The sequence below is a fragment of the Hymenobacter sp. H14-R3 genome, from assembly GCF_030063445.1.
Lineage (GTDB): Bacteria > Bacteroidota > Bacteroidia > Cytophagales > Hymenobacteraceae > Hymenobacter.
On sequence record NZ_JASITD010000007.1, the window covers coordinates 1 to 56,877 of the forward strand.

A 56,877-nucleotide genomic window follows, 5' to 3' on the forward strand; every position below is an offset into this window, starting at 1 on the left:
GAACGCAGTGAAGCATCTTAGTCGCGTAACCAGCTCTAAACGTGAAGATTGCTCTTCTGATTAAGATGCTTCACTGCGTTCAGTATGACGTTTTTGTATAGCAAACTAATGAGCAACGGGTACTTAGCGGACCTGATTTCTAAGAATTAAAAATTCGATGCAACCGCCTGTTCGCCCAACCATTCCCATTGCTGGCTTCCTCATCACCCTACTCGGGGCAATTTTATTCTCCACCAAAGCCATTATTGTCAAGCTGGCGTTCGGGGCTACGCATACCGATGCGCTGACGCTGCTCACGCTGCGCATGGTATTTGCGCTGCCGTTTTATATGGGCGTAGCCTTATTTGTATCGGGTAAAAAGGCGAATGTGCGCATGACGCGCCCGCAGTGGCTGCTAGTGATTTTGCTGGGAATGCTGGGGTATTACGTGAGCAGCCTGCTCGATTTTATGGGGCTGCAATACGTGTCGGCGGGGCTGGAGCGGCTGCTGTTATTTCTGTATCCCAGCTTCGTGGTTTTTATTAATGCGCTGGTTTTCAAGCAGCGCATTACGGGCGTGCAGAAGTGGGCGCTGCTGCTCACGTACCTCGGCATTGCGGTGGCCTACGCGGGCGAATTGACGATGGATACCGGCCGGCCGGGGTTTTATTTAGGTAGTTTTTTGGTGTTTTTATGCGCCATTACCTATTCTATTTACATTGCGGGTAGTGGGAAATTAATTCCGCTGGTGGGGCCCAATAAATTTACCGCGTACGCCATGCTAGCCGCCACGGCCGGCATATTCACGCATTTTGCGCTGGCTGGCCAGGGCGAAATCCTAACGGCGGGCCGGGCATTGTGGGGCTACGGCCTGCTGCTGGCCATATTCTCGACGGTGCTGCCTTCGTTTCTGATATCGCAGGGACTGAAAAGAATTGGGGCTAATAATGTAGCCATTATCAGCGGTATCGGACCGATTTCGACTATTGCGCAAGCATATTTTTTGCTGAACGAGCGCATTTTTGCGGCTCAGATTATGGGCACTGTTTTGGTGGTGCTCGGCGTACTGCTACTAAGCTGGAAGCGGCCGCCAACGGCGGTTGCGGCGGGGTAGCTTTTGGGCTTACTTGGGCAGCCCGGCTGCCGATTTGCCGTATAGGCCGCATTGTGGGCGCGCTTTTTGCCGGGCAGCGCCGCTAATCGATTTTCTTTCCCTATGCCTTTGCCTACCCTTCGGGCGGTGGGGCTAGCCTGCCTGCTGCTACCGCTGGGCCGACTGGCCCTCGCTCAGCAGCCCACGAACAACGACGGCTTTCTGCGCCGCAACGGCCAGATGCAGGTGGTGCGTAACGGCCAGGCGCGCCCCATGACGCACGATGCCCGCCTGCCCACCGGCGTGGTGGTAGCCAAAGACGGCTTCGTGATTGCGGCAGGCGGCCAGCGCACCGAGCTACGCGAGGGCCAGGGCTGCGACCTGCGCGGCCGGCCGGTGGCGGTGCGTACCGCCGCCAGCGGGGCCTTGGCGCTGGCCAGCCCGGCCCCGGCGCGCGCCAGCGTGGGGCCAGCGGCCCGGCCTTCGGTGCTGGAAGCGCTACTGGGGCCTGCCGGCGGAGAGGGCGGCTATTCTTTCAACGGTAAGAAGTGGAAGAAAAACCACGGCAAGGGCCACGGTAAAGGCCACGGCCGGGGCCACCGAAAAAACGAAGACGACTAACCGGCCCATTGCCCGAATTTTGCCCGGCGGCTCGCTCCTTAGAGTCTGCTGCCCGGCCGCGGCCCCCGGGATTTTTAGATGACTATGGTTTCTTATTACCTCACTACTCCTTTTCCGGACCTCGCCCGCCAGCGTTTGTTCGAGGCCGTGGCGGCGGCGTTGCAGGCCGAGCCAGCGGGGCCGGCCACGCTGCTGCTGGGCCACGTAGCCGTGTCCGACGAGGCCGGCCAGGTGCCGTTTGACGCGGTGGTGGTGCAGCCCCACGGCATCACGCTGCTACTGCTGGTGCCCGGCGGCGGGCGGCTCAGCATTCCGGCGCTGGGCTATGGCGCTTGGCAGCTGGGCGGGCGGCCCTTGGCAGGGCGCGGGGGCTTCGATAACCTGTTTGAGCAATTTGGGCAGCAGAAGGCCGACCTGGCCGATTGGCTGGCCACGCACCTGCCCGTTGGGCAGGCTAACCTGCATTGTATTAAGGGTTTGGTGTTATTCAGCGAGCCCGTTACTTTTGCGCCCGATGCGAAGCTGGCCCTCCAGGTTGCCCCGGCCAACGGCTTTCAGCTGCTGGCCAGCGTGGCCGCCCTGCCCCGCTGCCTGGGCGAGCTGGCTACCCCTGAAATTAACTTCAGCCCCGAGGAGCTGGCCGCGCTAGCTGTTAGTCTACTACCTGACGATGAGCAGGCTACGGCGATGCCTGCTTCGGTATCGGCCAGGGCTACTAGCTCACCAGCTGCCAGCGAAGCAGCTAACTTCCTGGGCCAGAAGGCCCGCAAGCTTTGGGGCTGGCTCGGCGCGGCCGACATCCCCGACGAAGACCCGCCCTATGGCTACGACCCCGCCGCGGCCGCCGCGGCCCGCCGCGAAGAAAAGCAGCAGCTAGAGCAGATGCGCCAGCAAATGCAGGCCGACGTAGCCGCCCAACTGCACCTCATGGAAGCCCGCGAAAGCGAGCGCGAGCGCAGCATTGCCCAGCTGCGCGCCCAACTGGCCCAGGCCCCGGCCGTGGCCCCCGAAGCCGCTCAGCTCGAAGCCCGGCTAGCCGCCGAAAACCGCGAAAAAGCTACTCAGGAAGCCAGTATGCAGGTTTCGCAAGCCGAAGCCGCCAGCCGCAACCAGGAGTTGGACGCTAAGATTCAGCAGCTCGGCCAGCTCATTGAGCGGCTGAATACGCCGGCGGCCCCACCCGCAGCGCCTCCGCTGCCCGCCGCCGGCGAGCTGGCTTCAGCTCACGCCGTAGTGCCAATGCCAGCAGTGGGGAATGTTGCGCCGGCGGTTGCGCCCCCCGTTTCCACGCCAGCGGCGGTTGCGCCGGCAATTGCTGCGCCCGCCGCTCCAGCGCCGCCACTGGTGGTTCCCCAGCCGACAGTGACGGCTCCGGTAGCGTCCGCTCCGATGGCGGCGGTACCGGGGTGGATGGGTGGCGCGGGTGCCCGCCTGGCTGCGTCTGTTTCGCCGGTTTGGGCCAGCTACCGGGCCAGCGTGCGGGCGGCCGGGCGCAAGCTGGCCACTGCCGCCGCGCCGCAAGCGGCGCGCGGATGGGCGTGGCTGAGGCAGGGCCAGCGGCGGCGCGTGGCGGCGGGCGGGTTGGTGGCGCTGGCGCTGGCAGGGTGGGGGGCCGGCCACCTGGGCGGCAGCGCGCCCGCGCCTTACCAGGAAAATGGCCGCTGGGGCTTTGCCGATGCCGATGGTAAGCCCGTTATTGCGGCGCAGTTTACGGCGGCGGGCCCGTTCCGGGCGGGGCGGGCGGTGGTGGCGAAGGCGGGCGTGTATGGCTTTGTGGATGAGGTAGGTAAGGAAATTATTACCCCGGCCTACGATGCCCTGAACCCCTACGCCGGCGGCTATGCCCGCGCCCGGGTGGGCGACACCTACACCTTCGTTGATGAGCAGGGGCAGGAATTTGACTCGTATTATTTCAACGCGCTCGACTTTGCTGAGGGCCGCGCGGCCGTGCTCGACCACCGGGGCTGGCACTACATCAGCGGTCCCACCGAGCCCGAAAAGCCCGTCATCTTCGTGGAAGCCTACGCCTTTGTCGAGGGCTTGGCGCGGGTGAAGCTCACCAATGGCTACACATTCATTACCCCCGATTACCTCGACGACCCCAGCCGGAGTACCAGGCCTTTCGGCCGCTACCAGCTGGCCACCGATTTTGCCGATGGCAAGGCGCGCGTGACGCAAAAGGGCCGCCAGTTTTTTATCGATAAGGACGGCGACGAACTGGAATAGCCCGTACTGGGCTTTCCTGCGCACTAATTTTTATTCCTGATGAACCACCGCACCCTCGGCAAAACCGGCTTCTCCATCTCTGAAATCAGCCTCGGCACTTGGCAGGTGGGCGGCAAGTGGGGCGAGCCCTTCAGCCACGACAATGCCGACCGCATCCTGAACGCTGCCGTGGACGCGGGCATCAATTTCATCGACACCGCCGACGTGTACGGCGACGGTAAAAGTGAAAAAGCTGTGGGCCGCCTCGTGCGCAGCCGCGCCGGCGAGCGCATTTACGTGGCCACCAAGTGCGGCCGGCGCTTGCAGCCCCACACCGCCGCCGCCTACCAGCCCGCCGCCCTGCGTGGCTTTGTGGAAGACAGCCTGCGCAATATGCAGCTCGACACCCTCGACCTGGTGCAGCTGCACTGCCCGCCCACTGAAGTCTACTACCGCCCCGAGGTTTTTGAGCTGTTTGACCGGCTCAAAGCGGAGGGCAAAATCCAGAACCTGGGTGTGAGCGTGGAAAAGGTGGAAGAGGGCCTCAAAGCCCTTGAATACCCGAACGTGACTACCTTGCAAGTGATTTTCAACGTGTTCCGGCAGCGTCCGGCCGAGCTGTTATTTAAGGAGGCGGCGCGGCGCGACGTGGGTGTTATTGTGCGGGTGCCGCTGGCGAGCGGGCTGCTCACGGGCAAGTTCTCGGCCCAAACCACCTTCGCGGCCGACGACCACCGCAATTTCAACCGCGACGGCGCGGCCTTCGACCGGGGCGAAACCTTCGCGGGCGTGGACTACAACACCGGCTTGGCCGCCGTGGAAGAGCTGAAAAGTGTATTCTCCGGCCAGCCCCACCTGGCCCCGCTGGCGCTGCGCTGGATACTCATGTTCCCCGAAGTAAGCTGCATCATCCCCGGCGCGTCCAAGCCCGAGCAGCTGCTTTCCAACCTGAAAACTGAGGAGCTGCCCGCGCTCACGGGCGAGCAAATGGCTGCCGTGCGCGCTGTGTACGACCGCCTGGTGCGGCCGCAGGTCCATCAATTGTGGTAATTAATTAGGAGCAAACTCAAGTTGCGAGCCATGCTCCTCAGTCCGCCGGCGCTAGCTGGCCGACCGGTTGTCGTTGCGCAGCCCGCGCCGTTCAACGATAACCGGGCCGCCGGCTAGCGCCGGCGGCCCGGCAACGCGGCCCTACAAGCTGAACCTTGCCAGCGCGGCGCGCTGGTCCGCAACTTGAGTTTGCTAGCGTAATGCTTATAAAGAACGTCATGCTGAGCTTGCAGAAGCATAACGTTCTTTTTCAGTAACTTACTGTTATTATTTCGTGGGTAGTTTCAACCGATACAGCCGGAAGGGGTAGTCCACCTTGCTTGCACCATTGTTCCACTTGGGCGCGCGGTTTATTTGGGTGGCGGTGAGGTAGAGATAGCCATCGGGGCCGAGGGCGAAGGTATCGGGCCAGCTCAGGCGTAAATCCTTGGTTACCAGCTCGAAGCGGCCGGCGGGCGTGACGCGCCGGATGGCGTAGTTGGGCGAGTCGGAGAGGTAGATGTTGCCGGCGGCATCGGCGAGCATGCCGTGGCTCACGCCGGTTTCGCCCACTGTTTCGATGTGGCTGGCCAGCTCAGTGGGTGGGAGGGCGGGGTTGGCGAGGTACCGCACTTCGATGCGGTAGAGCTTGGTTTGGTTGATGGCCCGGTAGTAGAAGTACTGGAAGTCGTGGGTGAGGGCAATGCCGTTTGCGTTGCTACTGAAGGACTTACCCGTTTTGTCCTTTACCTCCTTGCCATCAAGGCGCAGCACAAAACCCGGCTCGGCGGCCGTCGATTTGTCACCTTGCAGCACGATGCGGCTTTTGCCGGTGCGCAGGTCGAGCACTACCAGCGCCGCCAGCACGGGGTCGGAGAGGTAGGCCAATTGCCGCTGCGTGTCGATGCGCACGTCGTTGAGGCCGGTGCGCTCGCGGGGCAGGTCTTCGAAGCGGTAAGTGCGCTCCACTTTATTGGTTGTGAGGTTGATTTTCAGGAGCTTGATGCCCGTTATTACCGGGGCCTGGTCGTCGGGGTTGCTTGGGTCGAGCACCCACAGGTTGTCGTCGGCATCGACCACGGCGGCCTGCACATTCACGAAGCGGGTGGCGGCCTGGGTCGAGTCCCACTGATTCCAGCTGGCGTTGGGGTAGGGCACGCGCTGGCCGCTTACCAGCTCCACGAGGCCGTAGTCGTACGCATAGTTCTGGTCGTTTTTCTTCTTCGGGAACGTCATGAAGATGCGCCCTTTGTGCGACACGCCTACGCCAATGGGTTGGTGGCGACCTACTTGGGCTACTTCCTCCAGCGGGATTTTAAGGTCTTGGGCACTGGCGGTGAGCGTGCCCAGGGCAGTAGTAGTCAGGGCAGTAACGGCACAGAGTAAGAAGCGAATTAGCATGGAAGGAGTGCGGATAGGAAGGTTACCGCGCCTTTTCCGTACGGGCAGGATTTGCCAAGGGTTAGCCAGCGGGTGCAGTAGGTTGAAAAGTGCCCGGCGCAACCTTGCGGCGCGTGCGGCGGTAGGAACGAGCAGTTGCATGGGCCACCACCCGTTTCATTGAATAGTAGCTATGCGCATTGCTTTCCACACTTTCTACGCTTCCCTCACGGCGCTTGCGCTGGCGGCTGGCCCGGCCACGGCCCAGGCCCCGCCGCCCCTCACCACGGGCCGCATTGTGCGCCACAGCCCCGCCCTCGACCAGTTGGTAGCGCCCGGCGCGCAGCTCGAAATTATTTCCTCGGGCCACAGCCACGTGGAGGGCCCGCTGTGGGTGCCCGACAGCAGCATGCTGCTGTTTTCGGACACGCCCGGCCGCACCATCTACCGCTGGCGGGCGGCCGATGGCCAGCGTAGTAAGTTCTTGGAATACAGCGGCTACACCGGCCGCATGCCCTATGGCAAAGAGCCCGGTAGCAACGGCTTGGCGCTCGATGGGCGCGGCAACCTGCTGCTCTGCGAGCACGGCGACCGCCGCCTGGCCAGCCTGCCCATAAGCCGGCAAAGCGGCAAGCGCACGGTGGTCGATAACTTTCAGGGTAAGCGCTTCAACAGTCCCAACGACGTTGTGGTGGCCCCCGACGGCGCGTTTTATTTCTCCGACCCGCCCTTTGGCCTGCCCAGGCAGGCGGCCGACCCCCTGCGCGAACTGCCCTATACCGGCGTGTTTCGCCGCGCCCCCGATGGCCAGCTCACTGCCGAAATCACCGATGTGCCCTTTGCCAACGGCCTGGCCCTGAGCCCCGACGGCCGCACGTTCTACGTGTCGAACGCTGACTCGCTGCGGCCGCTCATTCTGGCCTACGAGGTGGGCAAAAACGGCAAGCTGACCAAGCCCCGGCCGTTTTTCAACATGAAGTCGCTGCCCCGGTCCCGTTTTAAGGAAGTGCCTGATGGCCTGAGAGTTGACCTGGCCGGCAACGTGTATGCCGCGGGGTTTGGCGGCTTGCTCATTATCTCGCCGCAAGGCCAGCTGCTGGGCATCCTCGACCCCGACGAGCCCGTATCGAACTGCGCCTGGGGCGACGATGGGCACTCGCTCTACGTGATGGCCTCCAGCCTGGTACTGCGTATTAAAATGCTGGCCCGGGGCGTGCCAGGCAAGTAGTTTGGCTTTCAGGAAGCTGATACGTGGGCAAATAAAGTGCGACGCGCTACGGGTTACTTTTAGGAAAAACTCGTACTAGCTGGTAAAATTAGCCCCTGCTTATGTTGCCTGTGTTGCGCAAAACGTTGAAAATTGTTGGCTACCCCGCCGCTACTCTGGTGGGCGCAGTGGCCCTGTACTACGGAGTGGCGCAGGTGCTGTCGCGCATTCCGGTGGCCGCCGAGCCCACCACGGAGGCGGCCACCGTGCCGTTTTTCATCTATTCCAACGGCGTGCACACCGACCTGGTGATGCCCGTAAAAAGCAGCTTCATCGACTGGAGCCAGCAGCTGCCCTACGCCAACACCCAGGCCCACGACAGCACCTACGAGTACGTGGGTGTGGGCTGGGGCGATAAGGGTTTTTACCTCGACACGCCCACCTGGGCCCAGCTTAAGCCCAGCACCGCCGTGCGGGCGGGCTTCTGGCTGAGCAGCACGCTCATGCACGCTACGTTTTACCGGGCTTCCGACCTCACTTCTGGCCCCCGGTGCGTGCCGCTGCACCTCACGCCGGCCCAGTACCGGCGGCTCATCGCCTACGTCGAAGAAAGCTTTCAGCGCGATGCGGCCGGCGGCTTCAACTGGTTGCCGAGCCACAGCTACGCCGACCACGATGCCTTTTACGAGGCCAATAGCCGCTACAGCATCCTCAACACCTGCAACACCTGGACCAACCGCGGCCTCAAAGAATGCGGCCAGAAAGCCAGCCTCTGGACGCCGTTCGACAAGGGCATTCTGTACCAGTACGGCCGGTGAGCACATGTAGCGTGGCCGCGGTGAGGCCGCGCGTGTTGTCACTGGACAACGATACTACGCGCGGCCTCACCGCGGCCACGCTACGCTAGCCAACTACTAGCTGCGCAAGCACTTGCGGCACACCGATGCTGGCGGGCTCTACTACGTAGTGCACGCCGCGCCGGCCGCTCACCTCAGGCTGGTGCGGGTCGATGACGTACACCGGGCAATCGTCCGGGGCGTAGTGCAGTAGCCCGGCCGCCGGGTATACTTGCAGCGAGGTACCTACCACGAGTAGCGCGTCGGCGGTAGCCACAATTTCGGCGGCTTCCTCAATGGCGGGCACCATTTCGCCAAACCAGACGATGTGCGGGCGCAGCTGCCCGCCGTCGGCGGCTAGGTCGCCGAGGGCAATGTCGCCGGGGCAGTCGAACACGGCCGTTTCGTTCTTTACCGAGCGCATTTGGGTCAGCATGCCGTGCAGGTGCAGCACCTGGGCCGAGCCGGCGCGCTCGTGCAGGTCGTCCACGTTTTGGGTGATGATGCGCACCGTCCAGCCCGGCGCGGCCTCGAAGCCGGCCAGGGCCAGGTGGGCGGCGTTGGGGGCCACGGTACGGGCCTGGGCGCGCCGCTGGTTATAAAAATCAAGCACCAGCGCCGGGTTGCGGGCAAACGCCTCGGGCGTGGCCACATCCTCCACGCGGTGCTCTTCCCACAGCCCGTTGGTGTCGCGGAAGGTGCGGATGCCGCTCTCGGCCGATACGCCGGCCCCGGTAAGTACTACAAGATGAGGCATTTGGATAGTGTTTAAGTTGTAGGAATTGAGAATTGGTGTTAAGGCAGTTTTGCGCGTGGTGCCAATGACCTGTTAGTCAGTAACCAGCAGCTCATACTGCCGCGCGGCAAAGTCGCGCAGGCGCTGAAAGGCGGCGTCAACCTCCTGGGCGTCTTCGCTCAGCAAGTTGCCATACACCACGCGGTCGGTGGCGCGCAGGGCGCGGCGCACATCTTCATCATTATTGAAGTATTCAGTTAACTCCTTAGTAGTCAATGAGTTAAGATTATTATCTTCCAGGCTGGAAAGGTAGTTTTTCCAAAGCGCCACGGTGCGCTCCACCAGCGGAGCCGAGCGTGAGAGCGTGAAGCGCTCGGCATTGCGGGCAAACTGGGTGAGAAAATACACGTGGTTTTTGCGGCGCTTGTAGCGGCCATAGCGCTGCTGCCAGCGCCGGCCATACAGTGCCCAGGCCCCGCCACCCAGCGCCAGCAGCGCCGCCAGGCCCGCCAGCCAAAAGGGATAGTTGAAGGCAGGTTTTAAGATAGTTGTTTGATTATCAGTACGTAATGCTGGCAACGTGGCGGCATCGTCAGTAGTTAGGATAGGGGCGAGGCGGCGCAGCTGCACCTGCACGGCCGGCGGCAGCAGGCGCAGCGTGTCGGTGGCCCCGCGCAGCACCAGCACCGGCAATTGCAGGGTTTGCACCGGGGCCAGCGAAAACGTGCGCAGTTGGTACACCGCCCGGTCGAGGCTGCGGCCGTTTTCGGTGCGGGTGGGCAGCCAGCGCCGCCCCGCGTACTCAAACGGGCCAAACTCAGCCAGCGAATCGGGAAAAACTACCTCCTCGGCCGGGTCGTGCTGGTAGCTCAGGATGTAGTCGAGGGGCTGGCCCACCTCCACCACCGCCCGCGAAAACCGGCCCACCGGCCCTGGCCCGGTGCCCGCGCCGGCCGCCATAGGCTGGGCCAGCCCGGCTAGTAGCCAGCCGGCCAGCCAGTAGCGCTTGGGGTGGAGCTGAAAGTTGAGGGCCTGTGGCATAGCTGATTAGCCCCGGCGCTGCCGAAACAGCCCCACTAGTTGCGGCACAAAGTCTTCGTTGGTGCGCAGCGTGAGCAGGCCCACGCGCTGGCGGCGGCACAGCGTGCGCAAGGCCAGCTCGCGCGCCTGGGCCTGGGCCGCGTACTGCGCCTGGAAGGCCGGGGCCGAGGTATCGACCCAGCGTTGCAGGCCCGTTTCGGCGTCGCGCAGGGGTACGATGCCCAGCGCCGGAAACGCGATTTCCTGCGGGGCCAGCAGCTGCACCACCACCAGGTCGTGCTGGCGGGCCAGCATGGTGAGCTCGCGCTCGTAGTTTTCGTCGATAAAGTCGGAGATGAGCACTACCAGCGTGCGGCGCTTCAACAGGCTGAGCACCTGCCGAATACCGAAGCCCACGCCCGTGTGCCGCGAGGCCGTTTGCAGGCCATACAGCCGTTGCAGCAGGGCGTAGGCGGCGCGCAGGCCCTTGGCGGGGGGCAGGTACAGCTCCTTCCGGTCCGAAAACGCCAGCAGGCCCAGCGCGGCATCCTGGCGGGCGGCCGACAAGGCCAGCACGCCGGCCAGGTCGCGGCCCAGGTCGAGCTTGCGCTGGGGGCCGCCCGGGCCGCCGCCCACGCGCTGCGAGGCGCTCACGTCGAGGGCCACCAGCACCTGCTGCTCGCGCTCTTCCTTGTAGGTTTTTACGAACGTGCCGTGGCCCTTGCTGCTCACGGCCCAGTCGATGGCCCGCACCTCGTCGCCGTACTGGTATAGGCGCACGTCGTCAAACTCCAGTCCGTTGCCCCGAAAAACCGACCCGAAGTTGCCTTGCAGCTGGGCTTCCACCGCCTGGCGCATCCGTATTTCGAGGTGGCGCAGGCGGCGCACCAGCGCCGTGAGGCTGGCGGGCAGGGCACTGGAGCTGGCGGCGGCGGGGGGCATGGCGGGCGGGGTGAGGGGCGAAGCTACGGCGCGGGGCTATTTTTGGGGGTGAAAAGCTTGCTGACTCGTTTTCTGCTGGGCCTGGGCCTGCTGCTGGCCCTGGCCGGCTGCGGCCGCCCCGAGCAGGTGCTGCCCCCGCCCAACCTGCTCTCGAAGCAAGAGGTAACCAGCCTGCTCATTCAGTTTCATTTGCTGGAATCGCGCCTGGAATCCAGCCGGTTATCGCCCGATTCGGCCCGGGCGCTCTTCCTCAGCCAGCAGCTGCTGGTGTTGCAGCGGCACCACGTGCCCACCGCCGATTCGGCCTTCGAGCGCAGCTACCGCTATTACTCCACGCACGCCAAGGACCTGGACGAGATTTACGTGGGTGTTATCGACTCGCTGGAGGCGATGAACAAGAAAATGGGCGGCCAGCCCACGCCGGTGCATAACTAAGGTGCGGCCGGCGCTAGTGCACGCGGCTGCCGTTGGGCACGGGCGCGGCCACGGCCGTGAGCACGGTGTGGCCTTCAGCATCGGGCGCGCCCAGCACCAGCACCTCAGAGCGGAAGGCCCCAATTTGCTTAGGCGGAAAATTGACCACCGCCAGCACCTGCCGGCCCAGCAGCGTGGCCGGCGTGTAGTGGTGCGTAAGCTGGGCGCTCGATTTTTTGAGGCCGATAGCGGGGCCAAAATCCAGCACGAGCTGGTAGGCCGGCCGGCGCGCCTCCGGGAACTCACGGGCCTCCACGATGGTACCCACGCGCAGGTCAATCTGCTCAAAGTCGGTCCAGGTTATCATGCTGTAAATGAGTAATTTGGCCGTAGGAGCGCGCCACGGCGCGTTCGTTGCCTGCGCGGGTTCAGCCACGTTGTGCAACGAGGCAACGCGCCGTGGCGCGTTGCCTCGGTTTATCGCTATACTACGCCTCGGCCTCGGCGAAGGCGGCCAGGGCTAGCAGTTGCTGGCGCACCTGGGCTTCCCACTTGGCCTGCTGCTCGTGCTGGAGGCCGTGGTTGGATTCGCGGTCGTAGGCGTCTTCGGCCTGCTGCCAGGCGGCGTAGGCGGCCTGGCTCACGCGGTCGAAGGTGGTGCCCAACTTGCTGCACGGCAGGCTAATGGCGGCCAGCTGCTGGCGCAGTTGCCGGGCATACACTTCAGCAATATCGAAGTGTAGCTGCTCGTGGCGCAGCAGGGCGGGCGTCATGCGGGCCGGGTCGCGCACCCACGAGCGGCTGGGCGAGAAGCTGGCCTGCGCCGTGCCGGCAAAAATATTGCTGCTGCACTTGGCCCCCGTGTTGATATTGGCCGAGGTAAGCGCGGCGTGCGATTCGGTGGGCCGGGGCCGGCCCTTGAAATCGGCCATTGTGAGCGGGCGGCTCGCCGACCAGCGAAACGAGCCTTCGGGCAGGGCTACCTGCTGCGCGGCGGCCGGCGCGGCCGCCAGCAGTACCAGCGCCAGGGTTTTCCAATAAGCGGTGTTCATGCAGAAAGGAGTTGTCAGAATAAAGGCTAGTGCCCAGCACTAAAGGTGCCGGCCCCAGCCTTCATTCTGACAAAGAAGCCCCGGCTCTGAGTTCCGCAGCTAGCCGGCGGGTTGGCCCAGCACCAGCAATTCTTCAGCATCGGTGAAATGCTCGGCGGGCGGCCGGGCCGCGGGCGGAGTGCTGCCGGGCGCGCTTTCGTGCCGAAAGCGTTGCAGCAGCACCACCGCCACAATGCTGAGGCCGGTGAGCAGGCCCACCCAAATACCCGTTGCGCCCCAGTGCAGCTTAAATGCCAGGAAGTAGCCCAGCGGCAGGGCAATGGCCCAGTAGGCCAGCAGCGCCACCACCGAAGGCACCTTCACGTCTTCGAGGCCGCGCAGCGCGCCCAGGCCCACCACTTGCAGGCCATCCGACACCTGGAAGGCGGCCGCGATGGCCAGCAGTGAGGCCGCCTGCGCCACCACCACGGGGTCGGTGTTGTAGAAAGTGGGCACAAAATTGCGTAACATAATGAGCAGCAGACCCATAGCACCCATAAAACCGAAGGCCAGCCAGTAGGCCGCGAAGCCCGCCTGCCGGGCCCCGGCCAGGTCGCCGGCCCCGCGCAGGTTGCCCACCCGAATGGTAGCCGCCGCCGCAATACCCGTGGCCGCCATGTAGGTCACCGAGGCCACGTTAATGGCAATCTGGTGGGCGGCCTGGGTGGTAATGCCCAGCCAGCCCATCATGAGTGCCGACGCGGCAAAGGCGCCCACTTCAAACATCATTTGCACGCCAATGGGCAGGCCCAGGGCCAGCTGCCCGCGCAGCTCGGCCAGCCGGGGCCGCAGCCAGGTGGCTACCAGGGCGGGGCGCTTGGTGCGCAGCCGCTCGGCCCGCAGCACGTACTGCGCCATGAGGGCCGCCATGCCGATGCGAGCAATGAGGGTGGCCCAGGCAGCCCCCATCAGGCCCATGGCCGGCGCACCGAAGTGCCCGAATATCAGGGCGTAGCACAGCAGCGCATTCACCACGTTGCCGGCAATGGACAGCTGCATGGCCTGGCGCGTGAGCCCCAGCCCCTCGGCCCACTCGCGAAAGCCCTGAAACACCATCAGCGGCAGCAGCGACAGGCCCACCACCCGCACCCAGGGCGTGGCCAGCGCCACCACCTCGGGGGCCTGGCCCAGGTGGGGCATCACCAGCGGCAGCAGCTGGCTGAGGCCCGCCAGCAGCACGCCCGCCAGCGTATTCAGCCAAATGGTGCCCACCAGCAGGTGGCCCAGCGCATCGTCGTCGCCCCGGCCGTTGGCGGCGGCCACGCGCGGCACCGCGCCCATGCTAATGCCCAGGCCCAGCACCATGAGCACGGTGGTGGTGCTCACGCCCACGCTCACGGCGGCCAGCGGCAGCTTGCCCGTTTGGCCCACCATCACCGAGTCGCACACGCTCACCAATATGTGGCCGAGCTGGCTGAGTACTACCGGGTAGGCTAGCAGGATGGTAGGGCGGAGGTGGGCTTTAACGAGTGACAAGTACTTGATAATTAATAAGATAAATAAAAGTCATGCAGACCGTAGGGAAGTGTCTCGCGTGGGGTAGTAATCAATACCGCTAAACGATTGAGTTACCACCCTACGCGAGATGCTTCCCTGCGGTCTGCATGACGTTCTGCATTAATAGCGGAGCGATTTCTACCCGTAAAATTACGCCCTTACGCCGCCACGGCCAGTACCACGTCGGCAAAGTCATGGGCATCGTCCTGGAAAACCTCGACCACGCGCAGGCCCGCGCCGGCCGCCAATTCGGTAATCTGGGGCAGGGTAAACTTGAACGAGCTTTCGGTTTGGATGGCTTCCCAGGCGGCAATTTCGAAGGCCTGGCCGGGCAGGGTGGCCAGGCGCACGGTTTGGGCGCGGCGGCTCACCAGCCACGAGCGCATGGCCCCGGTGCTGGGGTCGTAATCGGGAAAGTGCTGCCAGGCATCGAGCTCAAAATTGGCCCCGGCCTCGGCATTGAGCCGGCGCAGCAGGTTGAAGTTGAACTCGGCCGTGACACCCTGGGCATCATCGTAGGCCGCCCGAATGCGGCGCGGGTCCTTGCGCAGGTCGAAGCCCACCAGCAGGCGGTCGGCCGGGGTAAGGGGCCGCGCCAGCTCGCGCAGAAAATCGGCCCGCTCATCCGGCGCGAAATTGCCGATGTTGGAACCCAGAAACAGCACCGCTTTGGCCCCCGGCCGGGTGGCCAGCGTCGTAAGCGCCGCCCCGTACTCAGCCGCCAGCGGCTCGGTGGGCAGGCTGGGCAGCTCCTGCCGCAGCGAGGCCGCCAGCTCGTCGATGGCTGAGGGCGAAATATCGACCGGCACGTAGGTGAGGGCCACCGGCTGGGCAAGTAATTCGCGCAGCAAGAGCTTGGTTTTCAGGCCATCGCCCGCGCCTAGCTCCACCACGGCCAGCGGCTGGCCGGGCCCGGCACCCGCCGCCAGCGCCCGCCCAATGGCCGCGCCCTGCGCCTGAAAAATAGCCAGCTCGGTACGGGTAGGGTAGTACTCGGGCAGCCCCATTATCTGCTGAAACAGGCGGCTGCCCGTAGCATCGTAGAAGTATTTGGACGACAGGGTCTTCGGCGTTTGGCTGAAGCCCTGGGCCAGGTGTTCGGCAAGGTGATTCAAGATGGGTGAGCGTTGTTATAAAACAGCAAAGCTGCTTTATAAGTAATTGGTAATGTGTTTAGTAGCTATAGTTCTGTTTTCTTGGGCCACAGCAGCGAGGCCCCGACGGAGCCCAGTAGCAGCGCGCCCACAATGCCCAGAGAAACCGGCACGGGTAGCACAAGGTTAAAATGTTCGCGCAAGAGGTCCTCGGCCAGCAGCTTACCGCCGATGAAAACGAGGATGAACGCCAAGCCGTAGCTGAGGTAATGAAACAGCGATATCAGGCTGGCCAGTGCAAAATACAGGGCCCGCAGCCCCAGCAGCGCAAACACGTTGGAGGTGTACACGATGAACGTGTCGCGCGAAATAGCCAGGATGGCGGGGATGGAATCGGCCGCAAAAACTACGTCGGTGGTTTCGACCATCACCAGCACTACCAGCAGCGGCGTGGCCACGCGCACGCCGTCGCGCCGGGTGAAAAACTTGCCGCCATCGAGCTGCTTCGTGATGGGCAGGTAGCGCCGCAAAAAGCGCACAACCGGGTTGTTATCGGGGTCAACCTCGGGGTCGCCGCCGCCGCTGAGTGCCATGCGTACGCCCGTGTACACCAGAAATGCCCCTAGAATGTAGAGCAGAAAGTGAAACTTGGCCAGCAGCGCCGCTCCCAGCACAATGAACAAGCCGCGCAGCACCAGGGCCCCCAGCACACCCCAAAACAGGATGCGGTGCTGGTACTCGGCCGGCACCTTGAAGTAGGTGAAAATGAGCAGGAACACGAACAGGTTGTCCACGCTCAGGGCCTTCTCGATGAGGTAGCCCGTCAGCCATTGCAGGCCGGCCTCGTGGCCCATGGTGCGGTACACCAGCAGGTTGAAGCTCAGCGAAAGCGCTATCCAAAACGCGCTCCACCCCAGCGCCTCGCCTATTTTCACGGCGTGGGCGCGGCGGTTGAAAACCAGCAAATCGAGCAGTAAAAGCCCGATTACGAACAGGTTAAATAAAATCCAGAAGAAGGGGGTATTGTGCATTCGGCAGCAGTAGGCTTTCTCCGATACGCAAAAACGGGGCAGTAGGGTGTGCGCGCTGTGCGGTAAGCTTCAGCTTGCCGGGGGTAAGTGGGGGCAACCAGCTGCCCGCTAGCCAGTGCTGCAAACGGCAAGCTAAAGCCTGCCGCACAGCTAGTTACCCTACACTCACACTGGGCTGCTGCGGCTGGGGCTCGTCGGCGGTGCGGCGCGGTGGGTGAATCCAACTGCTCACCTTCATTTGCACCACGCCCACCAGCGCTTCCTTGAAAATACCCTTCGACATTTTCGACTGCCCGCGGGTGCGGTCGGTGAAGATGATGGGCACCTCCTTAATGCGGAAGCCCAGGCGGTAGGTGAGCCACTTCATCTCAATCTGAAAGGCGTAGCCCACGAAGTGAATGCGGCTCAGGTCGATGGCCCGCAGCACCCGCGCCGAGTAGCACTTGAAGCCCGCCGTGGCGTCGTGAATGGGCATGCCGGTGATGAAACGCACGTAGCGGGAGGCGAAATACGACATCAGCACCCGGCTCATGGGCCAGTTTACCACGTTCACGCCGTCGCTGTAGCGCGAGCCGATGGCCATATCGTAACCCTGCACGGCGCAGGCCTCGCGCAGGCGCAGCAGGTCCTGCGGGTTGTGCGAAAAGTCGGCATCCATCTCAAACACGTACTCGTAGCCCCGCGCCAGCGCCCACCGAAACCCGAAGATGTAGGCCGTGCCCAGGCCCTGCTTGCCAGCCCGCTCCTCCAAAAACAGCCGGCCCGCAAACTCAGCCAATAGCCCGCGCACTAGCGCACCCGTGCCGTCGGGCGAGCCATCGTCAATTATCAGCACGTGAAAATTAGCCGGGAGCGCAAAAACGGCCCGGATAATAAGCTCCACGTTTTCCCGCTCATTATACGTCGGAATCAGGACCAGTCCGGCGGCCGTATTACTCATCAGGGGCAAAGATAAGAAGCATAGCAACAGGGTTGCACTGCGAAAATTGGGAAGGAGGAAGATGAAAGTAAAAACAAGAAACGAAAAATAGGGCCTTGGCAACCAACTTCTCACTCTTTATTCCGCATTCCCAGCTCTTCCCCCAGCCGCCGGGCGTACTTCACGCAGTCGGGCACGCTTACGCCGGCCTGCCAGTTGGCCACCGCTACCACGCCCTGGGCGGCCAGCGGAGCCACGGCCGCCCGCGCATCGGCTAAGTGCTGGTCAAACTGCGGAATGCTCTGCGGCCAGTAATAGCGCCCTTGCCAGCGCGGCGCGGCGCTAATGCTGTATAGCTGAGCTAGTTCGGTATGCACGGCCGCCAGCTGCGTGGCGGCCGGCTCCTGGGCCTGCCGTGCAAACTGCGCCCCGCCCACGAAGCTGGTAAACAGCACCTGCCCGGCCGGCACGCGGTCCGGAAACAGCGAGCTGGTCCAGATGGCCCCGGCCGCGTAGGTGCCCTCCACCTTCGGGTTGAGCGCCCCGAAACCCACCAGCGGGTGCGCCACGGCCGCCCGGTCGTAGGCCGAGTACACGAGCGTCATGGGCGGGTAGCGCACGGCCGCCAGCGCCGCGGCCGCCGCCGGAAAAATTGGCCCCAGCAGGGTTGCCGCCGCGTAGGTCGGCACGGCCAGCGCCAAGTGTGAGTAGGCGGCCGGCTGCCGGCTACTGGTAGTTACATAATACTCATTATCAGCGTCTTTATCAATAGTCACTACCGGCTGGTCCAGGTGGTAGCTGGTGAGCCGCGCCGCCAGCGCATCGGTGAGCACCTGCACGCCGCCGCGCAGCGTGATGGTGCGGCGGCGGCCGCCGGTTTTGGGGCCTTTGGCCAGGCCGCGCAGCAGCGAGCCGTGCTGGGTTTCGAGGGCCGCCAGCTGCGGAAACGTGAGCGAAAGCAGCAGCTCGGCCGGGTCGCCGGCATAGATGCCCGCCACGAAGGGGTTAACGGCGTACTGCACCACCTCGGGCCCGAAGTGGCGCTCAAAAAAAGCGGCTACCGTTTCGCCCGGCACGGGGGGCGCGGGCCGGCGCAGCAGCTCACTCAGCAGCCGCAGCTTGGTGCGCAGGCTAAAAAAACCGCTGGCCAGCAGCGCGGGCGGCGAACCCGGCAGCGCCCGGTACTGGCCGCCGCGCAGCACAAAGCGGTGCTGGCTCACCGGGGCCGCCTCCTGAATATGGTCTTGCAGGCCCAGCTCCAGCAGTAGCTCTTCCAGCTCGGCGCTCAGCAGCAGCGAATTGGGGCCGGCCTCCAGCTGGTAGCCTTCGGGGGCCAGGGGTGAGAGCAGGTTGCCGCCCGGCCGCGCGCTGGCCTCAAAGAGGTCGTAGGCAACGCCCGCTTTTTGGAGGTAGTAGGCGAGCGTGAGGCCCGTGAGGCCGCCGCCGATGATGGCAATGCGCATATTTTTAAGCTGTTTGCTGATGGCCGCTAGCTGATAGCTTTGTGCCGGCGGGCAGTGAAGAAACAAGCAGCTGCCCGCCCTAATTAGCTAATCCGATGAATAAAGCAGTTTTTCTGGACCGCGACGGCGTGCTCAACGAGGAAATGGGCGACTACGTCTGGACGCCCGAGCGCTTCCGCATCTGCCCCGGCGTGCCCGAGAGCCTGGCCCGCCTCAAAGCCGCCGGCTACTACCTGGTGGTGGTAACCAACCAGGCCGGCATCGCCAAAGGCCTCTACACCCGTGCCGACGTGCTGGCCTGCCACGAAATTTTGCAGCAAGCCTGTGGCTATCAGCTCGATGCGCTCTATATGTCCGAAAGCTATCCCTCGGTAAGCGAGTCTATCTTTCGCAAGCCCGACTCGGGGATGCTGGAAAAAGCAATGGCCCGCTACCACCTCGACCCTGCCCAGTGCTGGCTGGTAGGCGACCGCGCCCGCGACATGCAGGCCGGCGCCCAGCTGGGCGTGCGCGGCATCTTGGTTGGCCACTCGGAGCTCATAGCTTACTCGCCCCGAGTGGCTGATTTACAGGCCGCTACGGAGCTCATCTTAATCAATGGGTGAGTTGGTGAATGAGTTGTAAATAAGTGAATTGCAAGGCCTGCTAGTAAAACTCACTCATTGATAAAAAGAGGCCAAGGCAGCTAGTAGCTGTGGGTATTCGTAGGTAAAGCCCTGGTCGATAACCTTATCGGCGCTCACGCGCTGCGAGCCGAGCACGATTTCGCTCATCTCGCCCATGGCCAGCTTCAGGCCGAAGGCCGGGACTTTGGGCAGCAGCAGCGGGCGGTGCATTACTTGAGCGAGGGTTTCGGTAAACTCCTGGTTGGTGACGGGGTTAGGGGCCACGGCGTTGTATTCGCCCTGCCAGCGTACGTCTTCTGCCATTTGCACCAGTATGCGGCACAGGTCGTCGAGGTGCACCCAGCTCATGTATTGCCGGCCCGAGCCGAGCGGTGCGCCCGCGCCGTAGCGCACGGTTTTGGCTATGGGCACCAGCGCCCCGCCCTCGGGGCTCAGCACAATGCCGATGCGCGGCAGCACCACGCGCAGCCCCAGCTCGCCTACGCGCCGGGCGGCGGCTTCCCACTGAATGACTACATCGGCCAAAAAGTCGTCGGCCGGGGCAGCATTGGGGGAGTCTTCGTGTAAAATCTCATCGCCCCGGTCGCCGTAAATGCCAATGGCTGAGGCCGATAGCAGCGTACGTACGTGGTGGCCCGGCTTGCTCAGCTCGCGGTGCAGCAGCTCCAGGCCATCGAGGCGCGAGCGTAGAATCTCGTGCTTGCGCTCGGGCGTCCACTTGCCGTCGGCCACGCCGCTGCCGGCCAGGTTCACAATGCAATCGGCGTAGGGCACGGCGGCGGGGTCGATGGTGCCCGCCTGCAAGTCCCAGCCAAAAAGCCGGAAGTGGCTGGCCTTCTGAGGCTCCCGCGTGAGCAGGGCCACTTCGTGGCCGCCATCAAGAAGCAGCTCGGCCAGCCGCTGTCCAATCATGCCCGTACCGCCGGTGATGAGGATTTTCATAGTTGCTCGTTTTTTGTTGCTCATTTTTCGTTGCTCGTTTTCGCATTCGCTTCATAAGCAGCGAGTTGGGCTACTGTAACAACGAAAAATAAAAAACGCGCAACGGAAAACGAAAATTACTTCCCAATCTGGCGTAAAAACTCACTGCGTAACGTACTGTCTTCTAGGAACTTGCCTCCGTACTCGCTGGTGATAGTCGAGCTGCTGGTATCGTTCACGCCGCGGCTCATCACGCAGAGGTGGTCGGCCTCGATGAGCACGGCCACATCGTCGGTGCCCAGGCTTTGGCGCAGGTGCTCGGCCACTTGGCGCGTGAGGCGCTCCTGCACCTGGGGCCGGCGGGCGTAGTACTGCACTACGCGGTTGAGCTTACTAAGCCCAACTACGTGTTTGCCAGGCAAGTAGGCTATGTGCGCCTTGCCAATAATGGGCACGAAGTGGTGCTCACAGCACGAAAACAGCGTAATATCGCGCTCCACCAGCAGCTGCTGGTACTGGTAGCGGTTTTCAAACAGCCGTACCTCGGGCCGGTGCGCCGGGTCGAGGCCCTTAAACCACTCTTGCACAAACATTTTGGCCACCCGCTGGGGGGTGCCGGCCAGGCTATCGTCCGTTAGGTCGAGACCCAGCTCGTGCATAATGGCGCGGAAGTGGCCGCTGATGGCCGCAATCTTTTCGTCGTCGCTCTGGTCAAAGGCGTCGGCGCGCAACGGGGTGCGCAGGCCGGCGGGCAGGTGCTGGTCGGGGCCGTGGTCGGCGGGGCCGTCGGCGGCCGGCGTGCCCGGCAGGGGCATCACCAGCGCGGCAGAATTATTCTCCATAGTATTCCACAAAATTACGGTCCGTTTCGTGCAGGGTCACGGCCAGCGTGAGCGGAGCCGGCAACACGGCCCGTAGCCGCCGCCAAATAACCATAGCGATATTTTCGGCCGTCGGATTCAGCTTGCTAAACTCCTCCGTATCGAGGTTTAGATTGCGGTGGTCGAAGGGCTGCAAAACTTGCACTTTGATTAGCTCGCTAAGCTGCTTCAAATCAAAAACATACCCCGTATCGGGGTCCACTTCGCCGGTGAGGCGCACGGTGAGGTTGTAGTTGTGGCCGTGGTAATTGGGGTTGTTGCACTTACCAAAAACCTGCTGATTACGGGCGCTATCCCAGGCGGGATTGTGGAGCCGGTGGGCCGCGTTGAAGTGTTCGGAGCGGCAGATAGTGAGCTGGGGCATGGGCGTTAAAACCAGTGGTGCGGGCATTTGTTGAGCCCGCCAGCCCGCGGTACGGGATAGGACTTAACAAATAAAAAATTTACTAAGTAAAAAAAACGACTAGATAGCTAATACAGTTGCAACAAACTGCTTAAATTTGGGCTGTCAGAGGGCTAACCCAGTCTCATTTCTTTGTTTTCAACATCCTTACTACCTCTTGTTTATTCTACCAATGAAACGAAACATACTCTTCTTTCTGCTATTGTTGCTGGGCACACTGCAGGTTTCGGCGCAGCGCTCGCCCGTTGATGAGTCGGACCAAAACATCGGCAATATTCCGCGCAAAGGTCAGCGCGTGAGCTTGCAGCTCGACAACAAGCGGGTGGAAACTTCCTGGATAAAGCAGCTCAACGAGCAGTTTCCGGGTAAAGTGAAGAACAACAAGGGCATTATTACGATGGAAGGGGTTACGATTCCGGACATTTCGCCCACGCCCGTGCGCATCATCAGCCGCGTAGATGCCTTGCCTACCGGCACCGGCGTGTGGTGGAGCATCGACCTGGGCAATGCCTACCTGGGCCAGGCCTCGACCCCGGCGCAGTGGAAGGCCGGCGAGAAGTACCTGAAGGACTTTGCCCGCTCGATGTACCGCGAAGACTTGGTGGCGCAGATTACCGACGCCGAAAAGTCGCTGGTAAATTCGCAGAACAGCCACATGTCGGTTATCAGCAAGTCGGACGCCATCAAGAAGGAAATCGAGAAGAACAAGGCCCGCAAGCTGGAAATTCAGCAGCAGCTAGCCGCCAACGCAGCCGAATTGCAGCAGCTTAACAACCAGGTTGATACCAACCTGAAAGAGCAGGAAGCCGCCCGCGCCGACATCGTCAACATGCGCGTGTCGCTGGAGGCCGTGAAGGAGCGCATGAGCAAGATTGAGTAGCCTGCCCGGCATTAGTAAACGAAACCCCACCGGCTGCCGGTGGGGTTTTTTTATTGGCCCAGGGCTAACCCCGGCGCGCTGCCTTGCGTTGAGGACTCGGACAGGCCCCTTGGCCTGCCCATTCAAATTTCCCAAGCTGCATCATGGAAAAGACCGAAGTTCAACACCAAGTACACCTGGAAGGTGCTATCAAACTCCTCACCGGCGACCTCAGCGAAGAGGCAAACCGCGCTGGTACCGACAACCACTTTCAGCGCTGGATTGAGGACCTGAAGGCAGCCAACAACCCCGAGTTTCACAAGCTGGTAGTAGACCTGCAGGATTTGAAAGCGCTGATGAACAGCGGCACCTACGACGGCAAGCAGGTAGGTAGCCTGCTGCACCGCTTGGGCAACGAAACCGCCCGCACCGCCAGCTTTGCCGATGGCAACACCCGCACGCACGTGGAGAAGCTGGCCGCTGCCCTGCTCGCCGCCGCCGGCCAGTTGCAAGGCTCGGATTCGACGCCCGCCGAAGACCTCAAAAACGACAACAAAAACGCGTAGTTTTTGCTGGTTAGTTAAGATTGAAGAGCAGCCTTCCCGCGCCATCAGGCTGGGGGAGGCTGCTTTTTTGCATGGTGCTGGTTTTGGCTTGTTTATTGTAAGTATTTGTTCATCTGAGGGTTATGAAAATAGTCACTTTTTCTTCGTTGCCCGCAACGGCCCGTGCCCAGCTACTGGCCCAGGTGCCGGCTACTAGCCAGGTAGTGCTGGCGGCCGGGCTGCCCGCTGCTGCGCAGGCCGCCGCCCTGCGCGAGGCAGCGGTACTATTCGGCAACCCGGCGCCCGAGCTACTAGCTCAGGAACTGCCCCACCTGCGGCTGTGGCAGCTCGACTCGGCCGGGTTTGATAAGTACCAGGGCCTGGCGGTGGCCGCGCCGGTGTGCAACATGGGCGATTATTTTGCCTGGCCCTGCGCCGAAACAATGGTAGCGGGCCTGCTGGCCCTCTACCGCGCCGTGCCCGAGCTGGCCCGCCTGCAAGCCGCGCAGCAGTGGGTGGGCGCGCCCATCAGGGGGCGCATGGGGCTGCTGCGTGGTAAGCGGGTGGTTATTTTGGGGGCGGGCACCATTGGGCAGGCGGTGCGGCAACAGCTCAGCGGGTTTGGCTGCGTGGTGCAGCTACTGGCCCGCACCGACCCGCAGGCCCAGTTGCACTCGCGCCAGGAACTAGCCGCTGCACTGCCCCAAACGGACATTGTAGTGAACTGCCTGCCCGGCAGTGCCGAAGGCTTTTTCTCGGCCGACCTCATCGCGGCCATGGCCCCCGGCAGCTTCTACGCTAGCGTGGGCCGCGGCAATACCACCGACGAGCCCGCCCTTATCGCGGCGCTGCAAGCCGGCCACCTCGGCGGGGCCGTGCTCGACGTAACGGCCACCGAGCCGCTGCCGGCCGGCCACCCCCTTTGGGCGCTGCCCAATGTGCTGCTCACCCAGCACACCGGCGGCGGCCAGCCCGCCGAAGCCGAGGGCAAAGTAGCCCAGCTGCTTCGCAACCTGGGCCACCTGCAAGCCGGTGAGCCGCTGGAAAACGTGGTGCAGCTGGCGCAGGGGTATTGAGGTGGGGAAGGAGTGGTTGAATAAAATAAATGTCATGCTGACGAAGGAAGCACCTCAGGTGAGGTAGTAATTCCAATCGTTTACCGGTTGATTTTACTACTCCGCACAAGATGCTTCCTTCGTCAGTATGACGTTCTTTCACTCACTCACTCACTCACTCACTCACTCACTCACTCACTCACTCACTCGCCAGCTGCTTGGCTGGTTTCTGGAGCAGTTCGGCAGCCTCGGCATCGGTGAGGACGCGGGCTTCGGTTTCGCCGTCGGGGAAGAGGAGGCGGGCGGTGGCTTGGCGCAGGTCGTCGAGGCGGGCCAGGGCATTGGCTACGGTGGAGTTGGCTTCGAGGCGGGCCAGCAGGCCACTGGCGCGGGCGGCTTGAAACAGCTTTTCGAGCACGAAGGGCAGCACCCAGCCGGCGATATTGGTCATAAATACTCCGCGCAGGCCAATGCGCAGCAGTAGCCGGGCCGCCATGCGCTCCAGCAGAATGGCGCGGGCGGCAGGCAGGGCTTTATCGGCCAGGAAATCGGCTACCAGCCGGGCGTGGCCGCTCTGGATTTCAGCGCGCAGCACTTCCTGCACTGCGTCGAGGGTGCGCTGGGCTACTTGCCGAAACAGGCGGCCGGTTTGCCAGGCGCGCAGGCCGGTTTGGCGGGCGGCCGCCAGCACGTGGCCGGGTAGGTTATCGGGAAGCGAAAAATATTTCATGAATGGAAGTAAAACCAGCCGCTTGGCTGTGCTTAGATACGGCCGGCCGGGCTTTTGGATGATGCGCCGGCTGCCGTGCGATGGGCGTAAAAAGCAATGCCTTAAGTATAAGCAAATTATCTATAAGTAGTACGGTGTCTTTAAAGGAGTGGAAACCTAGCTATCCTTCCACGTGTTACCGGGGCGCTTCGGTGCCAAACAGCCTGCGAAGCATCTCTGGGAGGCACTCTTTTACTGCCGCTTCCGTCCGATTTTCCACCCACCATGTCTGATTTATTACTCGATATCAACCTTCAACAAGTGCCCGATGACTACCTGGCCGGGGCCTGGCGGGTGGCGCATCGGGTGGTGAATCGGGCCGACCCGGCCAGCCTGCTGGCTCAGGCTACCAGCCTGTGGCTCAGCGATACGGCGTTGGAATTACAGGCTCCCATGGCCAGCGAAACGGGCAGTTGGGACGTGCAGCGTGACGAGCTGCTCAACCGCCCCTACCTGCGCCTGAGCTTTTCGGCCGAGGAGATTCGGGCCCTGGTAACGCGCCTGCGGCGCACCACCGACGGGGCCCGCAGCCAGCTCAACCTGTACTTCAGCTCGGGGCTGGAAATGCAGCTCGACCGCCCGTAGCTGCCTTCTCTATATAACACACCTGATTTAGCTCTAGCCGTTTTTTATCGTGTCCCATTCCGACGCCGCTTCCGCTTCGCTCCCCCAAACTGAGAACGAGTTTCTGTTTTTGGCCGATTTTATTCCGCAATTGGTTTGGATAACCGACGCCACGGGTTTTCACACCTATTTCAATCAGCGCTGGATTGATTTCACCGGCTACACGCTGGCCGATAGCGTGGGCTCCGACATGTGGAACAACTTGCTGCACCCCGACGACCGCGCCCGGGCGCGCCAAGTATGGGGCCAGTCGCTGGCTACCGGGGCCGATTACGAAATTGAGTACCGCTTTAAGGCGCAGGATGGGGAGTACCGCTGGTTTTTGGCCCAGGCCCTGCCCCGGCGCAATGCGGCCGGCAACGTCGTGACGTGGTTTGGCACCTGCACCGATATTCATGACCAAAAAGTAGCTGGCGAGTTGCTTCAGGAGCGCGAATCGGAGTTTACGACCCTGGCCGACAACGTGGCCCAGCTCTCGTGGATGGCCCGGCCCGACGGCCACATCTACTGGTACAACAAGCGCTGGTATGACTACACGGGCACCGACCTGGTCGCCATGGAGGGCTGGGGCTGGGATAAAGTGCACCACCCCGACCATAGGAAGCAGGTGGTCGAGTTTGTGCAAAAAGCCTGGCTCGCCGGCAAGCCCTGGGAGCTGACGTTTCCGCTGCGGGCCCAAAATGGAGAGTATCAATGGTTTCTGACCCGCGTTGTGCCCGTGCGCGACGAGCAGGGCCACCTGCTGCGCTGGCTGGGCACCAACACCGACGTAACCGAGATGCGCCAGCTGCAAGAGCAGCTGCAAAACTCGTACGACGACCTCGAAGCCAAAGTAACTTTCCGCAACTTGGAGCTGGAGCACGAAGTGCAGCACTTGCGCAAGCAGGTGGCCCAGTAGCCCGGTTGGGTAGCGCCCAGCGCCGTACCGGTTTTGCCGGGCGGCGCTGGGCGCTGTTCTTTTGCCTTGGTAAGTAACGCTGCGTTGGCAGGTTGCAAACCGCTGCTTGCAGCGCCCCCGTGCTGGTGTTTTCACCGCAGCAGATGCAGCGGGAACTACCGTTGAAAAAGGCCGCGGCCGGCCGGCCCTTGTCAAACCGGCGCTAACCGGCCGGTGTACCTTTGCGCCGAGCGCAACTTTCGCTCGCCGGCCCTAGTTTTTAGCGCAATGAACAAGACCTATTGCCCCAGCCTGACCGAGTATAAGCGCCGCGTGGCGCGGGTAGTGAACATCGGCGGCGTGCCCATGGGCGGCGATTACCCCATTCGGGTGCAGAGCATGACCACCGTGGACACCATGGACACGCTGGGCTCGGTAGAGCAGACGCTGCGCATGGTGGCGGCCGGCTGCGAGTACGTGCGCATTACGGCGCCCAGCGTGAAGGAGGCCCAGAACCTGCTCGAAATCAAGAAGGAGCTGCGGGCGCGCGGCTGCAACGTACCGCTCATCGCCGACATCCACTTTACGCCCAACGCCGCCGAGCTGGCTGCCCGCATTGTGGAGAAAGTGCGCGTGAACCCCGGCAACTACGCCGATAAAAAGAAGTTCGACACCATTGAGTACACCGATGCCAGCTACGCGGCCGAGGTTGACCGCATTCGGGAGCGGTTTCGGCCGCTGGTCAAAATCTGCAAGCAGTACGGCACGGCCATGCGCATTGGCACCAACCACGGCTCGCTATCTGACCGCATACTAAGCCGGTACGGCGATACGCCGCTGGGCATGGTGGAGTCGGCGCTGGAGTTTTTGCGCCTCTGCGAGGAAGAAAACTACTACGATGTGGTGCTGAGCATGAAGGCCAGCAACACCCAGGTGATGGTGCAGGCCTACCGCCTGCTGGTGCAAAAGCTCGACGTGGAGGGCCTGCAACCCTACCCGCTGCACCTGGGCGTAACCGAAGCCGGCGAAGCCGAGGACGGCCGCATCAAGAGCGCCGTGGGCATTGGCACGCTGCTCGAAGACGGCCTCGGCGATACCGTGCGCGTGAGCCTCACCGAAGCTCCCGAGGCGGAAGCCCCGGTAGCTAAAATGCTCATCGACCGTTATATAGGTCGTGCCGCCTTGGCCCAGCCCATTAAGCCCGTGGTGGGGGAGGAGCCGATTAACCCCTTCCAGTACCAGCGCCGCGCTACGCACGAGGTGGCCAACTTTGGGGGCCTCAACGTGCCCCGCGTGGTGGTGAGCCTCACGCAGCTGCCCCAGCTGGAGTACGCCGACCTGCGCGCCGCCGGCCACCTGTACTCGCCGTTTCTGGACAAGTTTCAGATGTCGGACCAGGGGGCCGACTACATCTATACCGGTGAGCGGCCGGTGCCCTTTATGCTGCCCAACGGCCTTAAGGAAATTTTAAATTATGGGGCCTGGGTCGATGCCGGCAAGCGCCCGCACCACTACCCCCTCCTGACGGCCGACCGCTACATAGATGGCCCGGTGTGCCACCCGCAGCTCAACTTCCTGCTGGTGGGCCTCGATACCCTGGATGCGTCGCTGCTGCGCCACCTGCGCCACGACCCCACCGTGGTGCTGGTGCTGGGCACCTTCAATGCCCACGCCATGCCCGCGCTGCGCCGGGCGTTTTTTGAGCTGCTTACCAACCAGATAACCTGCCCGGTTATCATCGCCCGCTCGTACCCCGACCAGCCGCTGGAGCAAACCCAGCTCGCCGCCGCCACCGACATCGGCGGCCTGCTCATCGACGGCCTCGGCGATGGCGTGGTGCTGAGTACCGACCAGCTGGCCCCGCGCCCCCAGGCCGAGTGGCTCGACACGCTCAGCAACCTCAACCAGCTGAGCTTCGGCATTTTGCAGGCGGCTCGCACCCGCATGAGCAAAACGGAGTACATCAGCTGCCCCAGCTGCGGCCGCACCCTGTTTGACTTGCAGGAAACCACGGCCATGATTCGCAAGCGCACCGACCACCTCAAGGGTATCAAAATCGGCATTATGGGCTGCATCGTGAACGGCCCCGGCGAAATGGCCGATGCCGACTACGGCTACGTAGGCGTGGGCAAGGGCAAAATCGCCCTCTACCGCGGCCAGGACGTCATCAAAAAGGCCGTGCCCGAAGAGCGTGCCGTAGACGAGCTGATTGGCCTGATGAAGGAAGACGGCAAGTGGCTGGAAAAGGAATTGGTAGAGCTGTAGAGTAAGCTTTAGCTTGCCGGCGTTCGCGTCAATTGCTTGATAAATAGACACTTAAATAGTAAACGCGCCCGCTGGCAAGCTAAAGCTTACCCTACAGCCCAACTAGTTTTCCCCTGTACTGCCCGCTTTCGCATGACCCTCCACCAACGCCTCCAACTGGCTCGCTCTGAAGAAGATGTTAAGGACGCCTACATTAAGGCGCTTAATCTGAAGGGATACAGCAAAAACCTTATCGACATCCAAACCAAAGAAGTTTGGTTTGAGGCCAAGGAGGGCCATAAGCACTCTACCTACGCCATGTTTACGCAGCTGATGCACTACGTGCAGCAGGCGCTGAACAAGGGGGAATATGTGCCGCCGCTGCTCGCGGTGATTGACACGCAGAAGGCCGCCATTATGAAGAGCGCGGATGTCATTCCCTTTCTGGCCAAAAAAACCATCAAGTGGGGTAAAAATGCCAGCGGCTACACCCAGGAAGCCCTCGATGCGGTATCGGCCTACATCGGTACCTACTTCGTGTCCTTTAAGATTGAGACGCACGAGGACGAATTTATCAGCACCATTCGCGGCGCCATTGCCTCGGGCGATATCGTGCGGGTGGCCATCACGCCCGACAACCTGAAGCAGGTATTCGACAAGTGGGTGGCCCTGATTGGGCACGAGATTCAGGACGTGGCCCCGGAAGAGTACGCGCTGCTTTTCTTCGCCGATATTATGAGTGATGGCACGGTGAGCACGCACGCCAACCTGCCCGCCGAGCTATTGCACCGCAACGGCAAGCCGATTTTTGCGCTCGGCGGCAAGCTCTACGAGCTGGGCAGCCACGAGGGCTACCGGCGCTTCTGGGCCATTTACCACCGCCCGCCCGAAGCGGCCTACCGCAACTACCTGCTGGAACGGCGCGACAGCCTGATTCCGCTCGATGAGCGCAGCTTCAAGGGTGCTTACTACACGCCGCTGCACGTAGTGGACAAGGCCTACGATAAGCTGGCCGAGGTGCTGAGCAAAAACTGGCAGCGTGAATACGTGGTGTGGGATATGTGCTGCGGCGTGGGCAACCTGGAAGTGAAGCACAGCAACCACCGCAACATCTACATGAGCACCCTGGACGCGGCGGACGTGGACGTGATGAAGGCCACCAAAACCTGCGCCGCCGCCACCCGCTTCCAGTACGACTACCTGAACGACGACATCGCCGAAGATGGCCAGCTAGATTACAGCCTCACCAACAAAGTGCCCGAAGCCCTGCGCAAAGCCATTGCCGACGGGAAAAAAATTCTGGTGCTCATCAATCCGCCGTATGCGGAGTCAGGCGATACACTTGGTAGTGAGGCAAAAACAAAAGTGGCAGCTACAAAAATGGCTGGCGTTATGAAGGACTATGGCTACGCTAGCCGGGAGCTTTTCGTCCAGTTTCTGATAAGAATAGGCATAGAAATTCCTGACGCGACGGTTGCCATATTCAGTAAAATGAAGTACGTCAACTCAGCCAACTTCGAGGCGTTTCGGGGAAAATGGCGAGCAAAATATTTAGGCGGATTTGTCGTCCATAGCAAAGCGTTTGAAGGATTGAAAGGAGAATTTCCAATTGGATTTCTCGTTTGGCAAGCGAGAGCGGACGGAAAGGGAACAGGATTAATCACTGACGTTCAGGTAGATGTGCTTAATAAGCGTGCAGAGCCAGTAGGCGAAAAGACATTTTCTAACGTCGCAATCAAAGAAACCCTCAATACGTGGGTTATTAGACCAAAACCAAATACGCAACTGGTAATTCCTCTCAAAAACGCAGTTCAACCGGCCATCAAAATAATCGACGTTCGAGGAAAATTTTGGTCTAATAATGCTATTGGTCAGATGCTTTGCGACAGCAATGACCCGCAGCATGCAGGCCAGCGGACAGCTATATTTTCTTCGACCTACTCTAGTGCCGGCGCTTTCTTTATAAATCCCGAAAACCTCTGGCAAGCCGCCATCGTCTTCGCCGTTCGCCGTCTTGTCAAACCTACTTGGCTCAACGACCGCGACCAGTTTCTGCAACCGACTGAGCCACTCACCGACGAGTTCAAAAACGACTGCCTCATCTGGATGCTTTTCAGCGGCAGCAACCTTACTGCCTCGGCCAACGACCTGCCTTGGAACGGGAAAAGCTGGAGCATCGTCAACCACTTCATTCCCTTCACCGAGCAGGAAGTAGACGCGCCCGACCGCTTCGAGAGCGACTTCATGGTGCAGTACCTGGCCGATAAGGCTTTTAGCGCCCCGGCCCAGGCGGTGCTGGCCGCCGGCAACACGCTGTGGCGCGCCTACTTTGCCCACACCGATGCCCGCAGCGTGCGGGAAGAATTAAAGCTCAACCGGCCCGATGTAGGCTGGTACCAGGTGCGCAAAGCGCTGGAAGCCCGCAACGCCAGCGGCGATTTGCCGCCCACCTCGTTTCAGCCGTTTCAAGCGGCCTACAAGGCACTCACCGAAAAGCTGCAACCGCTGGTCTACGAGCTTGGTTTTTTGAAAGTGTAAGGCCTCCCAGGCAGGTCTTGAAAACTGCTTTTGGTGGGCAAACGCGCCGCCCGGCCAGTCGGGCAGGCATCGGTCACGTGGCAACCGGCCAGCCGGCTCCGCCGTCGGGCCGGTGCCCGCATCCCTGACTTGGCAAGTGCGCTAGCTTTGCCGCTTATGCACGCCACTACCTTGCCGCCCATGCTCACCCCCGAATTTGCCGCCCGCGGCTGCGCCACGCTGCCCGGCCTCTATGGCCCCGAGGAGGTGCGGGCGCTGCTGGCCTGCATCGAAAACGCGCCCGCTGCCAGCCCCAATTTCAGGCGGAGCCAGGGCGTGTTTGCCATCCGCAATCTACTGGGCGAAATCCCGGCGCTGCTGCCGCTGCTGCACACGGCGGCGCTGCGCGAGCTGCTGGCCGAATTATTTCCCACCGGCTGCCACCTCACCAAGGCTATTTATTTTGACAAGCCGGCCGGGTCCAACTGGCTGGTGGCCTGGCACCAGGATTTGATGATAAACGTGGCGCAGCGCGCCGACCGGCCCGGCTACGGCCCCTGGACGGCCAAAGCGGGCTGGGTGGCCGTGCAGCCGCCCGCGGCCGTGCTCGAAAACACCACGACCATCCGCCTGCACCTCGACGACTGCGACGCCACCAATGGCGCGCTCAAAGTGGTGCCCGGCTCGCACCAGCGCGGCGTGGTGCCGCCCGAAACCATCACCGATTTCACGCCGGCCGCCACGGTTTGCCCCGTGCCCGCCGGCGGCGCCATGCTGATGAAGCCGCTGCTGCTGCACGCCTCCAACCGCAGCACCAGCGACCGGCCGCGCCGCGTGATTCACCTGGAGTTTTCGGCCGAGGAATTGCCCGCCGGGCTGGCGTGGCGCGAGCGGCTGGCAATGGCCGCGGAACACTTACCGCGCTAAAAAAAACTGCCGGAACACTTCCAGCTCCTGCAGCTCACGCTGCACATAGGCCGCAAAAAATGAGTTGCCCACCTGCTGGTGCAGCACCGAGATACCGACGTCAATCAGCCGTAGGCCCTGGGCAGTGAGCAGGATATTGTCGAACCGCTCGCCGGGCAGGTTGGCGGGCCGCTGTAGGTCGTGGTGCGCGAAGCCGGCCGCGTGCAGCGCCCGCAGCTCATCGGTGAACACGTCGAGCCAGATTTCGCGCATCTCTACTTCGTGGGCGCGAAAATCGAGCGGGTAGATGCGCTCCATAACAAGCATGTTGGCGCCGAGTACTTCGTTCACCTCCAGGCGATTATACTTCACCACCAAGCCGTTGACCTCATTGGCGAAGCGCATTTTCTCGGCTTCCGAGTCAATGTCGGAGCGCGCGTCGGCGCTGAAAAGCTTGCCGACTTCGGTTGCGGAAAGCCCAATAACGGCATTATTGGCCCCGCGCGAGAGTTGCCGGGGGTAGGGTTTGGGTTGCATAGCGCGTAGCAGGAGGTTTGCCCAAAAATACGGGGAATCGACCCGCGCCCCCGGCATTGGCCACCTCCCCGTTGCGCGGGCCACAGGCAGGGGCGGGCACGGCAAGTGAGCAGTGAGCGCCACCTGGGCGCTGTGGTTGCCGGGCCGCACGTTGCCGCCGGCATTGTTGTCGCGGCGCGGGTCCTCGGCGCGGCCGTGGGGTGGTTGGCTGGGGCGGCGGCCAGGTTTTGGGACCGAGCAGGTGCTTGCCCATTTGGATAACTGCTGAAATAAAGGGAAAACTAGTAAGCCCCGGTGTTATTAACTACTTATAAATAAAATAGTTAGTCTTGAGTTGCTTTGTCCTTTTGCGCAATCTCGATGCGGGGCAGCATGGCGGCCGGCTCGGGGCGGCGCTCCTCGGGCACCGAGCGGCCTTGCAGGGCCAGCTGGTGGCGGGCCTCGTCAAACTCGCCCTCGCTCTTGGCCACTACCAGCGTGGCAATGCCGTTGCCGATGACGTTGGTGATGGCCCGCGCCTCGCTCATAAAGCGGTCCACGCCCAGCAGCAGGGCCACGCTCTCGACGGGAATCACTTTGGTGGCCGCCAGCGTGGAGGCCAGCACAATGAAGCCCGAGCCCGTAACGCCCGCCGCGCCCTTGCTCGTGACCACCAGAATGGCAATCAGCGAGAGCTGCTGCGTGAGCGAAAGCGGAATGTTAAAGGCCTGAGCCAGAAAGATAACCGCAATGGATAGGTAAATGGAAGTGCCATCGAGGTTGAAGGAGTAGCCCGTGGGAATAACCAGGCCGGCCACCGAGCGCGAGCAGCCGTAGCGCTCCATCTTGTCAATCATGCGGGGCAGGGCCGACTCGGACGACGAGGTGCCCAGCACCAGCAAAATCTCTTCCTTGATAAAGCTCAGATAAGGCCCCAGGCGCAGCTTGTAGTAGCGCATAATGAGGTTGAGCACCACAAAAATGAACAGAAACATGGTGGCGTACACCACCAGCATAAGCTTGGCCAGCGGCAGCAGCGTGGCAATGCCATACTTGCCAATGGTGAAGGCCATGCCCCCAAATGCGCCAATGGGAGCCAGCTTCATCACCATAGCCAGCACCGCAAACATGGCGTGCGACAGCCGGTCGAAGGTTTTGACCAGCGGCTGCGCGTAGTCGCCCAGCTTGTTGAGGGCCAGGCCAAAGAGTACCGAAAATAACAGTACTTGCAGGATGTCGCCCTTGGCGAAGGCACCCACCACGTTGTCGGGCACGATGTGGGTAAGGAACTCGACCCAGTTCATTTCGCCGGCCTGGGCGGTGAATTTGGCCGCCTCGGCCGTCTTCTTGCCGTCTTGCAGCACGGCCTGGGCCGTGGCCTGCACGCCCGCGCCCGGCTGGGTAAGGTTGGCCACCAAAATGCCGATGCCCAGGGCCAGCGTGGTTACTACCTCAAAGTATAGCAGCGCTTTACCGCCCACGCGGCCCACCTTTTGCAGGCTGCCCATGCCCGCAATCCCCAGCACCACCGTGAGGAAAATGATGGGCGTAATCAGCATTTTGATGAGGCTGATAAACGTGTCGGCAATCGGCTTGAGGGCCGCGCCGAACGCAGGAAACAGCGCGCCCACGAGCACGCCCAGGGCGATGGCGGTGAGCACCTGCACGGTGAGGTTGGAAAAAGCGCGTTGCATGAATGGGGAGAGCTGAGAATTAATTAATTGACTATCAAGTATTTACTGAAAATACTGATTAGTAGCATGCCGTGGAATAGCCAAGTAGCTGCTTGTCAGGCTGATAGGTATTTGTTGAGCTGCGAGGTTTTGCAGGTGCCCTGCACGGTGAGGAGCACCACCAGCGAAATGCCCACGCACACCGCGGTGTACCAGTGGCAACAGGCTTTATGGCCGATGCCTTTGCACCAGAGCGCGCTATACTCGGCGGGGCCGCCAAGCACGGCCACCCCGGGCGCGTGCGGCAGCCCAACGCCCAGCGCCCGGATTTCGACCGGAAACAGCACGGCCTTTACCAGGGCGTTGCTGCCGCTGTAGCCGCCCACGGTGGGGCGCGCCACCACCAGCAGCGCCGGGAAGCTGGCATTGGCCGCCACCTTGGGCATGTGCGCGGTATTCACCAAAAGCTTGAGCATGGGAGTAGTGAAGGTGGAAAAAGCCTGCGTGACGCGGCGCGACAGGGCCGCGCGCACGCTGGCAAAGCCCAGGCTCAGCACGAAAAAGGTGATGACCGCGGAGGCGAGCGGGTAACTGCCCCGTCGCTACGGATAAATCCGGCATTTCGACAATCTTTCTGACGTGGTTTGTGTTACTTTACCATACCTTATCCTGCTTCCCATGAACGGTAAAAACCTTTTCAACTTTGGCCCCGCTTTCGGTTATTTCTTCCGTAAGAACGACCCTAACCGCCAGACCAACTTCAACCTGCGCACCATGCACTTTATCAATAAGCTGAGCATGAGCATATTTTTGGTGGGCCTGTGCGTACTGCTCTACCGCTGGTTTATCCGCTAGCGAAAAGGCGGTGCGATGAACATCGAAGACTACCGCGACTTTTGCCTGGGCTTGCCGGGGGCTACCGAAGAAACACCCTTCGGCCCCGACACCCTCGTGTTTAAGGTGGGTGGTAAACTATTTACCCTCACCGACTTGCAAACGTTTGCCAGCATCAACCTGAAGTGCGACCCCGAGCGCGCCGCCGAGCTGCGCGAACAATACGACTACGTGCGGCCTGGCTTCCACATGAATAAAAGGCACTGGAACACCGTGCTCATCGGCACCGGCGCTACCAACGCCCAGCTGCACCAGTGGATTACCGACTCTTACCAGCTCATTGTGGCCGCGCTGCCCAAGGCCATGCGGGTAAAAATCGCCCAGGCTGCCAGCTAACCAAAAGCAGTGGGGTGCCAGCTGCTGCGCTGGCTTGCGCAACGGCGTTGAAGGTGCCGGGGCCGGGCCGCCTGCTTCGGCACCGCGCGCCGCCGCCGGTAGCCGGGCTTTGAGAAGGCCGTAGCCGGCCGGTGTTGCCCTGCCCCAGGCAGGCCACTGCGGGCGGGCTAACAAGTTTTTCTGGGTGTTTTTAAGCTGTTGAGGCACTGTACTATAGCGCCATGTGCGGCTGCGCAACCGCCGCTGCATTTTGCTGGCTACCAATAGCTAGCGAAGCTCATTCCCATGGGGATAAACTTAATTTTTTGGATGTTTCGAAGAAATAACCTGATTGTCAAGCTATAAGCATTTGCGGGTACTACGCCGTTGGGGGTAAAATGAGACGATAAAGATAATTTTATGCATTATCTTTATAAAACACTTCATTCTCAACTGCTTTTTATGAAAACTCACTTACTCGCGGGTATTACGCTCCTGGTGCTTTGCCTGCTGGCCGGTAGCAACGCGCTATTCGCCCAAAACCTCAACTTGGCAGCTGGCATAAAGCCCATTAGCTCGTCGCAGGAAAATGCGGACTTCCCGGCTAGCTACGCCACCGATAACAACCAGGCCACGCGCTGGTCGAGCCAGTTTGCCGACCCGCAGTCGCTGGTAATCGACTTGGGTACGGTGCAGTCCATCGACCGGGTGCGCATCAGCTGGGAAGTGGCGTATGCGAAGGATTTTGAGGTGCAGGTTTCCAATGACGGCATCAACTACACAACCGCCAGAAAGGTGACCGGCAACACACCCGTAAACCAGAACTCTAAGTTCATAAACGAGCTGGCCAACCTGGGCACTATTGGCCGCTACGTGCGTATGCTGGGCACGGCCCGCGCTACGCCCTATGGCTACTCCATCTTCGAGTTTGAGGTGTATGGCTTCACGGGCGCGGCCGCTAGCCTGGCGCTGAGCAAGGAGGCAGAAGCCTCGAACACGCAGGCCAACTTTACCCCGGCGATGGCTTTCGACGGCGACCCTACCACGCGCTGGTCAACGCTGTTTACCACCAACCAGAACCTGGAGATAGACCTGGGCCAGACGGCCACCATCTCGCGCGTTTACCTCAACTGGGAGGCCGCGTACGGTGTCAATTTCGAGTTGCAGGTGTCGGCCGATAAGAATAATTGGGTAACGTTTGCCACTTTTACCAACAACCAGGTGTACTACAATGAGTACGGGGTAGTGGCGAGCGGGCGCTACGTGCGCATGCTGGGGGCCAGCGGGGGGCAGAACAACGGGGGCTTCTCCATTTTTGAGCTGCAGCTATTCGGGTCGTTTACGCCATTGCCGGTTTCGCTCACCAGCTTTGTAGCGGTGCCGCAGGGCAGTAGCGTGGCCGTAACCTGGACCACCGCCACCGAACTAAACAACGCCGGCTTCGAAGTGCAGCGCTCTGCTAATAGCCTGGATTTTAGCACCTTGTCAAAGGTGGCCGGCGCGGGCAATAGCGCGACCATCCATGCCTACCACTACCTCGACGCCGCGCCGCTGGCTACTACGGGCTACTACCGCCTCAAGCAAACCGACCAGGATGGCAAAACGGCATATGGCCCGGTGGTGGCTGTAGCGGGCGTGGGTCGGGCCGTTGTCACGGCCACCATCAGCGTGTACCCCAACCCCACGGCCGACCAGGCCACTGTGGAGTGGGACGCCAGCGCGGCCAGCCCCGTGCGCTGGCACCTCACCAGCAGCACTGGCCAGGTAGTGCACACCGAAACCCTGGCCGCGCAGGCCGGCCACAACGCCCAGGCCATCGACCTGCGGCCCTACGCCACCGGCAGCTACGTGCTAACCGTGGAAACGGCGGGCCAGGTGCTGGGCCGCACGCGCATTCAAAAGAGTAACTAAGTACCGAAACAAACTTAGGAAGCCACTGCTAATCAGCCAAAGAGGAAGCCCCGCCGAGTAATCGGCGGGGCTTCCTCTTTCGCTGATTAGCAGTGGCTATTGCCCCACCAGGAATACGGCGTTGCCAAACAAGAGCTTACCGCTCTGCCAGAAGGCGCGGAACAAGGGGTTGTCGCCGAGGTAGATAACCTGGCCGCGGCCCAGGTCCTGCTCGCCCAGCACGAAGGTGTCGACCAGCTCTTTGCGGGCCTTGCTGCCGCTGAAGCCGGCGTAGTAGCCGTTCTTCTTAATGACGCCCACGTTCCAGCCACCTTTAGGTAAGAACTTGTAGCTGAGCGGGGTACGAATGAGGGCTGAGTAGGTGCCGCCGTAGCCGAAGGCCAGCGGGTGCGTGTTGTCGAGCTGCACCTGGTAGATGGTGCCCAGGGCCTGGTTTTCGGTGCTTTCGCGGTCGGCGGTGCCGTAGCGGCGCAGGGGCAGGTAGGGGTTGGTGGCCTCCGCTTTTTTGAGAGCCACCGAATCGGCGGTTTTGGCTTTGAGCAGGAAGTCTTTCTTATTGGCCAGGAATTTCATGGCGCCTTCCATCGCAATGAGCTTGCCGCCGCCGCGCACCCAGGCCTTGAGGCTTTCGAGGGCCGGGGCGGGGTAAATATCCTGGTAATTGCCGTCGGGCAGGATGAGCACGTCGATTTTCGACATATTCACCCGGCTCAGGTAGTCGGTACCCAACACGGTAATGGGGTAGCCGATTTGCTGCTCGAAGAAGTGCCATACCTCGCCAAACGCCGTAGCGTCGACGCCCGGCCCGGCCACCACGGCCACCGTGGGCTGCTTCACAAAGTGCACACTACCAGAGCCTAAGTCGTGGCCGGTAGTGGAAAAGCCTGACTTAACAGCGCGCACCACCGTGCCCGCCGAGTCGGCCTGGGCCCGCACCAGCTGGTCGAGCTGCGCGCCCAGCGCCTCGTTGCCGGTGCGCGTGATGATGAGCGTGCCGGGGGTATACTTTTGGCCCTCGGCCTCGAAGGCCTGCTCGGCGAAGCGCACTTTCACCTTCTTCTGGAGCAGCTGGCTCAGGAAGCGCACGTCTTGCAGGTTGTTCCAGCGGGCCAGGTAGGCGTAGGGTTTGTCGGTGGGCGCGGCGGCGCTGCCCTTCACCACGGCCGGGGTGGGAGTGGGGCCGCTGGCGTCGAGGCGCTCGGCCAGGGCGTAGGCCTTCACCCCAAACGAGTAGGGCAGGGCCCAGGAAGTAATGTCGTAGGTGAGCGAGTCTTCGAGCTGCGGGCGGGGCTCAAACAGCACTTTCACGAGCGTCGATTTGGGCTGGTACATGCTCACCAGCACGTCGTGGGGCTGCACGGTTACGGCCTCCGTTTTGCCGCTGCTGTAGTTGAAGCCCTTGGTTTTGAGCTGCTTGGGCGCAAAGCCGTAGTCGATTTGCTGGCGCTCCAGGTACTGCGTGAGCATGCGCAGCTGGCCGGGGTCGTTGCCGGAGGCCAGCACGTAGGTTTTGTAGGCACCGCCGGGCTTGGTTTTGGCGTTGGTGAAGTAGGCCTGGAACTCGCGCAGCAGGTCGTCGTGGCGCTCGGCGGTGGCCTGAATAGTGGCCCGGCTGGCGGCGTGGTGGTGGGCAATGCGCTGGGCCAGCGTCAGCGTGTCGCCGTCGGTGCGGGCGTAGGCCACGCCGGCCGGGCCGCCGCCGCCCTGCTCATACGTCATGCCGATGGCCCCGTTGAAGCTGGGCCAGGTATCGCCGTAAGTGGGGGCAAACAGGTCGTAGACCTCGCGGGTGAAGTACAGCCAGTTATTGGCATCAAACACCTTGCGGTTGTAGTCGCCAATCACGTTTTGGAACTGGCGCTGCCAGGGCGTGATGTCGGCGTGAAACGGCTTGGCGGCCGGCGAGAAGTAGTACGAGTTATTCGGCCCCATCTCGTGGAAGTCGGCGTGTACCTGGGGCAACCACTTATTATAGAGCACAATGCGCTGGCGGCTTTCCTGCTGGGTTTGCCAGGCCCAGTCGCGGTTCAGGTCGAAGTAGTAGTGGTTGTAGCGCCCGCCGGGCCAGGGCTCGTGGTGCTCCCACGAGTCGGGGCCGGCGTTGGGGTTCTGGTTGCGCACGCGGTTGTACCAGTTCACGTAGCGGTCGTGGCCGTCGGGGTTCACGCAGGGGTCCACCACCACCACCGTATTCTTCAGCCAGCCCTGCATTTGGGCATCCTGGGGGTTGGCCAGGTCATAGAGCACTTGCAGCACGGCCTCCGAGCTCACGGCCTCGTTGCCGTGCACGTTGTAGCTGAGCCAGGCTACGGCCGGCAGCTGGCGGCTGGCCACGCCGCCTTCGAGGCTGGCCAGCCGGCGGTCATTGAGCTGAATAGCAGCCAGTTTGCTAAAATTCTCGGCGTTGCCGATTTCGACTACCTCCAGCGTGCGCTTCTCGTAGGTTTGGCCGTAGCGCGTGATGCGCATGCGGCCGGGTGCGTGGGCCACCACGTGGGCGGCGTAGCGCAGCACATCGGCCTGCGGGGTAAACTGGCTGCCCAGCGCATAGCCCAGAAACTGGGCCGGCGTGAGCAGCGGGCCGGCCGCATCGGCCGCCGCCGTTGGAGGCAGGGCAGGGCCGGGCGGGGTGGTTTGGGCGTGGCTGGCGGTGCTGGCTAACAGGCTGGCCACTAGGGCCGTGCTGCACAGGCAGCGCCTGGCAGCAGGGGTGAGAAAAGCAGCGTAAACAGGCATCATAGGGAGCACAAGAAACGGGTAAGGTGCCACAAGGTAGGGGGCAAAAACGAGGTATTGTCCCCTAAAACCGCCGCATTTTACCTTATTGCCCGCTTCAGCCAAAGCTAGCGTGCCGCGTAACTTTGGAGTATGACCAAACCGCCCAAAGACCTACTCGCCAGCAAGGACGTGCTGCACCCGCGCAATCCGCACCGCGAGCGCTACGATTTTCCCGAATTAATTAAGGCCAGCCCGGCGCTCGCCGCCTTTGTGCAAGTCAATCAGTTTGGCAACGAATCGGTGGATTTTGCCAACCCCGCGGCCGTTACGGCGCTCAACCAGGCGCTGCTCAAGCACTTCTACGGCATTGCCAACTGGGATATTCCGGCCGGCTACCTGTGCCCGCCCATCCCGGGCCGGGCCGATTACTTGCATTATCTTGCTGATTTACTGGCCGATAGCAACGGCGGCGTAATACCGCGCGGCAAAACCATTTCGGTGCTCGACATCGGCGTGGGGGCCAACTGCATCTACCCCATCATTGGGCACCAGGCCTACGGCTGGCGCTTCGTGGGCTCCGAAACCGACCCCGTGGCCCTGGCCGCCGCCCGCAACATCGTGGCCGCCAACCCCGCCCTGATGGGCAGCGTCGATTGCCGGCTCCAGCCCGAGGCCAGCCACTTGCTCACGGGCGTGGTGAAGCGCGGCGAGGTGTTCGACGCCGTGATGTGCAACCCGCCTTTTTACCCTTCGCTGGCCGCCGCTACGGCCGGCACCCACCGCAAAACTGCCAACCTGGGTAAGGGCCGCCGCCCGGCCCCGGTGCGCAACTTCGGCGGCCAGGACAGCGAGCTGTGGTACCCCGGCGGCGAAGAAGCCTTCGTGCGTAACCTGGTGAAAGAAAGCGAGGAAATACCCACCAGCAGCTTCTGGTTTACGGCGCTTATCTCGCAAAGCCAGACATTGCCGGGTATTTACAAAGAGCTGCAATGGGCCGAGGCCGTGGACGTGCGCACCATCGAAATGGCCCAGGGCCAGAAGAAAAGCCGCCTGGTGGCCTGGACGTTCCTCACGCCCGAGCAGCAGGCCGCGCGGCGCGTTTCGCGCTGGGCCAAGGCAAAGTAGGGGTATTGTGCTGGGGGCAGCCCCACCCCCGGCCCCTCCTCTGCGGGGGAGGGGAGCCGAGAGTCGATAAGAATAATTGCTCACTAACCATTTTTCATTGCATCAGGCTCCCCTCCCCCGCAGGGGAGGGGCCGGGGGTGGGGCTGCCCCCGGAGAGCGACCAGATTCCATGCGTCTCCATACCCGCTAGTTACGTCTTTTTCGCCGCTTATGAAAACGCTACTACCCATCCTCGTCGCCCTGGCCCTGCCGCTGGCTACCCTGGCCCAAACTGCGCCGCGCCCCCTCAACCTCAGCGACTTGGCCCGCCTGCGCGATGTGGCCGACCCCAACCTCTCGCCCGACGGCGCGTGGGTGGCCTACACCGTGACCCGCGTGGACACGGCCACCGACAAGCGCGATGCCGACGTGTGGATGGCCCGCCTCGACGGCTCCCAAAACCTGCGCCTCACCACCAACCCGGCCAGCGAAACCAAGCCCCGCTTCAGCCCCGATGGCAAGTACCTGAGCTTCGTATCGAGCCGCAATGAAGACGATGGCGGCAACGCCCAGCTCTGGCTGCTGAACCGCGCCGGCGGCGAGGCCGAAAAGGTGACTAAGCTCAAGGGCAGCGTGTCGGACTACGTGTGGAGCCCCGACGGCCAGCGCATCGCCCTGATTATCAAGGATGCCGACCCCGACTCACTCACCGCCGCCCAAAAGGCCAAGAAGAAAACCGCGCCGCCCATCGTCATCGACCGCTTCCAGTTTAAGAAGGATATCGATGGCTATCTCAACCAGCAGCGCCAGCACTTGTACGTGTTCGACGTGGCCACGCGCCGGCTCGTGAACCTCACGCCCGGCGTGTACGATGAGTACCTACCCGCCTGGAGCCCCGATGGCAAGCAGCTGGTATTCAGCAGTAAGCGCGGCCCCGACCCCGACCGCCACGACAACTACGACCTGTTTTTAATTGATGCCAAAGCCGGTGCCACCGCCCGCCCGCTGCTGGCCACCGACGTGCCCGAGAGCGCGCCCAGCTACGGCAGCCGCCCCGCCTTCAGCCCCGACGGCCGCCGCGTCGCCTTTGTGCAGGGCGGCCCCAAGGAGCAGCTCGTGTACGCCCTGCACCAGCTGATGGTGGTAGATGTGGCCGGCGGCCCCGCCCGCGCCCTCACCGCCGGCCTCGACCGCAACACCACCCAGCCGCAATGGAGCGCCGATGGCAAGAGCGTCTATTTCCTGCTCGAAGATGACCGCGCCGAGTCGTTGATGCGGGTGCCCGCCTCCGGCGGCAAGCTCGAAAAAGTGCTGGCCGGCGCGCGCCAGGTCGGCGATTTTGACATGACCGGTAAGGGCCCGCTGGTGGTGCTTAGCAGCCAGCCCCAGCAGCCCACCGAGGTATTTGCCTTGGATAAAAAAGGCGGTTTGCGGCCGCTGTCCAAGCAAAACGACGTTTGGCTAAAGGGCGTGACGCTCGGCGCAGTCGAGCCGATGCAGGCCAAAAGCAAGGATGGCACGCCGGTAAGTGGCTTTATTATCAAGCCCGTGGGCTACCAGGCGGGGCGCAAGTACCCCACTATTCTGCGCATTCACGGCGGGCCGGTGGCGCAGTTTGGCTACGGCTTTTCGTTTGAGTGGCAATACTTTGCGGCCAACGGCTACGCCGTGGTGGTGGCCAACCCGCGCGGCAGCTCGGGCCGGGGCCTGGAGTACAGCAAAGCCATATTTGCCGACTGGGGCAACAAGGACACCGACGATGTGCTGGCCGTGGTAGACTACTCGGTGGCCCAGGGCCTGGCCGACCCCGACCGCCTCGGCGTGGGCGGCTGGAGCTACGGCGGCATCATGACCGACCAGGTTATTGCCCGCGACCAGCGCTTCAAAGCCGCCGTGAGCGGGGCCAGCATCGCCAACGTGCTCGCCGGCTACGGCACCGACCAGTACATCCGCGACTACGAAACCGAGCTGGGCACGCCCTGGAAAAACCCCGACGTGTACATGCGCGTGTCGTACCCCTTCTACCACGCCGACCAGATTCACACGCCCACGCTCTTCGTGTGCGGCGAGAAGGATTTCAACGTGCCCCTGCTCAATACCGAGCAGATGTACCAGGCCCTCAAAAGCCTCAACGTGCCCACGCAGCTTGTTATTTACCCCGGCCAGTTTCACGGCGTAACTACGCCCAGCTACGTCAAAGACCGCTACGTGCGCTACCTGGGTTGGTATAATAAGTACTTGATGCCCAAGGGCTCGGCGCAGGCTGGAACAGTGGGCGGGCAGTAGTGCTAATTTTCTGGTTCGCGTTCCGATGGCGCCCAGTTGAACTCACGCCATGCTCTATTTGTAAGCAGTAACCACTTGTATCTTGCATCATGAGCCAGGTTATTCTTACCATCCCCGACGAACAGCTTGCCCCTTTACTGAAGGTGCTGAAGGCGCTTCCTTTTGCCATCAAAACGAAGACGGTAGCTCCGCCTAAGCCCAAGCAGTACACGCCCGCGCAGCAGGAGTGGATTAATGATTTCCGTGAAGCGCTCCACGAGGTGGAATTGCATCAGCAGGGAAAAATTAAATTGCAGGACGCTCGTGACTTTTTAAATGAGCTTTAGAATCGTTATTACCGATAGCTTCCGCCGACCTGGTAAGCGGTTGCGCAAGAAATTCGTGAGCTTTAAAGCTGACTTTGCTGCTTTACTTGACGAATTGGAAGTTGACCCAAATTCGGGTGAGCCACTGGGCCGCGACTGCTACAAAGTCCGAATGAGTATTGCGGCCAAAGGGAAGGGTAAAAGCGGCGGTGCTAGGGTGATTACCTGCGTGAAAATCGTGGGCGAAGTAGTGTATCTACTCACGATTTATGATAAGTCAGACCAGGATTCAATTTCTGACAAAGAGCGCGACGACTTGCTGCGCGAGAACGGATTACTATAAAAGCCAAAAGCGCCCGCTATATACACAGCGGGCGCTTTTGGCTTTTATTTAAGCTACGAAAGAACATCATGCTCATCTGGCGTCCGCTGTCGAAGCATCTCTACCACGCCGTTAGAATAGTAAACTAAATGGCGTGGTAGAGATGCTTCGACAAGCGGACGCCAGATGAGCATGACGTTCTTCTTTGCACAAGTGGCGCAAATTACACCACCACGTTGACCATGCGGCCGGGCACTACCACCACTTTCCTGGCCGACTTGCCTTCGCCGAAGCGGGCGAGGAAATCGGATTCCAGGATGGCGGCTTCGATTTCGGCGGGGGTGGCGGTGGCGGCGAACTGGCGCTGGTCGCGCACTTTGCCGTTAATGGCCACGGGGTAGGTTACGTTGGCTTCGACCAGGTATTCTTCGCGGAATTCGGGGTAGGCGGCGTGGCTGATGCTGCCGGGCGCGTGGCCGAGTTCCTCCCACAGCTCCTCGGTGAGGTGGGGGGCGAAAGGGGAGAGCAGCAGCACGAGCGGCTCCAGCACGGCGCGCTTGCGGGTGCCGAGGGCGGTGAGCTCGTTCACGGCAATCATGAAGGTGCTGACGCTGGTATTGAAGCTGAACTTGTCGATGTCCTGGGCCACTTTTTGGATGACCTTGTGCAGGGTTTTCAGCTCGGCGGGAGTGGCGGGCTCGTCGGTGAGGGCCAACGCGCCGTCTTCGGGATGGAAGAGCCGCCAGAACTTCTTGAGGAAGCTAGCCACGCCGCTGATGCCGTTGGTATTCCAGGGCTTGAACTGCTCCAGCGGCCCGAGGAACATTTCGTAGAGGCGCAGGGCATCCGCGCCGTATTGGCTTACTAAAACGTCGGGGTTAACAACGTTGAATTTGGCCTTCGACATTTTCTCAACTTCGGAACCGCAGATATAACGGCCGTCGTCCTCCGTAATAAACTCTGCCGCGTTGTAATCAGGTCGCCATTTTTTGAAGGCTTCCGTGTCGAGCACATCATTACTGACGATGCTGACATCAACGTGCAATGGAGTAATGCCCTCGTGGCCAAATTCCCGGACCTCAAGAGAAGGATTCTGGTCGGCAAAGTTTGACACGTATGCGTCCGTAAAACGTTTTATTTTATAGAAGGCATCGTCAGTAGCACCTTCCTTCAGGGCATCGTATATATTCTTAGAAACTAGAAAAACTGGATTTGGAGTAGCCGTTGGCACATCAGTCTCGGCTACGTTCACCACCCAGGAAAAATTCAGCCGATACACGAAACTCGACCGGCCCAAAATCATCCCCTGATTTATCAGCTTCTGGAACGGCTCATTGGCCGTAACCAAACCTAAATCCTTTAGGAACAAATACCAGAAGCGGGAGTACAGCAGGTGGCCGGTGGCGTGCTCGGCGCCGCCCATGTAGAGGTCCACCTGGCCCCAGTACTGCTCGGCTTCCTCCGATACGAAGCGGTCGGCGTTGTGCGGGTCCATGTAGCGGAGGTAGTACCAGCTGGAGCCGGCCCAGCCGGGCATGGTGCTCAGCTCGAACTCGTACTGGCCCTTGTATTTCCAGTCTTTGGCGCGGCCCAGGGGCGGCTCGCCGGTTTCGGTGGGCTTGTACTCGTCGATTTCGGGGAGCACGAGCGGCAGGTCGGCTTCGGCCACGCCGTAGGCAGTACCGTCTTTGTAGTAAATCGGGATGGGCTCGCCCCAGTAGCGCTGGCGGCCAAAAATGGCGTCGCGCAGCCGGAAATTCACCTTGCCCTTGCCGAGGCCCTTCTCTTCCAGAAAGGCGATGAGCGTGGTGGTGGCCTCCTTATAGCCCATGCCGTTGATGATGCCCGAGTTGATGTAGAGGCCTTCCTTGGTAGGGTCGGCCTGCTGGTCGAGGTCTTTTTGCGCGTCCGAAATGGCCGGGATGGGCAGGTCGAAGTGCTTGGCAAAGAGGTAGTCGCGCTGGTCGCCGCTGGGCACGGCCATTACGGCGCCGGTGCCGTAGCCGGCCAGCACGTAGTCGGCCAGCCAGATGGGCACGGGCTCGTCATTGACCGGGTTCAGCCCGTAAGCGCCCGTAAACACGCCCGATACGTGCTTGACATCCGACATACGGTCGCGCTCCGAGCGGCGCTTGGTGGCGGCAATGTACTCGTCTACCGCCGCGCGCTGGGCGGGCGTGGTGAGGGTATTCACCAACTCATGCTCTGGGGCCAGCACCAGGAAAGTAGCCCCGTAGATGGTATCGACGCGGGTGGTGTAGACCTTAATATCAATGCCTTGGTGGCCCTGCACCGGGAAGGTAACTTCGGCCCCGATGCTCTTGCCAATCCAGTTGCGCTGCATCTCCTTCACGGCGTCGGGCCAGTCGAGGGTGGTGAGGCCCTGGAGCAGGCGGTCGGCGTAGGCGGTGATGCGCAGGTTCCACTGCGGCATGAGGCGGCGCTCCACGGGGTAGCCGCCGCGCTCCGAAAGGCCGTCTTTTACCTCGTCGTTCGAGAGCACGGTGCCCAGCGCGGCGCACCAGTTTACGTACGTATCTTGCTGGTAGGCAAGGCGATAGGGAAGAATGGCAGCGAGCTTCTGCTTCTCGCTCATCATTTGCCACTGGCCGGCCGAAAAGTCGTGGCGCTCCTCGTCGCCCCCGGCGGCGCGGATGCCGGCGCTGCCGCCCGCGGCAAACTTCTCCTGCAAGGTGCGGATGTGCTCGGCGTGGTCAGTGTCGAGGTTATACCAGCTATTGAAGAGCTTGAGGAAAATCCACTGCGTCCACTTGTAATAATCGGGGTCCGAAGTCCGCACCTCGCGCTCCCAATCGTAGCTAAAGCCCAGCTGCTGAAGCTGCCGGATGTAGGTTTCGATGTTCTTCTCGGTGGTCACGGCCGGGTGCTGGCCGGTCTGGATGGCGTACTGCTCGGCGGGCAGGCCAAATGAGTCGAACCCCATGGGGTGCAGTACATTACGGCCTTGCAGGCGCTGGTAGCGCGCCACAATATCGGAGGCAATGTAGCCCAGCGGATGCCCCACGTGCAGCCCCGCCCCGGAGGGGTACGGGAACATGTCGAGCACGTAGTACTTAGGCTTACTGGAGTTGTTGTCGGCGCGGAAGGTGTTGTGCTGCTGCCAGTGGTCTTGCCACTTCTTTTCAAGCTCTTGGGGGCGGTACGCGGGCATTTTGTTGGCTGGTTATTCGCGCAAAGCTACGAAAGCAGTAGCGCGAAGCTCCAGCTTCGTGCGCGAGCGCAACGAGCAGGCAGAACCACACGGCTACAACTGCAAGATGCTCGCTGCGCTCGCGCACGAAGCCGGAGCTTCGCGCTACTTTTACCTCACTATTAGGGTAGTCTCCCGCCAACCACGGTGTCTTTCAATAGCTTAGGCTAGAAAAACGCAAAGCCCGTGGCTGGCAGGCCACGGGCTTCGAAGTGGGTGTTTATTCTCCCCATAAAGATTCAAGTCCTATAGAGAACAAACTAAACAGTGACGAAGACTATAGCATAGTTTTCGTGCGGCTCCCGACTAAGCTGCTTGTGCAACTTGGTCGCTGGGTACTGGTAGTCAGCAGCATTTACGTGCTGCTGCACAAGTAACCCATTAGCCGGCAGGGAGGGTTCGCGCCCTTCCTGCTTGGGCTGCTAACTAAGGTCAGCCGCCGGGAGTTGCGCAAAGATGCGCGTTTTTTGGCAAACGTGCTCGCCGCTTGCGCGTTAGTGCGCCACCAGCTCGGCGGCCGGCTGCGTGGCCAGCGCCCGTAGGCTCTCGGCAAAAAGCTGGTAGGAGTACACCCGCGCCTCCAGGTCGAAGATATTGGAGACGGCCATCAGCTCATCGACCTGCGTTTCGGTGATAAACTCTTGCAAATCCTGCTGAATGGTGGCGGGGCTGCCCACGAAGGAGTAGGCCAGCATCTGCTGCACGGCCTGCTGCCCGCCGGGCACCCACAGCGGGCGCATCGACTCGACGGGTGGTTGTAGCGGGGCCGGGCGGCCCGTTACCACGCTCTGTATAAACTGCTGGAGCGAGGTGGAGAGGTAGGCGGCGTGCGCGTCGGTATCGGCCGCTACTACGTTGACGCAGGCGATAACGTAGGGCTTGGCCAGCGCCTCGGATGGCCGGAAATTCTGGCGATAAATCTCCAGCGCGGGCAGCAGCTGGCCCGGCGCGAAGTGGCTGGCAAAGGCGTAGGGCAGGCCCATGGCGGCGGCCAGGTAGGCGCTGTCGGTGCTGGAACCCAGGATGTAAATCGGAATATTGAGCCCCTCGCCGGGGATGGCGCGCACGGCCGCCGTGCTGTTGGCGGCTGAGAAATAGGCTTGCAGCTGCTGAATATCGCGCGGGAAATCCTGGGCCCCGCCAAAGCGGCTGCCCCGAATAGCTTGGGCCGTTACCTGGTCGGAGCCGGGGGCGCGGCCCAGGCCCAGGTCGATGCGGCCGGGGTAGAGCGAGGCGAGCGTGCCCATTTGCTCGGCCACCACTAGCGGGGCGTGGTTGGGCAGCATAATGCCGCCCGAGCCCACGCGCAGCGTGGTGGTGCCGCCCGCGATGTAGCCAATCAGCACCGGCGGCGACGAGCTGGCCACGCTGGCCATGTTGTGGTGCTCAGACAGCCAGTAGCGGGTATAGCCCAGCTGCTCAACCTGTTGGGCCAGGTGCAGGCTGTTGCGGAAGGTGTCGGTGGGGGTAGCGCCGGCGAGCACGGGGGCCAAATCCAGCACGGAAAAGGCGACCTGCTTAGGAGAATTTGCCATAATCAATCATAAAGAATAGGAAGCAGTATAAACCAACGGCCGCGCATAAAAGTTGGTGCGGTGAGTGCCCGCGCCGGCTGCGCGAGAGAACTCGGTCGGATTATGCAGAACTTTGTCGAGGCACGGCGCCCCAAGTTCTCCCTGACGAGCCCTTGCCTTGGGCGAGGCAACGCGGGAGCTGCCGTGCCCCAGCCCCGACTTCCCGACGTAATGGCCCGCATCCCCAAAGAAACCGTTGACCAGATTATCCACACCGCCGACATTCTGGAGGTGGTGGGCGACTACGTGCAGCTCAAGCGCCAGGGCCAGAACTACTGGGCCTGCTGCCCGTTTCATAACGAGAAGTCGCCCTCGTTTTCGGTAAACCCCAGTAAAGGTTTGTATAAGTGCTTTGGCTGCGGCAAGGCGGGCGGCGTCATCCAGTTTGTGATGGATGTGGAGGGCAGCAGCTACCCCGAGGCCCTGCGCGCGCTGGCTAAAAAGTACGGCGTGGCCGTGCCCGAAGAGGAGGAGCGCACCCCCGAAGAGCAGCTGGCCCAAAACGAGCGCGACTCGCAGTATATTGTATCTAGCTGGGCCAAAGACCATTACCATAAGCTGCTCCAAAATACGGAGGAGGGCATGGGCGTGGGCTACGCCTACCTCAAGGAGCGCGGCCTGAACCTGAACACCATCCAGACCTTCGAGCTGGGCTACTCGCTCGACCAGTGGGACGACCTGCTGAAAGCCGGTGAGAAAGCCGGCTACCAACTCAAATACCTCGAAAAAACCGGCCTCGTCATCAAGCGCGAAGACGAGCAGGGCCACGACACCGGCCGGCGCTACGACCGCTTCCGGGGCCGCGTGATGTTCCCCATTCACAACGTGAGCGGGCGCGTGGTGGGCTTTGGGGCGCGCACCCTGAAGCGCGACGACAAGATGGCGAAGTACCTCAACTCGCCCGAGTCGGATATTTACCACAAGTCGGACGTGCTCTACGGGCTGTTTCAGGCGCGCCAGCCCATTCGGCAGGCCGAAGTGTGCTACCTCGTGGAGGGCTACCTCGACGTGCTTTCATTGCACCAGGGCGGCATCAAAAACGTGGTGGCCTCGTCGGGCACTTCGCTCACGGAAGGGCAAATCCGGCTCATTAAGCGGTATGCTGACAACGTGACGGTGCTGTACGACGGCGACGCGGCCGGCATCAAGGCCAGCCTGCGCGGCACCGACCTGCTGCTCGAAGGCGGCCTGAACGTGCGCGTGGTGCTGTTTCCGGACGGCGACGACCCCGACAGCTACATCCGCAAGGTGGGCGACCAGCGCTTTGCCGACTACATCGAGAACCAGAGCCAGGACTTTATTACCTTCAAAACCACGCTCGTGGCCCGCGAGGCCAGCCACGACCCGGTAAAAAAGGCCGAGGCCATCCGGGAGGTGCTGCACAGCATTGCCAAGGTGCCCGACGGCCTCAAGCGCCAGGTGTTCCTGCAGCAAACCGCCGTAGCCTTTGGCTTTGAGGAACAGGTGATTATCACCGAATACAACAAGCTCCTCAAAACCAGCCCGCCCGGTAGGGGCGGCTCGCAGCCGCCCGCCCCCAGCGCAAACCCGCGCCCCACCGCCCCGCCCCGCCCCCTCACGCCCGAAGAGGAAATCGAGATGGCCATGTACGGCGTCACGAGCGGCTCGGAGGAGCAGGCGGCCCAGCTGGCGGGCCCCGCCGCCGGCCCCGAGGAGCTAGCCCACCCCCTCGACCTGCTGCAACAGTGCGAGCAGGCCGTGCTGCGACTGCTGGTGCTCTACGGCCCCCACGAGGTGCAGCCCGACGTGTCGGTGGCGCACTACCTACTTAGCCAGCTGGAAGATACGCCGCTGCGCACGCCCCTCTACGCCCAACTGTGGGACGAGTGCCGGGCGGCCTTTTTGCAGGGCCAGCTGCCCACCATGCGCCAGCTGGCCCACCACGAAGACGGCGCCATCCGCTTGCTGCTGGCCGACTTTGCCACCGAGCGCTATGACCTCAGCCCCAACTGGCGCATCAAGGATATTCACGTGCCTACCGAGCTGAACCTCTTGCAGTTGGCCTGCGACAACGCTATTCTGCGCCTTAATAAGTGCCACGTGCAGCGCGAGCGCCAGCAGTGCCTGGCCCAGCTCAACGACGCCCGCCTCGACGATAATGAGAAGCTGAATTCCCTATTGCGCTACAACGAACTCACCAAGCTCGACAACCAGCTGGCCCAGCTGCTGGGTACCGTGGTGGCGCGCAATGCGTAACTAATTCATAATCAAACTAATGAGTATTGACGTATTCCTGGCTGAACTAGAGACTATCCCCTACGACAACCGGGTGCAGCGCATGGTGGCGCTGGGCCAGCAGGCCCGCACCGATGCGGCGGCCGCAAGCCTGCTGCAAACCCTTGCCACCGCCGATGGCTTTTATGAGCGCCAGCTGGCCCTGCTGGCCTGCTACGGCAGCGCCGACGGGGCGCACGTGCTAGCTGCGCTGGCCGACCAGTCGCGGCTGCTGCGCGGCCTGGCACTCAGCCTAGTAGCCCACGTGTGCACCGATGCGCAGGTGCGGCTGGCGTTTGGCAGCCTCACGCGCAAGACGCAGCCCAAGCTGCTGCGCAACCTGCGGCAGCGGGGCCGGCACGCCGCGGTAGATGCGCTGCTGGAAGAGCTGGCCGCCCCCGCCGACGACCGGCTGGCGCAGTTCCTGTATTTCGGCACCGCCGCGCTGGTGGAAAAATACGTGGCTACGATGCTGCCAGGTTGGGGAATGGACGATTGGGTACGACTGGCAAAGTATCACCCAGACATTGCCTTTGCGCAGCTGCACGCCCAGCAACAAACGCAGGCCGCCCCGGATGCCCGGCTCTCCTACCACGCAAACGCGGTGCTGCCCGCCCTGGCCGAGCGCCGCCCCGACCACGCCCTGGCCCTGGTACGCGGGCTGCTGCGCCACGAGCCGCCGGCCCGCATCTATATGCAACCCGTGGCCGAGCGCCGCCCCAACGAACTAGTGGACTTGCTGCTGGCGCACGAAGACGGCGCGGCGGCCCGCCTCCACCTCAGCCGGCTCGCGCACCGCCTCACCGAGGCCCGGCTGCTGGCGGTGTTGCAGTACCGCCCCGCCTTCGTGGCCGACTACGCGGCCTGGCTGCATCGCGTGCCGCCTGCGGTGCGCCGCGCCGCGTTTGGCGTGGCCGGCAACGGGTGGCGTAGTGCCGGAGGCGTGTTGCCGGCTTCCATAGTAGCGCTGCTGCCCAGCGAGTTGCGCGAAGCCGAGGCCCGCCACCACCTGGCCCTGCCCACCCTGGCCACGCGCCCGGCCCAGCGGCTGCCCTACGCCACCTTCCTGCCCTGGGACGAGGCCCGTGCCGTGCTCGACCCCTTCGTGCGCAACCCCGATGCCGACTTGCGCACCGTGGCGCTGGCCGCGCAAATAGGGGTGGCCCGCTACCACCGCGCCCAGCTGCCAGCGGCGCTGGCCCTGGTGCGCGCCCGCGCCAACGAGCAAGACCCGGTGCGGCAAGCCATGCTGGGGGAACTTGCCAGCCTGCCGCCGGCCCGCTGGCAAGTGATTCATTTAGAAGAGTTAAGCCAGCTTATTCGCGATGCCCTGAACGCCGCCGACTTATCGGCGGGCACCGCCCGCTATGCCGAGCAGCTGGTGGTGGCGCTGGTGCCGTTTCATGCCGAGTGGGCGGCGGCGTGGCTGGGCGAGCTGGCGAAGTTGCGGGGAGTGATTTATTTTTCAGCCCTCGGCGACCGCCTCACCGATGCCGACGTGCGGCGGATTGTGCCGGCCCTGCTGCCCGTGCTGCAAGCCTGGGCCACCCGCGAGCGCGAATCGCTACTGGTGCAGGCGGCCCGCAGCCTGGGCCGGCGGCTGCGCGTGTTCGACGAGCTGGTAGACCTGCTGGAGCGCGTGCTGGCCACCACGCCGCATGTTCACGTGGCTTCCCCGGTTTTGCAGCTGCTGGCCGAGCACCGGCCCGGCCGCTTCACTACCCTTTTGCCGGCCCTGCTAGCCAGCGACCCCAGCGTAATAACGCTGCCCGTGGTGTATACCTACCTGCATTACCAGCGGCAAGACCTGCTCACGCCGTTTTTGGGGCAGCACGCCTACAAGGGTCGATTCTCGACCGGCAACACGCGCTTTGTGCTGCCCCTGCTCACGGGCTTCCACCGCTGGGTTCCGGCGCAGCAGCGTTTGTTTGCCGAAACGCTCACGCAGCTTACGCAAGATGGGCAGCGCGATACCTACGCGCAGTTTCGGGCTATTCACCAGCTGGCCGCGCTGCCGGCAATTATGCCGACGCGTCTGCTTAGCCTGGCCGATGCGCGCATGGAGCGCCTCGCCGTGCGCGACACCGCGCTGCGGGCCCTGGCCCGGCTCGACGGCGGGCAGGGCGTGCCGGTGCTGGTGGAGGCCCTGGACGATGTTCGCGCCCGCATCGCCATTTATGCCCTGCGCTCGACGCTGCTGGAAATGCCCCCCGCGCGGGCGCTGGCCCTGCTGCAAGCCGTGCCCACCACCAAAGTAACGGTGGCCAAGGAAGTGCTGCGCCTGCTCGGCGACCTCGACACGCCGGCCGCCTACCCGCTGCTGCTCGACATGGCCGCCCGCCCGCTGCACCGCGACGTGCGCGTGGCCCTGCTCCGCGCCCTGTGGACGCAGCTGGAGCGCCCCGAAACGTGGCCCATTCTGCTGGCCGCCGCCGCCGACCCCGACCCGGCCGGGGCCGCCGGCGTGGTCTGGCTGCCCACCGACCGGCTCTCGCCCGCCGTGCAGCAGCAGGTGCTGACGCTGCTGGCTGCGCTGCTCGGCCACCCCGATGCCTTGCTGCGGGTGCAGGTACTGAGCCGCTTGGCCTCGCTGCCGCTCGCCGACCCTGGCCGGGTATTGCTGCCGCCGCTGCTCGCCCGCCTGCACTCGCCGCTGCCCGACGAGTACCAGGCCGCCGCCCGCGCCCTGTTTGCCACCTACGCCGCCCAGGATGCCGCCGCCATTGCCGAAACCGTGGCCCAGGTGCTGCCCGAGCGGCGCGTGCTGCAAGCCACGCTCACGGCCCTGCTCACCGCCCTCGACAGCAACCGCAGCCGCTTGCAGCCCGTGGTGCACGCCATGCTGGCCGTGCTGCGGCCCGACCCGCTCACGGTGCGGCTACAAGTGCGGCTCGCCCTGGCGGGGTTGCCCTGGCCCGAGCTGGCCCCGTACCTCACTAGCCTGGCCGCCACCGACGCCCTGGACGCGGAGGTGCTCATGGCCACCGTACACGCCCTGGAGTCAATCAGGCAACGTATTGCCAATCAGGCAGATGTCGAGGCATTGCTTGCCATTGAGGATGCCCTGGCTGCCAGCCCCGATGCCCGCCTGCGCCGGGTGGCCCTGGCTGCGCTGTGCACCCAGGCCACCCGGCCTGCCGGCTGGACGGCCGCCCTGCGCACGCGCCTCGACCACTACCGCGCCGACCCGGCCCCGCTCGTGGCCGCCCCCGCGCAGTTCACCTTCCCACCGGCCGATGCAGTCAACAAGTAACAGTGCTGGTGGATGGCACGGGGCCGCGCCCCGTGCCATCCACCAGCACTGTTAAATATGTTAAATGATACGTGTTAAATGTTAAAGCAACTCAACCTTTCCCGCCTGTGGCTGGCCCTGGGCCTGCTTGCGCTCAGCTTTGCGGTGGGGGTGGGGGGCTTCATGATGCTGGAAGATTATTCCTTCATCGACGCCTTCTACATGACGGTGATAACGGCCTCCACGGTCGGCTTTGGCGAGGTGCACCCGCTCTCCGACGCGGGTCGGCTGTTCACTTCGTTCTATATCTTATTCAACCTGCTGGTGGTGGCCTACCTCGTGTCGGTGCTCACCACGTACATTTTTGATGGCGAGCTGCGCCACCTTTTTCGCATGATTCGCGCCGACCAGGAAATTAAGAGCTTTCGTAACCACGTGATTGTCTGTGGTTTCGGCCGCAATGGCTACAAGGCCTACGACGAGCTACGCCAAAGCGGCACGCTGGCCGTAGTGGTGGAGCAAAGCCAGGCTCTGGTGGCGTCCATCAACGAGCCCCGGGGCACGGCACCCCGCATTCCGATGGTGCTGGGCGACGCCACCACCGAAACCTCCCTGCGCCAGGCCGGTATCGAGCACGCCCGCGCCCTCATCACGGCCTTGCCCAAAGATGCTGATAATGTGTTTGTGGCCCTCACTGCCCGCGAGCTTAACCCGCACCTCACCATCATTGCCCGGGCCAGTGCCCGCAGCAGCGTGAGCAAGCTGATTTCGGCGGGGGCCAACTCGGTGGTGATGCCCGACGAAATTGGCGGCTCGCACATGGCCAACCTCATTATTCGCCCCGAGGTCATTCGGTTTCTGGACATGATTTCGGGACTCGGCCCCAACAAGCTGCGCCTCGAAGAGCTGTCCTTCAGCGAGATGCGGCCCACCCTGCGCGGCCAAAGCATTCGGGAGCTGGATGTGCGCTCGCGCACCGGGGCCACCGTTATTGCCCTGCGCCGCGGCCAGGGCGGCGAGCTGGAAGTGAGCCCCGCCGCCGATTACCGCCCCGCCGCCGGCGATGTGTTGCTGGTGCTCGGCAACGAGGCCCAAATCCAGGCCGTGCACAACCAGTACAAATAGGCGGCAATGCTGCATCCGCGCGCGCTGAATTAATTGCCCCCGGCTGCTACCCCCAGTTGCGCGTCCCAATAATTAAGCATGTCCTGCAACGTCTGCGCGAACGGAATAACCGGTTGCCAGCCGCAGTGCGCCTTGATTTTGGCGTTGCTACCCACTATCACCGGGTTATCAACGGGCCTGATTAGCTTGGCACTGCTGGTGTAGCTGTGCGCTACGCCAGCTAGCTGCATCATTTTGGTAATAACTTCCTCCAGCGAGTACCCCTGGTTGCTACAAATATTATAAACTTCGCCCTTGGTGCCACTCGCCATGAGGGCAGTATAGGCCTTCACCACGTCGCGCACATCCAGGAAATCCCGGATAATATGCACATTACCCACTTCGATGGTATTAATTAAACCCCGCTTGTACTGAATAATTTGCTTGGCAAAAGAGGAGATAACAAAATTGCCTTTTTGGTTGGGCCCGATGTGGTTAAACGAGCGCGTCATAATAATATCCAGGCCGTAGCCCTGCACGTAAACCTTGTTCAGTAGCTCCTGCGCCATCCGGGCTACCGCGTAGGGACTAACCGGGTTAAAGGCCAATTCCTCAGTCAGGGGCAGGTTTTCGGCCGCTACTATGCCGTATTCTTCCGAGGAGCCAACGGACAGGATGCGACATTTCAGCCCAAGCAGGCGCACGCTTTCCACCAAATTCAAAAAAATATTCGTGTTATTCTGAAAGCTTTTAATCTGCTTGAACCAGCTGTAGGAAACACTGCTGTCGGAGGCCAGATGGTAGATATAATCAGGCCGAAATTGCTAGAGAATTGCTTGTAATTCTTCCTGATTAGTTAAGTCGATTTTTTTGACGCTGATTGTTAAATTCTTTATGGAAAACGCCTCGAAATACTGGCTGCGCGACAACCTCAGAATAGTGAATTCGTCCGCAGAGTCGGCCAGGTGGTCTAGTAAATATTTGCCAACAAAGCCAGTGAATCCGGTTATCAGTACACGTTTCATTATTTCCCCATATTGAGCCGGTTTTGCAGAGGCCGGCCAGTCAAAAGCTGCAGCTTACCGCTGCCCGGCCGTGAGCCAGCAGCCGGGCCCGCCCCGTTTACTGCATCGGCGTCGGCGCTTAGTTAATTCTCTTTCTTCATGCACATTGCCGTTACCACGCGCTTTCTGCTGCCCGGCAACCAGCTGGAAGGCCTGGGCCGCTACACGTTTGAAACCCTGAGCCACCTGGTGCGCCAACACCCGGAGTGCACGTTCCACTTTCTATTCGACCGGCCCTACGACCCCCGCTACTTGCTGGGTCCCAACGTGGTACCCCACGTGCTGCTGCCCCCCGCGCGCCACCCCCTGCTGATGCTGGCCTGGTACGAGGGGGCCGTGGCCTGGTGGCTGCGGCGGCATCGCCCGGCCGTTTTGCTCTCGCCCGAGGCCTTCACGGTGCTGGGCACGCGCGTGCCGCGGGTGCTGGTAGTGCACGATTTGTCGTACCTGCACCGCCCCCACGATGTGGCGGGCCTCATGCAGCGCTACTACACCTACTTTATGCCGCGCTTCATCCGGGCCGCCACGCAGCTGGTGGCCGTGTCGGAAACCACCCGGCTCGATGTGGCCGAGCAGTTTGGGCTGCCGGCCGCGCGCATCAGGGTGGCGTATAATGCGCCGGCCGCGCA

48 protein-coding genes and 1 pseudogene (1 of these 49 only partly in view) are annotated in these 56,877 nt (G+C 62.2%); 27 read left to right on the forward strand and 22 right to left on the reverse strand.

Annotated elements, in window-relative coordinates; translation table 11 throughout:
- Window positions 1-157: 157 nt before the first annotated feature.
- The 4 genes from QMK33_RS08310 (at window position 158) to QMK33_RS08325 (ending at window position 4,948) form a co-directional block, all read left to right on the forward strand.
- On the forward strand, window positions 158-1,093 hold the full coding sequence (locus QMK33_RS08310; protein WP_283564115.1) for a DMT family transporter: 936 nt from the start codon (window positions 158-160) through the stop codon (window positions 1,091-1,093).
- A gap of 102 nt (window positions 1,094-1,195) precedes the next feature.
- On the forward strand, window positions 1,196-1,693 hold the full coding sequence (locus QMK33_RS08315; protein WP_283564116.1) for a DUF6799 domain-containing protein: 498 nt from the start codon (window positions 1,196-1,198) through the stop codon (window positions 1,691-1,693).
- Window positions 1,694-1,777: 84 nt separating this feature from the next.
- The gene (locus QMK33_RS08320) at window positions 1,778-3,919 is read left to right on the forward strand and encodes a WG repeat-containing protein (RefSeq protein WP_283564117.1); all 2,142 of its coding nucleotides are present in this window, start codon (window positions 1,778-1,780) and stop codon (window positions 3,917-3,919) included.
- Window positions 3,920-3,958: 39 nt separating this feature from the next.
- Complete coding sequence (locus QMK33_RS08325; protein ID WP_283564118.1) at window positions 3,959-4,948, forward strand: aldo/keto reductase; 990 nt, start codon at window positions 3,959-3,961, stop codon at window positions 4,946-4,948.
- A 267-nt stretch (window positions 4,949-5,215) separates the two neighbouring features.
- On the opposite strand, the gene QMK33_RS08330 is transcribed toward QMK33_RS08325, so the two are convergent.
- Window positions 5,216-6,328 (reverse strand): SMP-30/gluconolactonase/LRE family protein, encoded by a 1,113-nt coding sequence (locus QMK33_RS08330; protein WP_283564119.1) that lies wholly within the window; start codon window positions 6,326-6,328, stop codon window positions 5,216-5,218.
- Between the two features lie 172 nt (window positions 6,329-6,500).
- Between QMK33_RS08330 and QMK33_RS08335 the strand changes: the two genes are divergently transcribed.
- Both QMK33_RS08335 and QMK33_RS08340 read left to right on the forward strand, forming a co-directional pair.
- On the forward strand, window positions 6,501-7,535 hold the full coding sequence (locus QMK33_RS08335) for an SMP-30/gluconolactonase/LRE family protein (RefSeq protein WP_283564120.1): 1,035 nt from the start codon (window positions 6,501-6,503) through the stop codon (window positions 7,533-7,535).
- A gap of 101 nt (window positions 7,536-7,636) precedes the next feature.
- Window positions 7,637-8,332, forward strand: coding sequence for a TIGR02117 family protein (locus QMK33_RS08340; protein ID WP_283564121.1), 696 nt, complete (start codon window positions 7,637-7,639; stop codon window positions 8,330-8,332).
- Window positions 8,333-8,417: 85 nt separating this feature from the next.
- On the opposite strand, the gene QMK33_RS08345 is transcribed toward QMK33_RS08340, so the two are convergent.
- From QMK33_RS08345 to QMK33_RS08355, 3 genes are all read right to left on the reverse strand, one after another.
- A complete protein-coding gene (locus QMK33_RS08345; protein WP_283564122.1) occupies window positions 8,418-9,107 on the reverse strand; it encodes an SIR2 family NAD-dependent protein deacylase in 690 nt (229 codons plus the stop codon).
- 72 nt (window positions 9,108-9,179) lie between these two features.
- Complete coding sequence (locus QMK33_RS08350) at window positions 9,180-10,127, reverse strand: hypothetical protein (protein WP_283564123.1); 948 nt, start codon at window positions 10,125-10,127, stop codon at window positions 9,180-9,182.
- 6 nt (window positions 10,128-10,133) lie between these two features.
- On the reverse strand, window positions 10,134-11,048 hold the full coding sequence (locus tag QMK33_RS08355; protein WP_283564124.1) for a DUF58 domain-containing protein: 915 nt from the start codon (window positions 11,046-11,048) through the stop codon (window positions 10,134-10,136).
- A 57-nt stretch (window positions 11,049-11,105) separates the two neighbouring features.
- Between QMK33_RS08355 and QMK33_RS08360 the strand changes: the two genes are divergently transcribed.
- Entirely contained in the window at window positions 11,106-11,483 is a 378-nt protein-coding gene (locus QMK33_RS08360; protein WP_283564125.1) for a DUF4296 domain-containing protein, read from the forward strand.
- A gap of 13 nt (window positions 11,484-11,496) precedes the next feature.
- Here QMK33_RS08360 and QMK33_RS08365 read toward each other — a convergent pair whose 3' ends face one another.
- The 7 genes from QMK33_RS08365 to hemG all read right to left on the reverse strand — a co-directional run bounded on the left by QMK33_RS08365 (window position 11,497) and on the right by hemG (window position 18,557).
- On the reverse strand, window positions 11,497-11,829 hold the full coding sequence (locus QMK33_RS08365; RefSeq protein ID WP_283564126.1) for a tRNA-binding protein: 333 nt from the start codon (window positions 11,827-11,829) through the stop codon (window positions 11,497-11,499).
- 121 nt (window positions 11,830-11,950) lie between these two features.
- Window positions 11,951-12,514, reverse strand: coding sequence for a DUF922 domain-containing protein (locus tag QMK33_RS08370; RefSeq protein WP_283564127.1), 564 nt, complete (start codon window positions 12,512-12,514; stop codon window positions 11,951-11,953).
- Between the two features lie 99 nt (window positions 12,515-12,613).
- Window positions 12,614-14,029: an MATE family efflux transporter gene (locus QMK33_RS08375; RefSeq protein ID WP_283564128.1), complete on the reverse strand. Its 1,416-nt coding sequence runs from the start codon at window positions 14,027-14,029 to the stop codon at window positions 12,614-12,616.
- Window positions 14,030-14,208: 179 nt separating this feature from the next.
- Entirely contained in the window at window positions 14,209-15,165 is a 957-nt protein-coding gene (gene egtD / locus QMK33_RS08380) for an L-histidine N(alpha)-methyltransferase (RefSeq protein WP_283564129.1), read from the reverse strand.
- 65 nt (window positions 15,166-15,230) lie between these two features.
- Window positions 15,231-16,175, reverse strand: a complete 945-nt coding sequence (locus QMK33_RS08385; protein WP_283564130.1) for a TerC family protein — start codon at window positions 16,173-16,175, stop codon at window positions 15,231-15,233.
- Window positions 16,176-16,329: 154 nt separating this feature from the next.
- The gene (locus QMK33_RS08390; protein WP_283564131.1) at window positions 16,330-17,115 is read right to left on the reverse strand and encodes a polyprenol monophosphomannose synthase; all 786 of its coding nucleotides are present in this window, start codon (window positions 17,113-17,115) and stop codon (window positions 16,330-16,332) included.
- 110 nt (window positions 17,116-17,225) lie between these two features.
- Window positions 17,226-18,557 (reverse strand): protoporphyrinogen oxidase, encoded by a 1,332-nt coding sequence (hemG, locus tag QMK33_RS08395; protein WP_283564132.1) that lies wholly within the window; start codon window positions 18,555-18,557, stop codon window positions 17,226-17,228.
- A 95-nt stretch (window positions 18,558-18,652) separates the two neighbouring features.
- On the opposite strand from hemG, the gene QMK33_RS08400 reads away from it, so the two are divergent.
- Window positions 18,653-19,162 (forward strand): D-glycero-alpha-D-manno-heptose-1,7-bisphosphate 7-phosphatase, encoded by a 510-nt coding sequence (locus tag QMK33_RS08400; protein ID WP_283564133.1) that lies wholly within the window; start codon window positions 18,653-18,655, stop codon window positions 19,160-19,162.
- Between the two features lie 54 nt (window positions 19,163-19,216).
- On the opposite strand, the gene QMK33_RS08405 is transcribed toward QMK33_RS08400, so the two are convergent.
- From QMK33_RS08405 to QMK33_RS08415, 3 genes are all read right to left on the reverse strand, one after another.
- The gene (locus tag QMK33_RS08405) at window positions 19,217-20,125 is read right to left on the reverse strand and encodes a TIGR01777 family oxidoreductase (protein WP_283564134.1); all 909 of its coding nucleotides are present in this window, start codon (window positions 20,123-20,125) and stop codon (window positions 19,217-19,219) included.
- Between the two features lie 116 nt (window positions 20,126-20,241).
- Complete coding sequence (gene folE / locus QMK33_RS08410) at window positions 20,242-20,919, reverse strand: GTP cyclohydrolase I FolE (RefSeq protein ID WP_283564286.1); 678 nt, start codon at window positions 20,917-20,919, stop codon at window positions 20,242-20,244.
- A 16-nt stretch (window positions 20,920-20,935) separates the two neighbouring features.
- Window positions 20,936-21,349 carry a 6-pyruvoyl trahydropterin synthase family protein gene (locus QMK33_RS08415; protein ID WP_283564135.1) on the reverse strand — a complete coding sequence of 138 codons (414 nt, stop codon included), beginning with the start codon at window positions 21,347-21,349 and terminating at the stop codon, window positions 20,936-20,938.
- Between the two features lie 211 nt (window positions 21,350-21,560).
- Between QMK33_RS08415 and QMK33_RS08420 the strand changes: the two genes are divergently transcribed.
- The 3 genes from QMK33_RS08420 (at window position 21,561) to QMK33_RS08430 (ending at window position 23,868) form a co-directional block, all read left to right on the forward strand.
- Window positions 21,561-22,268, forward strand: a complete 708-nt coding sequence (locus QMK33_RS08420; RefSeq protein ID WP_283564136.1) for a coiled-coil domain-containing protein — start codon at window positions 21,561-21,563, stop codon at window positions 22,266-22,268.
- Between the two features lie 143 nt (window positions 22,269-22,411).
- The gene (locus QMK33_RS08425; protein ID WP_283564137.1) at window positions 22,412-22,813 is read left to right on the forward strand and encodes a hypothetical protein; all 402 of its coding nucleotides are present in this window, start codon (window positions 22,412-22,414) and stop codon (window positions 22,811-22,813) included.
- Between the two features lie 122 nt (window positions 22,814-22,935).
- Window positions 22,936-23,868: a D-2-hydroxyacid dehydrogenase gene (locus QMK33_RS08430; protein WP_283564138.1), complete on the forward strand. Its 933-nt coding sequence runs from the start codon at window positions 22,936-22,938 to the stop codon at window positions 23,866-23,868.
- Window positions 23,869-24,046: 178 nt separating this feature from the next.
- Here the strand turns inward: QMK33_RS08430 and QMK33_RS08435 are convergent, their stop codons facing one another.
- Window positions 24,047-24,577: a hypothetical protein gene (locus tag QMK33_RS08435; protein WP_283564139.1), complete on the reverse strand. Its 531-nt coding sequence runs from the start codon at window positions 24,575-24,577 to the stop codon at window positions 24,047-24,049.
- A gap of 264 nt (window positions 24,578-24,841) precedes the next feature.
- Here QMK33_RS08435 and QMK33_RS08440 point away from each other — a divergent pair, with 264 nt between their 5' ends.
- From QMK33_RS08440 to QMK33_RS08460, 5 genes are all read left to right on the forward strand, one after another.
- Window positions 24,842-25,201, forward strand: coding sequence for a hypothetical protein (locus QMK33_RS08440; protein WP_283564140.1), 360 nt, complete (start codon window positions 24,842-24,844; stop codon window positions 25,199-25,201).
- A 49-nt stretch (window positions 25,202-25,250) separates the two neighbouring features.
- The gene (locus QMK33_RS08445) at window positions 25,251-26,138 is read left to right on the forward strand and encodes a PAS domain-containing protein (protein WP_283564141.1); all 888 of its coding nucleotides are present in this window, start codon (window positions 25,251-25,253) and stop codon (window positions 26,136-26,138) included.
- A gap of 267 nt (window positions 26,139-26,405) precedes the next feature.
- Window positions 26,406-28,382 carry a (E)-4-hydroxy-3-methylbut-2-enyl-diphosphate synthase gene (ispG, locus tag QMK33_RS08450; RefSeq protein WP_283564142.1) on the forward strand — a complete coding sequence of 659 codons (1,977 nt, stop codon included), beginning with the start codon at window positions 26,406-26,408 and terminating at the stop codon, window positions 28,380-28,382.
- A gap of 132 nt (window positions 28,383-28,514) precedes the next feature.
- Window positions 28,515-30,899: a hypothetical protein gene (locus QMK33_RS08455; protein ID WP_283564143.1), complete on the forward strand. Its 2,385-nt coding sequence runs from the start codon at window positions 28,515-28,517 to the stop codon at window positions 30,897-30,899.
- 156 nt (window positions 30,900-31,055) lie between these two features.
- A complete protein-coding gene (locus tag QMK33_RS08460) occupies window positions 31,056-31,805 on the forward strand; it encodes a phytanoyl-CoA dioxygenase family protein (RefSeq protein WP_283564144.1) in 750 nt (249 codons plus the stop codon).
- On the opposite strand, the gene QMK33_RS08465 is transcribed toward QMK33_RS08460, so the two are convergent.
- The 3 genes from QMK33_RS08465 to QMK33_RS08475 form a co-directional block, all read right to left on the reverse strand.
- Window positions 31,794-32,321 carry a hypothetical protein gene (locus tag QMK33_RS08465; protein WP_283564145.1) on the reverse strand — a complete coding sequence of 176 codons (528 nt, stop codon included), beginning with the start codon at window positions 32,319-32,321 and terminating at the stop codon, window positions 31,794-31,796. The genes QMK33_RS08460 and QMK33_RS08465 overlap by 12 nt on opposite strands.
- Before the next feature lie 323 nt (window positions 32,322-32,644).
- The gene (locus QMK33_RS08470; RefSeq protein ID WP_283564146.1) at window positions 32,645-33,994 is read right to left on the reverse strand and encodes a dicarboxylate/amino acid:cation symporter; all 1,350 of its coding nucleotides are present in this window, start codon (window positions 33,992-33,994) and stop codon (window positions 32,645-32,647) included.
- A gap of 95 nt (window positions 33,995-34,089) precedes the next feature.
- On the reverse strand, window positions 34,090-34,530 hold the full coding sequence (locus QMK33_RS08475) for an MFS transporter (protein ID WP_283564147.1): 441 nt from the start codon (window positions 34,528-34,530) through the stop codon (window positions 34,090-34,092).
- A gap of 121 nt (window positions 34,531-34,651) precedes the next feature.
- Between QMK33_RS08475 and QMK33_RS08480 the strand changes: the two genes are divergently transcribed.
- The 3 genes from QMK33_RS08480 (at window position 34,652) to QMK33_RS08490 (ending at window position 37,093) form a co-directional block, all read left to right on the forward strand.
- On the forward strand, window positions 34,652-34,828 hold the full coding sequence (locus QMK33_RS08480) for a DUF6728 family protein (RefSeq protein WP_283564148.1): 177 nt from the start codon (window positions 34,652-34,654) through the stop codon (window positions 34,826-34,828).
- A 15-nt stretch (window positions 34,829-34,843) separates the two neighbouring features.
- A complete protein-coding gene (locus QMK33_RS08485) occupies window positions 34,844-35,203 on the forward strand; it encodes an MmcQ/YjbR family DNA-binding protein (protein ID WP_283564149.1) in 360 nt (119 codons plus the stop codon).
- A gap of 441 nt (window positions 35,204-35,644) precedes the next feature.
- On the forward strand, window positions 35,645-37,093 hold the full coding sequence (locus QMK33_RS08490) for a discoidin domain-containing protein (RefSeq protein WP_283564150.1): 1,449 nt from the start codon (window positions 35,645-35,647) through the stop codon (window positions 37,091-37,093).
- A gap of 96 nt (window positions 37,094-37,189) precedes the next feature.
- Here the strand turns inward: QMK33_RS08490 and QMK33_RS08495 are convergent, their stop codons facing one another.
- Window positions 37,190-39,832, reverse strand: coding sequence for a M14 metallopeptidase family protein (locus tag QMK33_RS08495; protein WP_283564151.1), 2,643 nt, complete (start codon window positions 39,830-39,832; stop codon window positions 37,190-37,192).
- Between the two features lie 129 nt (window positions 39,833-39,961).
- On the opposite strand from QMK33_RS08495, the gene rlmF reads away from it, so the two are divergent.
- The 4 genes from rlmF (at window position 39,962) to QMK33_RS08515 (ending at window position 43,849) form a co-directional block, all read left to right on the forward strand.
- Window positions 39,962-40,936, forward strand: a complete 975-nt coding sequence (rlmF, locus tag QMK33_RS08500; RefSeq protein ID WP_283564152.1) for a 23S rRNA (adenine(1618)-N(6))-methyltransferase RlmF — start codon at window positions 39,962-39,964, stop codon at window positions 40,934-40,936.
- 210 nt (window positions 40,937-41,146) lie between these two features.
- Window positions 41,147-43,201: a S9 family peptidase gene (locus QMK33_RS08505; RefSeq protein ID WP_283564153.1), complete on the forward strand. Its 2,055-nt coding sequence runs from the start codon at window positions 41,147-41,149 to the stop codon at window positions 43,199-43,201.
- Window positions 43,202-43,290: 89 nt separating this feature from the next.
- Window positions 43,291-43,527, forward strand: a complete 237-nt coding sequence (locus tag QMK33_RS08510) for a hypothetical protein (protein WP_283564154.1) — start codon at window positions 43,291-43,293, stop codon at window positions 43,525-43,527.
- A complete protein-coding gene (locus tag QMK33_RS08515; protein WP_283564155.1) occupies window positions 43,517-43,849 on the forward strand; it encodes a type II toxin-antitoxin system RelE/ParE family toxin in 333 nt (110 codons plus the stop codon). The genes QMK33_RS08510 and QMK33_RS08515 overlap by 11 nt, the downstream gene beginning before the upstream one ends.
- A 202-nt stretch (window positions 43,850-44,051) precedes the next feature.
- Here the strand turns inward: QMK33_RS08515 and QMK33_RS08520 are convergent, their stop codons facing one another.
- The gene (locus QMK33_RS08520; protein WP_283564156.1) at window positions 44,052-47,000 is read right to left on the reverse strand and encodes a leucine--tRNA ligase; all 2,949 of its coding nucleotides are present in this window, start codon (window positions 46,998-47,000) and stop codon (window positions 44,052-44,054) included.
- A 533-nt stretch (window positions 47,001-47,533) separates the two neighbouring features.
- The gene (locus QMK33_RS08525) at window positions 47,534-48,574 is read right to left on the reverse strand and encodes an LLM class flavin-dependent oxidoreductase (protein WP_283564157.1); all 1,041 of its coding nucleotides are present in this window, start codon (window positions 48,572-48,574) and stop codon (window positions 47,534-47,536) included.
- A gap of 210 nt (window positions 48,575-48,784) precedes the next feature.
- Here QMK33_RS08525 and dnaG point away from each other — a divergent pair, with 210 nt between their 5' ends.
- From dnaG to QMK33_RS08540, 3 genes are all read left to right on the forward strand, one after another.
- Entirely contained in the window at window positions 48,785-50,830 is a 2,046-nt protein-coding gene (dnaG, locus tag QMK33_RS08530) for a DNA primase (RefSeq protein ID WP_283564158.1), read from the forward strand.
- A 19-nt stretch (window positions 50,831-50,849) separates the two neighbouring features.
- Window positions 50,850-54,101, forward strand: coding sequence for a hypothetical protein (locus tag QMK33_RS08535; protein WP_283564159.1), 3,252 nt, complete (start codon window positions 50,850-50,852; stop codon window positions 54,099-54,101).
- A gap of 78 nt (window positions 54,102-54,179) precedes the next feature.
- A complete protein-coding gene (locus QMK33_RS08540) occupies window positions 54,180-55,205 on the forward strand; it encodes a potassium channel family protein (protein ID WP_283564160.1) in 1,026 nt (341 codons plus the stop codon).
- A gap of 29 nt (window positions 55,206-55,234) precedes the next feature.
- Here QMK33_RS08540 and QMK33_RS08545 read toward each other — a convergent pair.
- Window positions 55,235-56,209, reverse strand: a pseudogene (locus QMK33_RS08545) (GDP-mannose 4,6-dehydratase).
- A gap of 138 nt (window positions 56,210-56,347) precedes the next feature.
- Here QMK33_RS08545 and QMK33_RS08550 point away from each other — a divergent pair.
- On the forward strand, window positions 56,348-56,877 hold the 5' end (the start) of the coding sequence (locus tag QMK33_RS08550) for a glycosyltransferase family 4 protein (protein WP_283564161.1). Its footprint extends 634 nt past the window's final position; only the first 530 of its 1,164 coding nucleotides appear in the window; its start codon is at window positions 56,348-56,350; its stop codon lies beyond the right edge, outside the window.

Bases quoted from the DNA above. Each gene is read 5' to 3' on its own strand.
- QMK33_RS08465 (WP_283564145.1), bottom strand. From the start codon at position 32,321: ATGCAACCCAAACCCTACCCCCGGCAACTCTCGCGCGGGGCCAATAAT.
- QMK33_RS08485 (WP_283564149.1), top strand. From the start codon at position 34,844: ATGAACATCGAAGACTACCGCGACTTTTGCCTGGGCTTGCCGGGGGCT.
- QMK33_RS08405 (WP_283564134.1), bottom strand. From the start codon at position 20,125: ATGAAAATCCTCATCACCGGCGGTACGGGCATGATTGGACAGCGGCTG.
- QMK33_RS08365 (WP_283564126.1), bottom strand. From the start codon at position 11,829: ATGATAACCTGGACCGACTTTGAGCAGATTGACCTGCGCGTGGGTACC.
- QMK33_RS08520 (WP_283564156.1), bottom strand. From the start codon at position 47,000: ATGCCCGCGTACCGCCCCCAAGAGCTTGAAAAGAAGTGGCAAGACCAC.
- QMK33_RS08480 (WP_283564148.1), top strand. From the start codon at position 34,652: ATGAACGGTAAAAACCTTTTCAACTTTGGCCCCGCTTTCGGTTATTTC.
- QMK33_RS08400 (WP_283564133.1), top strand. From the start codon at position 18,653: ATGAATAAAGCAGTTTTTCTGGACCGCGACGGCGTGCTCAACGAGGAA.
- QMK33_RS08335 (WP_283564120.1), top strand. From the start codon at position 6,501: ATGCGCATTGCTTTCCACACTTTCTACGCTTCCCTCACGGCGCTTGCG.
- QMK33_RS08355 (WP_283564124.1), bottom strand. From the start codon at position 11,048: ATGCCCCCCGCCGCCGCCAGCTCCAGTGCCCTGCCCGCCAGCCTCACG.
- QMK33_RS08370 (WP_283564127.1), bottom strand. From the start codon at position 12,514: ATGAACACCGCTTATTGGAAAACCCTGGCGCTGGTACTGCTGGCGGCC.
- QMK33_RS08420 (WP_283564136.1), top strand. From the start codon at position 21,561: ATGAAACGAAACATACTCTTCTTTCTGCTATTGTTGCTGGGCACACTG.
- QMK33_RS08510 (WP_283564154.1), top strand. From the start codon at position 43,291: ATGAGCCAGGTTATTCTTACCATCCCCGACGAACAGCTTGCCCCTTTA.
- QMK33_RS08440 (WP_283564140.1), top strand. From the start codon at position 24,842: ATGTCTGATTTATTACTCGATATCAACCTTCAACAAGTGCCCGATGAC.
- QMK33_RS08320 (WP_283564117.1), top strand. From the start codon at position 1,778: ATGGTTTCTTATTACCTCACTACTCCTTTTCCGGACCTCGCCCGCCAG.
- QMK33_RS08455 (WP_283564143.1), top strand. From the start codon at position 28,515: ATGACCCTCCACCAACGCCTCCAACTGGCTCGCTCTGAAGAAGATGTT.
- dnaG (WP_283564158.1), top strand. From the start codon at position 48,785: ATGGCCCGCATCCCCAAAGAAACCGTTGACCAGATTATCCACACCGCC.
- QMK33_RS08325 (WP_283564118.1), top strand. From the start codon at position 3,959: ATGAACCACCGCACCCTCGGCAAAACCGGCTTCTCCATCTCTGAAATC.
- QMK33_RS08385 (WP_283564130.1), bottom strand. From the start codon at position 16,175: ATGCACAATACCCCCTTCTTCTGGATTTTATTTAACCTGTTCGTAATC.
- QMK33_RS08490 (WP_283564150.1), top strand. From the start codon at position 35,645: ATGAAAACTCACTTACTCGCGGGTATTACGCTCCTGGTGCTTTGCCTG.
- QMK33_RS08505 (WP_283564153.1), top strand. From the start codon at position 41,147: ATGAAAACGCTACTACCCATCCTCGTCGCCCTGGCCCTGCCGCTGGCT.
- QMK33_RS08425 (WP_283564137.1), top strand. From the start codon at position 22,412: ATGGAAAAGACCGAAGTTCAACACCAAGTACACCTGGAAGGTGCTATC.
- ispG (WP_283564142.1), top strand. From the start codon at position 26,406: ATGAACAAGACCTATTGCCCCAGCCTGACCGAGTATAAGCGCCGCGTG.
- QMK33_RS08540 (WP_283564160.1), top strand. From the start codon at position 54,180: ATGTTAAAGCAACTCAACCTTTCCCGCCTGTGGCTGGCCCTGGGCCTG.
- QMK33_RS08310 (WP_283564115.1), top strand. From the start codon at position 158: ATGCAACCGCCTGTTCGCCCAACCATTCCCATTGCTGGCTTCCTCATC.
- QMK33_RS08390 (WP_283564131.1), bottom strand. From the start codon at position 17,115: ATGAGTAATACGGCCGCCGGACTGGTCCTGATTCCGACGTATAATGAG.
- QMK33_RS08315 (WP_283564116.1), top strand. From the start codon at position 1,196: ATGCCTTTGCCTACCCTTCGGGCGGTGGGGCTAGCCTGCCTGCTGCTA.
- hemG (WP_283564132.1), bottom strand. From the start codon at position 18,557: ATGCGCATTGCCATCATCGGCGGCGGCCTCACGGGCCTCACGCTCGCC.
- folE (WP_283564286.1), bottom strand. From the start codon at position 20,919: ATGCCCCTGCCGGGCACGCCGGCCGCCGACGGCCCCGCCGACCACGGC.
- QMK33_RS08350 (WP_283564123.1), bottom strand. From the start codon at position 10,127: ATGCCACAGGCCCTCAACTTTCAGCTCCACCCCAAGCGCTACTGGCTG.
- QMK33_RS08340 (WP_283564121.1), top strand. From the start codon at position 7,637: ATGTTGCCTGTGTTGCGCAAAACGTTGAAAATTGTTGGCTACCCCGCC.
- QMK33_RS08345 (WP_283564122.1), bottom strand. From the start codon at position 9,107: ATGCCTCATCTTGTAGTACTTACCGGGGCCGGCGTATCGGCCGAGAGC.
- QMK33_RS08330 (WP_283564119.1), bottom strand. From the start codon at position 6,328: ATGCTAATTCGCTTCTTACTCTGTGCCGTTACTGCCCTGACTACTACT.
- QMK33_RS08415 (WP_283564135.1), bottom strand. From the start codon at position 21,349: ATGCCCCAGCTCACTATCTGCCGCTCCGAACACTTCAACGCGGCCCAC.
- QMK33_RS08460 (WP_283564144.1), top strand. From the start codon at position 31,056: ATGCACGCCACTACCTTGCCGCCCATGCTCACCCCCGAATTTGCCGCC.
- rlmF (WP_283564152.1), top strand. From the start codon at position 39,962: ATGACCAAACCGCCCAAAGACCTACTCGCCAGCAAGGACGTGCTGCAC.
- QMK33_RS08495 (WP_283564151.1), bottom strand. From the start codon at position 39,832: ATGATGCCTGTTTACGCTGCTTTTCTCACCCCTGCTGCCAGGCGCTGC.
- QMK33_RS08535 (WP_283564159.1), top strand. From the start codon at position 50,850: ATGAGTATTGACGTATTCCTGGCTGAACTAGAGACTATCCCCTACGAC.
- QMK33_RS08515 (WP_283564155.1), top strand. From the start codon at position 43,517: ATGAGCTTTAGAATCGTTATTACCGATAGCTTCCGCCGACCTGGTAAG.
- QMK33_RS08435 (WP_283564139.1), bottom strand. From the start codon at position 24,577: ATGAAATATTTTTCGCTTCCCGATAACCTACCCGGCCACGTGCTGGCG.
- QMK33_RS08430 (WP_283564138.1), top strand. From the start codon at position 22,936: ATGAAAATAGTCACTTTTTCTTCGTTGCCCGCAACGGCCCGTGCCCAG.
- QMK33_RS08470 (WP_283564146.1), bottom strand. From the start codon at position 33,994: ATGCAACGCGCTTTTTCCAACCTCACCGTGCAGGTGCTCACCGCCATC.
- QMK33_RS08525 (WP_283564157.1), bottom strand. From the start codon at position 48,574: ATGGCAAATTCTCCTAAGCAGGTCGCCTTTTCCGTGCTGGATTTGGCC.